Source organism: Claveliimonas sp., assembly GCF_037273965.1.
Taxonomy (GTDB): Bacteria; Bacillota; Clostridia; order Lachnospirales; family Lachnospiraceae; genus Claveliimonas; species Claveliimonas bilis.
The window spans coordinates 1-57,671 of record NZ_JAYAZJ010000073.1; the positions used below are offsets into that span (position 1 = coordinate 1).

Consider the following 57,671-nt stretch of genomic DNA (forward strand, 5'->3'; position numbering starts at 1 on the left):
ATGTCATTGGCCTTGCCGGATTTAAGCCGCCGACAAAGGATCTCAATGTAACGGCGGCACTTGCCATCATGAGTATGCTGGTGATTGAGTATTCAGGCATACATAGAAATGGTATGAAGCATTGGGTCTGCCATTTTGCCAAACCCGTTCCCATTGTAGCACCGATCATGGTGATGGAAATCTTTATCCGCCCGTTGTCGCTTTGCATGCGGCTTTTCGGTAATATGCTGGGAGGATTTGTGGTTATGGAACTTGTAAAACAGGTCGTGCCACTTTTAGTACCAATTCCGTTGAGTTTTTATTTTGACATATTCGACGGACTTTTGCAGGCATATGTATTTGTATTTTTGACTGCATTATTTATGAATGAGGAAATGGAATAGAGAAAGAAAAGGAGAGTAAAAGACATGACAGGAACAATTATTGCAATCGGAGCTGCAATCGCAGTATTTACAGGTATTGGAGCAGGTGTTGGTATTGGAATTGCAACAGGAAAAGCAGCAGAGGCTATTGCAAGACAGCCGGAAGCAGAAAGCAAGATCAGCAAAACTCTGATCCTTGGATGTGCTCTTGCAGAAGCTACAGCTATTTATGGTTTCATTATCGGCCTTCTTGTTATTTTCTTCCTCCAGTAGGAATGGAAACCGGAAAGGGAAGACGGAATATATAGAAAGGCAGGTACTGGGAAGTGTTAAGTTTAGACTTTAACTTTGTCCTGGAAATGATAAACCTGGTAGTTCTCTTCCTTCTGCTTCGAAAATTTCTGATCAGACCGCTGACTGATATTATGGAAAAAAGAAAAGCCATGATCGAAGAAGGGCTTCAAAATGCCAGTGATCAAAAGGCACAGGCCCTTGAGATGAAAGAAAAGTATGAACAGGCTTTAAGCGGGGCGAAAGACCAGTCTCGCCAGATGATCGAGCAGGCCAGAGCGGATGCGAAAAAGGAATATGACCGCATTTTGGACGATGCGGGAGAAGAGGCGGAAAAGATCATAAAGACAGCCAGGGAAACCATTGATCTGGAAAGAGAACAGACATTAAGAGAAATGAAAACAGAGGTTGCAGGGCTTGCTGTAGATGCCGCAAGAAAGATACTTACAGAAAACTGCAGCGAAGAAAACAGCCAGGCAATGTATGATCAATTTCTGAAAGAAGCAGGTGACCCCAATGAAAACAGCGAAAAGTAGAGAAGCATACTGTTCCATGGCGTCTATACGTTATGCGAAGGTGCTGTTTGACCTGGAAGTTTCCGAAGAAGCAATCATGGCGGCAGAGCAGATTTTTGAAGAATCCCCGGAACTTGTACAGGTTCTTCAGAATCCGGTGGTGACACTGGAGAAGAAGCATAAGTTGATCGACAGGATTTTTGATCCGTCAATCCGCAATTTTCTTAAGGTAGTGACAGACCACGGAAAGGCCGGAGATATTTCAGAGATATTTGCAGCGTATCGTCAGAAGAAAAATGAGATGTCAGGTATTGTGACTGCGCATCTTGTATACGTGACAGCTCCGACGGACGAGCAGAAGAAAGAAATGGAAAAATTCATATGTGATAAGTTCCATGCCAGGAGTGTGGAGTGGAACATGGAGAAGCGCCCGGAACTGATTGGCGGGTTCCTTCTGCATGTGAATGGCAGGGAGTATGATTACAGCATACAGGGACGCCTGAAGAGATTAGAACAAAAATTGACCTGGAGGTGAAAAACTTGAGTACAATCGGCTCAACAGAAATTATCTCTATTATAAAAGAAGAGATAGAAAATTATGACGTGATAAGCAGAGATCAGGAAGTTGGATATGTTGTCTCTGTTGGAGATGGAATCGCCTCCGTTTATGGAATAGACCATGCCATGTACGGTGAAATTGTGACACTGGAAACAGGTCTGAAAGGTATGGTGCAGGATATCAAGCAGAATGAGATCAGTTGTATCTTGTTTGGAGATGATTCTGATATAAAGGAAGGAACTAAGGTAGCAAGAACCGGTAAAATGGCCGGTATTCCTGTAGGGGAAGCCTATATTGGAAGAATTGTGGACGCCCTTGGTTCTCCTATTGATGGGAAAGGAGAGATTGAGGCGGCAGATTATCGTCCGGTAGAGGAGGAAGCACCGGGGATCGTTGAACGTAAATCCGTAAGCGTTCCGCTGGAAACAGGAATCCTTTCTATTGATTCCATGTTTCCTATTGGCCGGGGACAGCGTGAGCTTATCATCGGTGACCGCCAGACGGGTAAAACGTCTATTGCGCTGGATACCATACTGAACCAGAAAGGGAAGGATGTTATCTGTATTTATGTTGCAATCGGTCAGAAAGCTTCTACTGTGGCTCAGCTTGTAAATACGCTGCGTTCTCACGGCGCTATGGATTATACGACTGTATTTTGCTCTACAGCAAGTGAATGCGCGCCTATGCAGTATATCGTACCTTACTCTGCCACAGCCCTGGCAGAATATTTTATGTATCAGGGAAAAGATGTACTGATCGTTTATGATGATCTGTCGAAACATGCGGTGGCTTACCGTGCGATTTCGCTCCTGTTGGGGAGATCCCCGGGGCGGGAGGCGTATCCGGGAGATGTCTTTTATCTGCATTCCAGACTTTTGGAGAGAAGCAGCCGCTTAAATGAAACAGCAGGAGGAGGTTCTATTACAGCCCTTCCGATCATTGAGACACAGGCGGGAGATGTATCAGCCTACATTCCTACCAATGTAATTTCCATCACGGACGGACAGATTTTCCTGGAAAGTGATCTGTTTAATGCAGGTATGAGACCGGCGGTCAATGTAGGACTTTCGGTTTCCCGTGTGGGCGGCGCGGCACAGACAAAAGCAATGAAGAAGGCTTCGGGAAGTGTGCGTATCGATCTGGCACAGGCAAGAGAGCTGGAATCTTTTACTCAGTTCAGTTCGGATCTTGACGACGCCACAAAAATGCAGCTTAAATACGGAAGCTGTCTGACAGAACTTCTGAAACAGCCGCTTGGAAATCCTTTAAGTCTGCATGCACAGGTAATTACGTTATGTGCAGCGACGCACAAGCTGCTTCTGGATATAGAGACAAAGAAGGTAAAAGAAGTGCAGCTGGAGATGCTGGACTACTTTGACAGGGAATATCCGGAGGTTTGCAGGGCCATCGAAGATAAGAAAGTATTAGATGACGAATTGCTCCAGAAGGTTCTGGATATTGTAAAGGAATTTAAAGAGAAAAGATAAGCAGGTGTGATTATGGCAAATGCAAGAGAATTAAAAGAGCGGATGGCCAGCATCCAGGAAACGAAGAAAATTACAAATGCCATGTACCTGATTTCATCCTCGAAAATGAAGCAGGCGAGAAAAAAGCTGACGGAAACGGAACCTTTCTTCTATGCCATGCAGGCGGAAATCGCAAGAATCCTGCGTCATGTGCCGGACATGCACAGCCATTTCTTTGACCGGAGAGAGAGGATTCCGGAAGAAGAAAGGACGATAGGGTGTATCGTCATTACGGCAGACAAGGGATTGGCGGGAGCCTACAACCACAATGTATTGAAAAAGGCGGAAGAGCTGCTGGCAAAACCAGGCAGACACAAAGTGTTTGTGCTGGGAGAAGTAGGCAGGCAGTATTTTTCCAAAAGGGAGGATGAGCTGGATTCCGAGTTTCGCTACACGGTGCAGGATCCAAATCTGTACCGCGCAAGAAAGATTGCGATGGGCATGATTGAATTATTTGAGGAAGGCAAGGTAGATGATATCTACATTATCTATACCCAGATGAAAAATGCACTGCAGGCAGAGACGGAGGAATTAAAGCTTCTTCCTCTGCAGAAAATAGATTTTTCTTCGGAAGAAATGATTGCGGAAGCGGGGGTATACCGGGAATCTGTTACTTTGTATCCTTCGGCTCACAGAGTCATGGACAGTATTGTGCCAAACTATCTGGTAGGAACGATATACGGATGTCTGGTGGAGTCCTACTGCAGCGAGCAAAATTCACGTATGCAGGCTATGCAGAATGCAACAGACAGTGCAACGGATATGCTGGCTGAATTAAATATAACCTATAACCGTGTAAGGCAGGCGGATATTACCCAGGAATTGACAGAGGTAATCGGCGGTGCCAATGCACAGAAAAGGAAGTGAGACAAGGCATTATGACAAAAGGAAGAATTGTACAGGTTATGGGACCTGTTGTAGATGTGGAATTTGATAGTATAGAAGATCTTCCCTTTATCAAGGATGCGCTGGAAGTAGATAACGGCGGCAGACGCTGTGTAATGGAAGTTGCACAGCATGTAGGAAACAATACAGCCCGCTGTATCATGCTTGCTTCCAGTGACGGACTTTGTAAAGGGATGGAAGTAACCGCAACCGGAGCAGGAATTAAGGTGCCGGTAGGAGAGCAGACGCTTGGACGCCTTTTTAATGTACTTGGCGAAACCATTGATGATAAGGAAAAGATCAGTGAAGATACAGAACATTGGGTGATCCACAGAAAAGCTCCCAGCTTTGAGGATCAAAGCCCGGCTGTAGAAGTCCTGGAAACGGGGATCAAGGTCATTGACCTTCTGACCCCATATGCAAAAGGTGGTAAGATTGGTCTTTTCGGAGGTGCGGGAGTCGGAAAAACTGTCCTTATCCAGGAGCTGATCCATAATATTGCTACAGAGCACGGCGGATATTCTATTTTCACCGGAGTCGGAGAGCGTTCCCGTGAAGGAAATGACCTCTGGACAGAAATGAGTGAATCAGGTGTTCTGAATAAGACGGCCCTGGTATTCGGGCAGATGAATGAGCCGCCTGGAGCTCGTATGCGTGTGGCGGAGACAGGTCTTACTATGGCAGAATACTTCCGGGATCAGGAACATCAGAATGTGCTGCTTTTTATCGACAATATTTTCCGTTTTGTTCAGGCCGGATCAGAAGTGTCCGCGCTTCTGGGACGTATGCCTTCCGCTGTAGGATATCAGCCCACCCTGGCAAACGAGATGGGTGCCCTGCAGGAGCGCATTACATCTACAAAGAACGGATCTGTTACTTCTGTGCAGGCAGTTTACGTTCCGGCGGACGATTTGACAGACCCGGCGCCGGCCACAACATTCTCCCATCTGGATGCTACAACCGTTCTATCCCGTAAGATCGTGGAGCAGGGTATTTATCCTGCTGTGGATCCTCTGGAATCCACTTCCCGTATTCTGGAGGCAGACGTAGTCGGAGAAGAGCATTACATGGTAGCACGCCGCGTACAGGAGATTCTTCAGAAATATAAAGAGCTGCAGGATATTATTGCGATTCTTGGTATGGAAGAACTGTCAGAGGAAGATAAAATGACAGTAAACCGTGCAAGAAAGATTCAAAGATTCCTGTCTCAGCCATTTTCAGTAGCAGAGACATTTACAGGAATCCCCGGAAAATATGTGCCTTTAAAAGAAACTATCCGCGGATTCAAGGCGATCATAAATGGTGAAATGGACGAATATCCTGAAAATGCGTTTTTCAACGTAGGAACGATAGATGAGGTTATAGAAAAGGCAAAGGCGGAAGCGAAGGAGTAAGCGCTTATGAAAACATTTCATCTAAGAGTTATATCCAGTGATAAAATTTTTTATGACGGGCAATGCGAAAATTTGATCCTTCCTATTGAGGACGGACAGTTCAGCGTACTGGCCCACCATGAAAATATGGTCGTGGCAGTAGAAATCGGTGAACTGCACCTGAAAACTCCGGAAGGGGAATGGATTACGGCAGCAGTGTCACAGGGATTTGCAGAAATCATCAACAACCGGGTTTCCGTCCTCGTCAATGCGGCAGAACGGCCCGAAGAAATAGATGTCAAAAGAGCAGAAGAGGCAAAACAAAGAGCAGAAGAACGACTGCGCCACAAACAAAGCCTTCAGGAATACTACTTGTCACAGGCATCCCTCGCAAGAGCCATGGCCCGCCTCAAAACATCAAAACATAAGCATTGGAATATCTGATGGCAACGAGCCATGCAAAAGTATGTGAAAAAGGATTCGCGTTGTGTTTACACAAAAGCGGGTCCTTTTTCGCGTACTTTTATAGGGCGAGAGCCCGAGATCGCCGCGGCGCGAAGCGATGAGGCGATCGGCATGGCGAGGAAAGAAAATCTAGTCAAAGGGCGAGAGCCCGGGACCGAGAGTATGGCGGAGCCATAGTCGAGGTGGCATGGCGAGTGGAGAAAATCTGGTTTAGGGCGAGAGCCCGGGACCGAGAGTATGGCAGAGCCATAGTCGAGGTGGCATGGCGAGTGGAGAGGTCTTACTTGTGGGCTTCCGGCATATCCGTTATAATAAGGAAAACGACGAGAGGCAAAGGAGGCAGCACATGAAAAAGTTAAAAACAAGATGGACCGATCAGGTTAAGGAAAGCCAAGGCCAGGTGCTGCAGGAATATCCCCGGCCTTCCATGAAACGGGAAAGCTATCTGAATCTCAATGGATTCTGGGACTATGCTATCATGGGGACGAAGCGTATTCCGGACCGATTTGACGGGAAAATACTGGTGCCATTTTCTCCGGAGGCGCCTCTTTCCGGGGTGGAAAGACAGCTTCGGCCAAGGCAGGTGCTGTGGTACAAAAGGATCCTGCCCCGGGAAGTGAGAAAAGAGAATGGGAAAAGATGGCTTCTGCATTTCGGCGCCGTGGATCAGTTTGCGGCTGTATATATAAATAAGATATTGGTAACGAAACACCTTGGCGGATATCTGCCCTTTACTGCAGATGTAACAGATGCCCTGAAAGAAGGAGAAAATGAGCTTTTAGTGGCAGTAAGAGATTTTACGGATCACTCCTATTACAGCCGGGGAAAGCAGAAACTTGCGAAAGGCGGAATGTTTTATACTGCACAGAGCGGAATCTGGCAGACCGTATGGATGGAGCAGGTTCCCGGCCGATATATTACAGAGATAAAGACTACACCTCTATTTGATGAAGAAATGATTGAAATAACAGTGTGTTCTAACAGGGGTGGAAGATTTACAGTGGAAATTTCTTCGGAGGAAATGCAGCCCGTAGAAGCTAAAGGGGAAGCAGGGGTCCCTTTACAGATTCCGATTCAAGAGATGCATCCCTGGAGTCCGGAAGATCCGTTTCTGTATCAGATGACAGTTACATTTGGAGAAGATACAGTGGACAGTTATTTTGCTATGCGCAAGATCTCGGCCAAAAAGGATGAGAAAGGTATTTTAAGGCCGTTTTTAAACAACCGTCCATATCTGCAGAAGGGAGTGCTGGATCAGGGATACTGGCCGGATGGACTCTATACTGCGCCGACCGATGAAGCGTTGGAATTTGATATTAAAGAGATGAAGCGACTGGGATTCAATATGCTTCGCAAGCACATTAAGATTGAGCCGGAACGCTGGTATTATCACTGTGACCGCCTGGGAATGCTGGTGTGGCAGGATATGGTCTGCGGAGGCCGTCCGTACAAGCGCTGGTATGTCACTTACATGGCAAATGCATTTGAAAAAATAAATCTGCGTGTGACGGATCGTACATATGGGCTCCTTGGGAGAAGAGAAGGGAAAAGCCGGGAAATTTTTGTAGAAGAAATGAAAGAGACTATCCGGCTTCTGCAGAATCATCCGTCTATCATTACATGGGTCCTTTTCAATGAAGGTTGGGGGCAGTTCGATGCGAAAGAGATTACGGCGGCTGCCAGGGAACAGGATGAAACACGTTTGGTGGATCAGGCCAGCGGCTGGTTTGATCAGGCCGGTGGAGATTTCCGGAGTATCCATAATTATTTCTTTGAGTTGAAACTTAGAGCAGACAAGAGGATTACTGCGCTGACAGAATTTGGCGGTTACTGCTGGAGGGTTCGGGAGCACAGCATGTACAGTAAAGTATATGGATACCGCATTTTCGGAAGTAAAAGAGAACTGACACGGGGATATTCACAATTGATGCGGAAACAGATTATTCCGAAACTGGCGGAGGGACTGTCTGTGACCATTTACACCCAGCTTTCTGATGTGGAGGAAGAAGTAAATGGAATTTATACCTATGACAGAGAAATGCTGAAAATAGAGGAAGAAGTTTTGAAGGAGTGGAATGAGCAGTATGATATATGATCTGAATGGTATTCCTGTGCAGATAGAGTATCGCAGGATTAAGAATATTAATCTGTATATCAGACCTCCGGCAGGGGAGGTGCTTGTGACTGCGCCGAAAGGAACACCTTCTGGACGGATTAAAAAATTTGTGGACTCAAAAGAGGAATGGATCAGGCTCCATCAGGAGAAGATGAGGGAGCAGGCAGGAAAAGGAGAGGCAGGGCAGCCCACAAAGGGGCAGATTGAGAAAATGAAAAAACAGGTACTGCAATATGCGAAAAAGTGGGAGCCGGTTATGGGAGTACACGCTTCCGGGTGGACCTTTAGATGGATGAAGACGAGATGGGGCAGCTGTACGCCGAGGACAGGAAAGATCAGACTGAATACAAAGCTGATTTTCTGTCCGGAAGAGTGTCTGGAATATGTGCTGGTGCATGAGCTGTGCCATTTGATCGAGCCAAGTCATAATCAGCGTTTCCAGAATTATATGACAAAATTTCTTCCGGACTGGAAGATAAGAAGAAAGAGGTTGAGGGAGTCAGGAGTATGATCTACACATGGCTTGCAGATATTTCAAAATTGACGGAAGAGAAGTGCTTTAAGAAATTTTATGAGCTTGTGCCGGAAGAGCGAAAAAGGAAAGCAGACAGGCTCCGGTTTCCGATGGACCGTGCCCAGAGTGTGGGAGCCTGGATTTTATGGGAGAAAATGAAATCTTATTACGGCTGGAGTGGAGAAGAAACTTTTAACTTGTCTCACTCTGGGAAGTATGTCCTTTGCAGTGCCTCTGACCGGGAGGGGGAAATGGTCGGATGCGATATTGAAACGGTCAAAGAAGCAAGGATGAAGGTGGCGGAAAGATTTTTTTGTCCGGGGGAGATGGCACATATTCAAAAACAGGATGGCGACAGGAACCGGGCGGATGCATTTTTCAGGTATTGGGTGCTGAAAGAAAGCTTTATGAAAGCGGTGCGCCTGGGAATGAAGCTTGATACAAGAAAATTTGAGATAGAATTTGACAAAGAAGATCATCCGGTACTTGTGAAAAAGCCGGAGGAATTTCCGGAAAGATTTTTTTATAAAGAATATCAGATGGACGGTGTAAACGCTAAAATGGCGGTGTGCAGTACATCGGATCAGTTTGCGGAAATACAAGTGACAGAGCTGGAAAGCGAAATCCCGGATTGACGGATATCTTATGTTTTGATAAAATATTTATGGGAAAAAGATAGGTTTATGAAGAAATAAAAAAGTTTACTAAAGAAAATTTGTAGACCTTCAGGGAGAGTATATTTCAATTGAATAAGGAGGAATATCATGTTAGATCTTACATTCGGAGAACAGGTCAAAATTATCTTAAGCCGAAAAGGCATGACGATCAAAGAACTCGCAGAGATAATTGAAGAGCGGACCGGGAAGAAGATGTCCCGGCAGAATCTGACTCAGCGTTTGGGAAGGGATAATTTCCAGGAGCAGGATATGCGCATGATTGCCGAAATTCTGGAATGCCCGTTCCATCTTAGTATTTTAGGGGAAGCCAAGGCAGAGGAAGAAAAGGAAAACAGGCAGGCTGCGCCGACGGAGGCGGAGCTTACTTTGCTTACCAAAAAGAAGAAAAGAAAGGAGAAGAAAATTCCGGCGGAAAGAGATATTACAATCGGAGAGCTGATGGATATTCATCATAGCCTGGATGAGTTGGAAACAGCTCCGGAAACAGAAGAACTGGAAGCAGACATTGCAGCGGCAGATGATTCGGAACCGGATGAGGTAATACCGGAAGAAGAACCCCAGGAGACGATCCGGGAAGAGGCAGAGGAGAAGGAAGAGGAGCCACAGGAAGAGCTGCAGAAAGAAGTGGTACAGGAAAGTGAAAAACCGGTTAAAAAGCAGAGAGGAAGCTGGAGAGATTTCTTCCAGAGAAGAGTAAGAAAAGAAGACGCAAAGACGGAACAGGAAGTCCAGGAAGAAAAAGAAGAAAATGCCATGGAAGTTTCCGATGAAATATCAGAAGCGTTGTCAGATGGAACGGAGGAAAAAGACCGGGAGAGTAAGGAGCAGAATAGTTCGGAAGAAGAAATAGAAAACAGACAGGCAGAAGGTGAGATGGATCTGCCGGGGGATCCGGAGGAAGAGGATTTGGAAAAAGGCGAGGTAAATCCTTATACCGGCCATGAATATGAGACAAATACTGTGCGTATGCATCCGAAACGAATTGGATATGTACAGGTCTATGACAGGAGCAACCACCAGTGGACAGATATGACAGAATGGGCTTTCCTGGGATATCAGGAGAGAAAGAAAGCGTTGCTTGGAAATGATTATGAGCCTCCGATTTATTTAGATTAACGGGAAGAGCAAAAGGTAGGATTTGCTTTTGGAGGAAACAGGAAAGGCGGTGCGGTATTCGGTGAAATGGGAACAGCTTTTGTCGCCGCAAAGAAGCAGAGAGAGCAGCAGAAAATATGGCAGATCAACAGATTTGCGAAGTGAATTTGAGAAGGATTACCACCGCATTATTGGCAGTGCTTCTTTTAGGAGGCTGCAGGATAAGACGCAGGTATTTCCTTTGGATAAAAGTGATTTTATCAGAACGAGACTGACGCATTCTCTGGAAGTGTCGTCTCTGGCGAAATCATTGGGACAAAACATCGGGGAAAATATTCTTGCATATAAAAAGAACCCGGAGTTTACCCCGCAGATGAAAGAGGATATCTGCAATATTCTTCAGTGTGCCGGATTGATCCATGACATTGGGAACCCGCCCTTTGGACATTTCGGAGAAACAGCTATACGGGAATGGTTTCGGAGGAATCTTTCAAAGCTTACTTTTCATGGGAAGCTGATAGAAGATGTGCTGACGGAACAGATGAAAGAGGACTTTTATCATTTTGAAGGGAATGCCCAGGCGCTTCGGCTGGTGACCAAGCTTCATTTCCTGGTTGATGAAAACGGGATGAATCTGACCTATGCTCTTTTGAATACGATCGTAAAATATCCAGTTCCCTCGGTGGGGATTCGGGAGGATTCGGAAGATATTAAAGAGAAGAAGATGGGCTACTACTATGCGGATGAAGATATGTTCCGCGAAATACAGCAGGCCACAGGGACAAATGGCTGCAGGCATCCCCTGACATTCATTTTGGAAGCGGCGGACGACATAGCCTACAAAACGGCAGACATCGAAGACGCGTTTATAAAAGGCTTCATTTCCTACTATTTTCTGCTACAGGAACTGGAGAAACTTGAAAATAATAATAAAAATGAAAAAGTTTCTTTTAATCCAGCACAGAAATTAGCCCAGTTATATGAAAGAGGATTGGAAAAGAAGGTAAGAAATCCGGAGGAATATGCGGTTAAGAACTGGATCGTAAGAGCGCAGGGATTCCTCATATCATGCGCGACCTTTGGATTTACATCCAACTATAAAGAAATTATGGAGGGTACCTATAAACATGACCTGTTTTATGGGACCTTTGCAGAAGAGCTGATGGAACTGCTGGGAAGAATGGCTTATCAGCAGGTTTTTACCTCCAGGCCCATTTACCGGATGGAGGTGGCAGAAGCGGTTATGATCGATTATCTGATGGACTGTTTTGTGAGTGCGATCATCAAATATGATGATCCGGGAGAAGAGCTGGATTCCATTGATGAGAGGATGGTTTCCTTCATATCCAGTAACTACAAAAATGCCTATCATTATCATGCAAAAGGAAAAACGGACGTGGAAAAACTCTATCTTAGGCTGCTGCTTGTTACAGATTATATCTGCGGCATGACAGACAGTTACGCAAAGCGGCTTTATCAGGAGCTGAAAGCGATTCTGTAAGGAAGAGGCATTTTCCGTGGGTGTGGCGAATAGATTGTGATAACCAAACAAAGAATGGAAGTGGAGGTTTGAAACGGTTTATTCGCTATTTGTATGAATACCAGAATGGACAGCGAATCCGAAATGTAGGATTTGTCAAGGTAGAACAGCAGGATGAAAATACGGTGGTACATATTCATGGAAAGGGGCTTCACCTTGCAGAAGATAAGACGTTGAAAGTCTATATTTTTTATTTAAAAGGAGGACAATGCATCGGGATCTGGCAGGGGGACATTGAACATGTAAATCCGGCAGTCAATTATCGACTTTTTTTTACTCCTGAAGATACGGGAAGGCGGGAAAATTATTCTCGTATTGAAGGCGTTATTCTGGAAAACGGAAGCAAAAGGCGGTTTGCAGCAGTATGGGATGATACTCCGGCAGCTGTGGAACAAATGCGGCCGTGGAAAGAAGATCCGGAACCGGATATTTTAGAGATGACACAGAGAAAGGCCGAAGAAGAACAGATCCGGACGCAGGAAGATGAAGTATGTGAGGAAGAGATGGATGGCAAGATGTCAGAGGATGATTGGATAGATACCGGCGAGGAAGAAGGAAAAGTAGAAGAGAGGGGATCAGAGGAGAGATCTCGGTCTTCGTCAGATGGGGTTCGGTATATCAAGATCCAGCGCCAGGATATTGCAGGGCTGAAACGATGCGAATGGCGGCTTGCCAATAATAGTTTCCTGCTACATGGGTATTACAATTATCATCATCTTCTCCTGATAGAAGAAGGAGAACAGTGTTTGCTGGGGGTTCCGGGCGTGTATCATGCCAGAGAGGCCCAGGCGGCAGAAGCATTTGGCTTTCCGCAGTTCCGGCGGATCGCAGATGATGAGATAGCCCTGGAGGCGGATGAGAAAAACGAAGAAGATGATTTTGGGTACTGGTGCCGCCAGGTGAAACGGTAGCAGTTTGGGACGTAACAAAGTTTAACTTTGTTACGTCCCAAACTGCACTAATCGGTGGGTAAAAATGAAGAAAGTGGTGGGTAAAAATGAAAGATACGGATGAAAAGTATATGAAGGAAGCGTTGAAGCAGGCGAAGAAGGCCTATGCGCTGGAGGAAACGCCGATCGGATGTGTGATCGTGCACGAGGGAAAAATTATCAGCAGGGGGTATAATAGAAGAAATACGGACAAGAACCCACTGGCTCATGCGGAGATTACGGCAATTCGAAAAGCCAGCAAAAAGCTGGGGGACTGGCGGTTGGAGGGGTGTACTTTGTATGTGACGCTGGAACCATGTCAGATGTGTGCGGGGGCAATCATCCAATCCCGCATGGATCGAGTAGTGATCGGATGTATGAATCCGAAAGCAGGCTGCGCAGGTTCTGTTTTAAATCTTCTTCAGGTGGACAGGTTTAACCACCAGGCGGATGTAACGCGAGGGGTGTTGGAAGAGAAGTGTTCGGAACTGATGAAATCGTTTTTCAGGGAACTGCGGGAGAAAAAAAAGAAGAAGGAAGGTGCCTGATAAATGGGACCTTCCTTCTTTATATATACACGATGTCGGATTTCTTTTTTTGTGCATTGCGCTTCGAACTGGGCCAACAGACGTTACCTTGGCAGTTTACTCAACCCAGGCACCCTCACGGCACCCGGAAGGTTCCGCTTAGTGCTGCTTCGTTCCCGACCTGACACGGTTCACGGATTTCCGTCGCGTAAGACCCGGATATCAACGTCACTTACCAAGGGCAGCCCTGCCAGCTTTCGCCCTCTGCGCAATATCACCCCTGCTATAGCGGATTGCAGGTTCAAGGTACCGCTACCACCCCGGCTGCACGGTTCACTATTTTACCTTGTTTTGGGAAAAATGTCAATGAACCTTGCACATATTTCATTGTAAATTCCTATGGAATATAGTAGAATAACAGGCATGATGAAGAAGAAAATTGTGTTAGCAGCTATAAATGCAAAATATATTCATTCCAACCTGGCGGTGTACAGCCTGAAAAGCTATGCACAGGCTTGTTTTGTGATGCCTGGCTCTAAAGAGAACAAAGAATCCAAAGAGTCTGCCGGCAGCGGATCGTGCACGGAAAGCGATGGACCTTATATAGAAATTGCAGAATATACCATCAATCAGCAGGAGGATGCGATTCTGGAGGATCTCTATAAAAGACAGCCGGATATGCTCTGCTTCTCCTGCTATATATGGAATATTTCCATGGTAGAAGATCTTATCAGGGAAACAGCCAAAATTCTTCCCGATACCGAAATCTGGCTGGGAGGACCGGAAGTGTCTTTCGATGCGCCTGCCATGCTGGAACAATTTCCTGAAGTGAAAGGAATCATGAAGGGTGAGGGGGAAGAAACCTTTGCAGCTCTTGTGTCCGGGGAGAATAAAAGCTGCTTAAAGGGAATTGTCTGGAGAAATGAAAAGGGAGAGATTGAGGACCATCCCTGGAGAGAGGTCATGGATCTGGACAGAGTTCCGTTTGTCTATGGGGATATGAAAGAATTTGAGCATAAGATCATATATTATGAAAGCAGCCGGGGATGTCCGTTCTCTTGCAGTTACTGTCTGTCTTCCGTAGATAAAAAGCTTCGCTTCCGAAGTCTGGAGCTGGTGAAACAGGAACTGCAGTTTTTCCTGGAACACAAGGTCCCCCAAGTGAAGTTTGTGGACCGGACATTTAACTGCAGTCACCGTCATGCGATGGAGATTTGGAAGTATATCCGGGAGCATGATAATGGTGTTACCAATTTTCATTTTGAAATATCTGCAGATCTTCTGACAGAGGAAGAGATTGAATTGATGGGGGCCATGAGGCCGGGACTGATTCAGCTGGAGATTGGCGTGCAGTCTACGAATCCCGACACTATCAGAGAAATTCATCGGACGATGCAGTTTGATAAGATTGCTGAAAAGGTGAAGAAAATTCAAAAAAATCACAACATTCATCAGCACCTGGATCTGATAGCGGGATTGCCTGGTGAAGATCTGGCAAGTTTTTCGACTTCGTTTGATGATGTTTATCGCCTGCATCCCGATCAGCTTCAACTCGGTTTTTTGAAAGTGCTGAAGGGTTCCTTTATGGAAACGCGGAAAAAGGACTACCGCCTTGTCTGCAAAAGCAGTCCTCCTTATGAGGTCCTTAGTACAAAGTGGCTTTCTTATGCTGATATACTTATTTTAAAAGGCGTGGAAGAGATGGTGGAGGTTTATTACAACAGCGGACAGTTTACACTTTCTGTAGAATGTCTGGAGAAAAATGTAAAATCTCCCTTTGATCTGTATAGAAACCTGGCGGAATTTTACGAAAGAAAAAGACTCAATTCCCTTCAGCATTCCCGGCCGGCAAGATATCAGATCTTTTTGTCTTATATTGAAGAAACTTTTCCGGAAGAGAAAGAGAAGTTCAGGGAATGCCTGGTTTTTGATTATTATCTGCGGGAGAATGCCAAGAGCCGTCCTGAGTTTGCCGGGGAATACCTGGTAGAAAAGGAAGCAGCGCGCCTTTTCTATGAGAGGGAGGAAAAGGAACACATATACCTTCCTCATTACATGGAATATGACAGAAATCAGATGAGGAGAATGACGCATCTGGAATATTTTCCATTGAAAGGCAGGTACATTTTGTTCGATTACAGCAGGAGAGATCCATTGACAAAAGATGCGCTGTGGCTGGAGGTGAAAGTGCCGGAGCGGATTGGAAACGGGAGTGACCGGCAGGTTGCAAAAAGCGAATAAAGAGTTTAAAATGTAGGCAGCAGAGTTGAAGAAGAGAGGAATATCAGAAAATGAATTTTAATAATAAGAAAACGAGAAGGGTCATCGCTATCGTTATTATGATTGTGATTGTTGCTATGGTAGCAACATCAGTGATTCCTTCGATTATGGTGTAGACCGGATTTAACATGAGAAGAAATAAGATGGAGTGAGAATAAAGAGGTGAAATCATGACGTCAGAAAGAAGGCGCCGTAAAGTCACAAGAAGAATGAGCCTGAAAAGGAAAAGGAGGATGACAGTTCTGTTTTTTGCAGCAGTTTTTCTGATCCTTCTTGTTTTTGCAGGCTCTTATCTTGCGCTTAGAAAATATGTAAATACAGTAGAAGGAGATATTATCGCGGACAATATCAGCATCGGGACAGTAGATGTGTCGGGGTTGACAAGGAACCAGGCGAAGGAACTGCTTGAGGAGCATCTGGCAGAAGACCGGGCTGTAACCGTTTCACTGAAAACGGAAAATGGAAGTGCCGATGCTACATTGGAAGAGTTGGGACTTTCTTCTGATGATCTGGACAGCCTTACAAAAGAGGCGGTAGATTACGGGAAAAAGGGAAGTGTCTGGACCAGATACCGCCGTATGAAGAGGTTGGAAGCGGATGGTCTTGTGATCCGGGAAAAGTTCACTTTGGATAAAGAGTTGACAGAGGCCGTTTTAAATGAGCGGGCAGTTCCTCTGATAAAGGGAGCCCAGGATGCGGCAATAGAGAAAACTGCCACAGGCTTTAAGATCACCCCTGAACAGGAAGGAAAAGCGGTGGACATAGAAGCAACGATTGAAGTCATTACAGAGCAGCTGAATCAGGAATGGAATCATGAAGATTTTTCTGTGGAGGTTTCTACCAAGAAAGAAGAGCCGGAAATTACTGAGGAGGATCTCTCGGAAATTCAGGATGAACTGGGAAGTTTCTGGACAGATGCCGGAGGAGGAGAACGATGGAATAATTTGAAGACCGGGACGGAAAGGCTGAACGGTAAGATCCTCATGCCGGGAGAAACGTTGTCTGTAGGGCAGGTTACCGGACCATATACTGCTGAAAACGGATATGTGGAAGCCGGCGCCTATGAGAACGGACAGGTCGTCTCGGATTACGGCGGAGGCATATGCCAGGTATCTACAACTCTTTACAATGCAGTGATCTATGCGGAGCTTGAGATAGTGGAGCGTGCGCCTCATTCCATGACAGTGGCCTATGTAAAACCGTCCAGAGATGCGGCAATCGCAGGAGACTATCTGGATTTTAAATTCAAAAATTCCTATGATACGCCGATCTATATATACGGAGAAATTAACAGCAGCAACCAGCTTCAGTTTATTATATACGGCAAAGATACAAGGCCGGAAGGCAGGAAAGTGGAATACGAAAGCGAGACAGTCAGCACGACAGAGCATGGAACAACATATAAAGAAAATCCGGAGGCGGCCTTTGGAACAATGACAAGTACCGGCAGTCCTCACGATGGCGTTGAGGCAAGGCTCTGGAAGATTGTCTATGAGGATGGCGAGGAGGTAAGCCGGGAAGTCTTTAATACAAGCAGTTATTCGGCTTCAGATGAAATTATTGAAGTGGGAACGGCCGGAGGCAGTGAAGAGGCAGTAGCAGCACTGCAGTCAGCTATCGCTTCCCAGGATGCGGCTAAGATCTCGGAAGCAGTCAGCAAAGGCGGCGGTCAGGCAACGGAGAATCAGGAAGATGCTGCAGCGCAGCAGACTGACGAACAGGCCCGGGAGCAGTCGTAAAATAAGACCGGAGAATGGAGTATGAGAAACAAATCCATGGATAAAGAGAATAAATATGAAGCAGTGGCAGAAACGTCTGTTTTGTACGGAAACAACCGCGCTTTGGCAGCCCTGGCATTTTATCATGGAATGTATGCGATGGCGGCCGCTGAAGCGGAAGGCCTTAAAGTAAAAGCCAGGATTCAGGCGCCCGCCGGGACGGAAAAATCTTATGTGTCCTGGCTGAAGCAGGATTTAAGAGAGAAAAGCAAAAAAGAGGGGATCCGAAAGGCGGAAATAGAAACGGCGGTGAATGGAGCTCTTCTTGTTCCTGAAGTGACCGTCACCATCAGCGGAGTGACAGAAAAAAAGAGAAAAGGGTCAAAAGAAGCGGAAGAAAAAGCGGTTGTCATGACAAAATGGGCCGGCATGGAAGGAATGCTTAGAATCGTATCGGAAAAACAGGAAGAGCTGTCCGGCCATTTTGCGCCTGCATTTTTAAGAGAAATACAGAAATATCAAATCTGTCCGGAAGATCTTCGGGAAATCGATGCAGTGAGGGAGAGCGGAGCAGATATTGTGCTGCATGTGGGCCATGGAGGGATACTTGCCGCGCTGTGGCGCCTGGCAGAGCAAACCGGTGGCGGAATGAGGATCGATATGAAGAAGATCCCCGTTTTACAGGAAACCATAGAGGTATGTGAGTATTTCCGGCTGAATCCTTATCAGCTTACGTCAGCCGGCTGTTTCCTCTTTACCGTATCAGATGGAGAGAAGGCGGTGCAGATGCTGGAGAAAAGAGGCATTGCAGCACGGATGATCGGGAGAATAACTGCCGGCAGAGACAAGGTGATCCAAAATGGAGAGGAGATCCGTTATCTGGACCGGCCTGCTCCGGATGAGATCTTCAAATTATATCAGTGACGAAAAGGAGAAAAACAGATGTTGAATATTGTGTTGCATGAGCCGGAGATTCCGGCCAACACAGGGAATATCGGAAGGACCTGTGTGGCTGCCGGAGCCAGGCTTCATCTGATCGAACCTCTTGGCTTCCGTCTGGATGAAAAAAGCCTGAAGAGGGCCGGCATGGACTATTGGAAAGACCTGGATGTAACAACGTACATCGACTATGAAGATTTTCTGGAGAAAAATCCGGGAGCAAAAATCTACATGGCAACGACAAAAGCTGAAAAAATATATACAGAAGTAAATTATGAACCGGACTGTTATATCATGTTCGGAAAGGAAAGTGCAGGAATACCAGAGGAGATTTTGGTAAAACATAAAGAAGAAAGTATCCGGATCCCGATGGTAGGAGACATTCGCTCGCTGAATCTGGGAAATTCTGTTGCGATTGTACTGTATGAAGCGCTTAGACAAAATAATTTTGCAGGAATGTGCAAAGAAGGGCATTTACACCGTTTGGAATGGGAGTAAAAGCCCTTTTTTTATGCCATTATAGAGGCCTGAAATCACCTGTGCGACAAGACTGATTAAATGGGAAATTGTTTGAATTGAGTGATTATTGCAGGAGATGATTTAAAAAGTTGAGACTTTAAACTGGACTTTTCTACTGATTCATAGTAAAATCTTAACTACAAGAGAGGTGGTGAACACATGGTAGAGGAAACCATTAAGTCCATAAAGGAGACAGAAAAGCAAGCAGAAGAGCTTGTAAAACAGGCAGAAGAAAAATGCCGGGGTATCCTTGATCATGCATCGGTGGAAGCGAAGGAGATGAAGGATAAGACGCTCGAAGATGCAAAATCCAAAGCTGAGGCGGAGATGGACGCTGCCCGGGCCGAGGGAGATGAGACAGCGAAAAAAGCGCTCGAAGAGGTAAATGTGCAGGTCGCTGCTCTCAAAGAAGAAGCGGGGAAAAAGATGGATGAAGCTGTTCAGACCGTCATTGATAACCTCGTCTGATGTGGGAAGGACCATCACAAAAACAGGAAAAGGAGGGATGAGTCTATGGCAGTATTGCAGATGCAAAGAGTCAGTATCTGTGCGCTGAAGAAGGACCGGAAGTCGATTCTGGAGAAGCTGCAGTCCATGGGGATCCTGGAAATCAGCCAGGTGGCCGATGAGGATGACGCATTTTCCAGAATGGATACCATGAATGCCCGGGTCAGCTTTGAAAAAAAAGCCAATATTGCGGATCAGGCGTTGGATGTACTGGATGGATACGCTCCGGAGTCAAAATCCATGTTTGCTTCGTTGGAAGGCAAAAAGCTGATCGGCAGCAGCCGATTCCAGTCAGCGGTTGCCGACAAAGAGAAAATCATGGATACGGCTGCTGATCTGATCCAGACCAGTAAGGTTATTGCAGAGAAAAAGGCGGCGATCCTGAAGCTTGAAAATCAGATTGAAAGTCTGACCCCGTATCTTTCTCTGGAAGTTCCAATGAACTATTCCGGAACAAAAAAAGTTGCCATGTTCATAGGGACCATGGCGGCGGAGACGCAGCTTCAGGACGTATACAGCACTCTGGCAGAGCAGCTCCCCGAAGTGGAAGCTGTCGATATACAGATCATATCATCTGATCAGGATGCGGTATATCTGGCGGTCCTTTGTATGAGAGAAGACGCGTCAAAGGTGGAAGAAGTCTTGAGATCAGCGGGATTTGCCAGACCGGCACAACTGTCGGAGGAAGTACCGTCTGTTAAGACGCAGGAGCTGAAAGAAAGCATACAACAATTGAATAATGAAATCAAAGAGCAGGAAGACAAGATCAAGTCCTGTGCCGAAGAGAGGGAGCGGCTGAGATACATTTCAGACTATTTCCGCATGAGAGCTGAGAAATATGAGGTGCTGGGAACCCTGCCCCAGTCACAGAGGACATTTGTCATCAGCGGATACACAGCCAAAAAATTTGTGCCTGCGCTGGAAAAAGCCATTGGCGCAAATTACGACTGTGTAATGGATGTAGAAGAAGTGGGAGAGGAAGAAGAAGTTCCCACCATTCTTCAAAACAACAGTTTTTCCAGGAGCTGGGAAGGAATCGTGGAATCCTATGGTCTTCCGAAAAGAGGAGAATTTGACCCGACAACGATCATGTCATTTTTCTATGTATTTTTCTTTGGCATGATGCTGTCAGATGCGGCATACGGAGCAATTTTGGCAATTGCCTGCTTTGTCCTGCTGAAGAAATTTCCGCGTATGAGTCCCGGAATGTACCAGTCTATCAAACTGTTTATGTTCTGTGGAATTTCCACTGTCATTTGGGGAATCCTGTTTGGCGGATACTTTGGAAATATTGTGGATGTGGTATCGGCAAAATTTTTCGGAACAACGATCACACCGGCGGCATTATGGTTTATTCCTTTGAATGATCCGATGAAGCTGCTGGTATACTCTATGCTATTTGGCGTGATTCATCTTTTTGTAGGGCTGGGAATTAAAGGATATATGTGCATTAAAAACAGACAGTTTATGGACTTTTTCTGTGATGTGGTGTTATGGTTCTGCCTGGTTGTGGGATTGATCCTGATGCTGCTTCCGAGCAGTTTGTTTGCATCTATCGCCCAGACAGAGATCGTATTCCCGGATGTGGTGAATCTTATGGCCAAGGTTTTGGCGATTTTTGGAGCAGTCGGAATTGTTCTGATGTCGGGGCGGGGAACGAAAAACCCAGGGATCAGACTTGCTCTTGGAGCATACGATCTCTACAATATTACCGGCTGGTTAAGCGATGTGCTGTCCTATTCTCGTCTGCTGGCGCTGGGATTGGCAACGGGAGTTATTGCTTCTGTTATCAACCAGATGGGAAGCATGGTGCCGAATAATATTTTCGGAATTATTGCATTTATTGTTATTTTTATTGTAGGTCATGCACTGAATCTGGCGATCAACCTGCTGGGAGCATATGTGCATACAAATCGTCTGCAGTTTGTGGAATTTTTCGGTAAATTTTATGAAGGTGGAGGAAAACCTTTTGAGCCTTTCTGTGCAGACACGAAATATGTAGATATTAAGGAGGAAACATAGGTTATGAATATTTTGGAAAATTTAGGAATTGTATATGCTTTGCTTGGTGCAGCAGTAGCAGTATTATTTGCAGGATGCGGTTCGGCCATTGGTGTAGGTATTGCAGGTCAGGCAGCAGCCGGCGTTGTAACAGAAGATCCGAGTAAATTTGCAAAAGTTCTGGTCATCCAGCTTCTGCCTGGTACACAGGGACTTTACGGACTGCTGGTCGGATTCATTACACTGTCCAAGATCGGTATCCTCGGAGGGGGAATTGCAGATATCAGTGTACAGACAGGACTTCTGATCCTTGCAGCATGCCTGCCGGTTGGTATTGTGGGACTGATCTCCGGTAAATCACAGGGACAGGCAGCAGCGGCTTCTATTGGAATCGTGGCAAAGAAACCGGATCAGTTCGGTAAAGCGATGCTGTTCCCTGCGATGGTTGAGACATACGCCATCCTTTCTCTTCTGATTTCTTTCCTGGCAGTAAACGGAATCCAGGTATAGTGAAAAGAAACCAAAAATAAAGGGAGAAAAAGGAGAGCTGAAAATGACTGGATTAGAAAAAATGAAAAGCCAGATCCTGGATGAAGCGAAAGCAACTGCTGACAGCAAGATCCAGGAGGCCGAAAACCAGGCAAAAGAGATCCTGGATACGGCCACACAGGAAGCGGCAAAAGCTGCAGACGGCATCTCCCAGAAATCAGCGGCAGAAATTGCAAATTATAAGGAGCGGGTGGCATCTTCCATTGACCTTAAGAAAAGAACAGAAATCTTAAAAGCAAAGCAGGAAGTGATTGCCGAAGTTCTTGAAAAAGCCTATGAGACAGTATGTGCGATGGATACAGAATCCTATTTCGCGCTGCTTGAAAAAATGCTTGATAAATATGCACTTGCCCAGGAGGGAGAAATCTATTTTTCTGCAGCAGACCGGGAGAGAATGCCGGACGGATTTGCAGCAAAAATAGAGGCGGCAGCGAAAGCCAGGGGCGGAAGCCTGAAGTTTGGAGAAGAAGATAAAAAAGTGACGGACGGTTTTATCCTTGTGTACGGCGGAGTGGAAGAAAACTGTACGATAAGGGCAATGTTCGATGCGAAGAAAGATGAATTATCAGACTGTGTTTATCAGCTGTTATTTTTATAAGCCTGGCAAAAGCGTAAGGAGGAGCTTAAATGAGTGAAATGTATACCTACGCGGTTGCGCGCATACGGGCTTTGGAAGTCTCTCTTTTTTCCAACGCTGTGATCGAGCAGCTGATTGCGTGTCAAAGCTATGAACAGTGCATTCAGTTTCTCGCGGAACGCGGATGGGGAGACAACGATACGTCTGCAGATGCAGAAAGGATGTTAAAAAGAGAGGAAGAGAAGATATGGCAGGTTATGAAGGAACTTTCCATAGATATGAAAAAATTTGACGTCCTCTCATATCCGAAGCTTTTCCATAATCTGAAAGCGGCCATCAAAGAAGTGTGCACGGAAGATACAGGACGTGACATTTACTATGAAGATGCGGCTGTCCCGGGAAAAGAAATGCTGGAAATTATCCGGGAGAAGGATTTTGGACGGCTGCCCGGAATCATGAGTTCTGTGGCGGCGGAAGCTTACGATACTCTGCTTCACACCCGTGACGGGCAGCTCTGCGATATTATGATCGACAGGGCGGCGCTGGATGCGATCTACAAAGCAGGGATGGAAGCGGAGGATAAGATCATCCGGGATTACGCAGAATCAGCGGTTGCAGTTGCAGACATCAAGATTGCCGTACGTTCACAGAAAACCGCGAAAACAATAGAATTTATGAAACGGGCTATGGCTGAATGCAAAAGCATCAGTGTGGATCAGCTGTCCAGGGCAGCTCTTAACGGGCCGGAAGCAATCCGGGACTACCTGGCAGGTACAGAGTACGCAGGAGGCGCCGAGGCACTTGCAGAGTCCCCGTCCGCATTTGAACGCTGGTGCGACAACCGCATCATACAGACGATCAGCCCGCAGAAATATGAATCATTTACCATAGGCCCGGTAGTAGCCTATGTACTTGCAAGGCAGAATGAAATCAAAACGGTACGAATCATACTTTCCGGCAAGCGAAGCGAACTTCCGGATGATTCAATCCGGGAAAGGGTAAGGGAGATGTATGTATAAGATAGCAGTAATGGGCGACTATGACAGCGTTTATGGCTTCGCCGCACTTGGGCTGGATATATTTCCCATCGCATCCCAGGAGGAGGCCGAGGCAAGACTACATCAGCTGGCAGCAGAGGAATATGGAGTGATCTATATTACAGAAGCGCTTGCAGCTGAATTAAAACATGAGATTGCAAGATATCAGGATCAGATCATTCCGGCGATCATAGAGATTCCCGGAGTGTCCGGAAATACGGGGAATGGTGTCCGCGGCGTGAAAAAATCCGTGGAACAGGCAGTCGGTTCTGACATCTTATTCAGTAACTAAGAAAGTAGAGGTGATTCGTCCGTTATGAGTACAGGTACGATTAAAAAAGTAGCAGGACCCCTTGTCATTGCATCCGGTATGCGTGATGCAAACATGTCCGACGTTGTACGTGTAAGTAAGCAGCGTCTGATCGGGGAGATCATCGAGATGCACGGTGATGAGGCGTCCATTCAGGTATATGAGGAGACATCCGGACTTGGACCGGGAGAACCGGTAGAGTCCACAGGAGCTCCAATGGCGGTTGAGCTTGGACCGGGTCTGATCGCAAGCATCTATGACGGAATCCAGAGACCGCTTGACGATATTATGAAGATTTCAGGAAACAACCTGCAAAGAGGAGTCGAGGTTGCGGCCCTGAAAAGAGATAAGAAATGGGAATTTGTTCCGGTTGCAAAAGTCGGAGATGAAGTGGAAGCAGGCGATGTGCTGGGAACTGTTCAGGAGACAGCCATCGTACAGCAGAAGATCATGGTTCCATATGGTGTGGAAGGAACAGTGAAAGAAATCAAGTCCGGGGAATTTACGGTAGAAGAGACCATTGCAGTAGTGGAGACAAAGGACGGAGACAAAGAACTGACTATGATGCAGAAATGGCCGGTAAGACGGGGACGTCCCTATGTAAAGAAACTGCCGCTGGATGTACCTCTTGTAACCGGACAGCGTGTAGTTGATACCTTCTTCCCGATTGCAAAAGGCGGTGTAGCTGCAGTTCCCGGACCATTCGGAAGCGGTAAGACAGTTATTCAGCACCAGCTGGCAAAATGGGCAGAAGCGGATATTGTGGTATATATCGGATGCGGTGAGCGTGGAAACGAGATGACAGACGTTCTGAACGAATTTCCGGAACTGAAGGATCCAAAGACAGGGCGTTCCCTGATGGAAAGAACGGTTCTGATCGCAAATACATCGGATATGCCTTTCGCAGCCCGTGAGGCGTCTATTTACACAGGAATTACCATTGCGGAATATTTCCGTGACATGGGATATTCCGTTGCATTGATGGCAGACTCCACTTCACGGTGGGCGGAGGCGCTCCGTGAAATGTCAGGACGTCTGGAAGAAATGCCCGGTGAGGAAGGTTACCCGGCATACTTAGGTTCCCGTCTTGCAGAATTTTACGAAAGAGCAGGTCATGTGATCTCTCTTGGAAAAGAAGGAAGAGAAGGTTCCCTGTCCGTTATCGGAGCCGTATCTCCTCCGGGCGGTGATACTTCAGAGCCGGTATCACAGGCAACATTGCGTATCGTTAAAGTATTCTGGGGACTGGATTCCAACCTGGCATACAAGAGACATTTCCCGGCCATCAACTGGCTGACCAGCTATTCTCTGTATCTGGATAATGTCAGTGACTGGTTCAATAATACAGTGGCGCCTGACTGGATGGAAGACCGTCAGAAGATGATGAGCCTTCTGCAGGAAGAAGCAGAGCTGGAAGAGATCGTACAGATGGTAGGTATGGATGCACTTTCACCGGTGGACCGCCTGAAGATGGAAGCGGCAAGATCCATTCGTGAGGACTTCCTGCATCAGAACTCTTTCCACGAAGTAGACACCTACACACCGCTTCGGAAACAGTATCTGATGATGAAGCTGGTGCTGGCATTCTATGAGCAGTCTATGGAAGCTCTGAATAAAGGGGCGTCAATGAATGCTCTTTTGGGAATGGCTGTCAGAGAAAAAATCGGACGTTACAAATATACAACCACAGAAAATGTGGAGACAGAGTACGAAAAAATATTAGAGGAATTAAAAGAAGAGATCGCAGGTGCGTTCGGAAAGGAGGACTTCTAAACTATGCCAAAAGAATATAGAACCATACAGGAAGTTGCCGGACCACTTATGATGGTAAAAGGTGTAGAGGGAGTCACATATGACGAACTCGGAGAAATTGAACTTGCAAATGGAGAAAAACGCCGTTGCAAGGTGCTTGAGGTTGACGGAAGCAATGTAGTTGTACAGCTCTATGAAAATGCTGCAGGAATTAACCTTAGCAACAGCAAGGTGCGGTTCCTTGGACGAAGCATGGAGCTTGGCGTGTCAGGCGATATGCTGGGACGTGTATTCGACGGTCTGGGACGTCCGATTGACGACGGCCCGGAAATCCTGCCGGATGAAAGAAGAGATATCAATGGTCTGCCTATGAACCCGGCGGCCCGCGTATACCCGGAAGAGTTTATCCAGACAGGCGTATCTGCCATTGACGGACTGAACACTCTTGTCCGCGGACAGAAACTTCCGATCTTCTCCTGTTCCGGTCTGCCTCATTCACAGTTGGCAGCCCAGATCGCGAGACAGGCAAAGGTGCGGGGAACAGACGAGAATTTCGCCGTTGTATTCGCTGCTATGGGTATTACATTTGAGGAGTCTAACTTCTTCGTAGAATCCTTCAAGGAGACAGGAGCCATCGACAGAACCGTTTTGTTTGTCAATCTGGCAAATGACCCTGCAGTTGAGCGTATTTCCACACCGCGTATGGCGCTGACTGCGGCAGAATACCTTGCGTTTGAAAAGGATATGCATGTCCTTGTTATTCTGACCGATATCACAAACTATGCGGATGCTCTCCGTGAGATCTCCGCAGCGAAAAAAGAAGTTCCCGGACGCCGCGGCTACCCCGGATATATGTACACAGACCTTGCACAGATGTATGAGCGTGCAGGACGTCAGAGAGGAAAAAGCGGAAGTATCACGATGATCCCGATCCTGACCATGCCGGAAGATGACAAGACCCATCCGATCCCGGACCTTACCGGATATATCACAGAGGGTCAGGTAATCTTAAGCCGTGATCTGTATCGAAAAGGCGTTCAGCCGCCCATCGATGTACTGCCGTCCCTGTCCCGTCTGAAAGATAAAGGTATCGGCGAGGGTAAGACAAGAGCAGATCATTCTAATACAATGAACCAGCTCTTTGCCGCATATTCCCGCGGAAAAGACGCGAAAGAGCTTATGACGATCCTTGGTGAAGCAGCTCTGACAGAGATCGATTTGATCTATGCAAAATTTGCAGACGAATTTGAAAAAGAATACGTATCCCAGGGATACAACACAGACAGATCTATAGAAGAGACACTGGATATTGGCTGGAAACTGCTGTCCATACTTCCAAGATCCGAATTGAAACGAATCGACGATAAGTATCTGGATATGTACTATGGTAAACAATAAGCCATGCGCAGATGGACAGAATCAGTTGTGCAGATTTATCTGCTGACAACTGATTCTGTGCAGATGCATAGGGCGTATGCCCTCCAGCGAGAAGGAGCGGAGCGGAATCGAGCTGGGGCATGGCGGGAAAGGAAGAACGCATAGGGCGTACGCCCTCCAGCGAGAAGGAGCGGAGCGGAATCGAGCTGGGGCATGGCTGGGGGACGGCATGCACGTCCTCATGAGAAAATTAAAGGAGGCAGCAAAATGGCATCTACACAGATCACTCCAACCCGTATGGAGCTGACCAGAACGAAGAAAAAACTTGCCACAGCCAGAAGAGGCCACAAGCTTCTGAAGGATAAGCGTGACGAGTTGATGCGGCAGTTTCTGGATCTGGCAAGGGAAAATATGGAGCTTCGTCAGAAGGTGGAAGCCGGAATCCTCTCTGCAAATAAAAATTTTGTCATAGCAAGGGCCGGAATGGATGCGGCCACATTAAATACAGCTTTAATGGCGCCAAAACAGGAAGTGAACCTGGAGGTCGGCAAGAAAAATGTCATGAGCGTTAATATTCCGGTGTTTGAGTCAAAGACAAGGACAGCGGATGCCAATGACATTTACTCATATGGTTTCGCATTTACATCCAGCGATCTGGACGGAGCGGTGAAATCATTGGCAGATATTTTGCCGGATATGCTGAAGCTTGCGGAGACGGAAAAAGCATGCCAGCTTATGGCGGCTGAGATTGAAAAGACAAGACGCCGTGTAAATGCTTTGGAGCATGTGATTATTCCGGAAGCACAGGAAACAATCAAATACATCACGATGAAGCTGGATGAGAACGAGAGAAGTTCCCAGATCCGTCTGATGAAGGTAAAAGATATGATGCTCGAAGATGCACATCATTACAGTGAACGGGCATAAATGATCCGATCCCCCGAAACCGGAGTGTGTTCTGGTTTTTGGGGGATTTTCTGTTTGGCAGAAAACGCCATTCCCCGCTAAACAAAATGTTCTGTGGGATGCGCCCTATGTAACAAACAGCCGATTTTGGAATATACTATTTCCAGATAACTCTTTTTCGGGAGGGCGTAAGACGAATGGAAAGGAAATTACCGTATTACATGGCATATCCCATGCCGCTTTTATATGACGATGAGAGACTGGAAAGAAGAGATTTTGAATACATGAAGAGTATGTATCCGGAAACTGCAAAAAGAGCGCTGCCCTTCGTGGAGGAAGAGTGCGACCGCATGGAATATGAAGGCAGCATGTTATATGATGAATACCCGGATAAACTGCAGCTTAGACTGATGTGCAGCCGTATTTATAATAAGATGGAAGACCGGGAAGAAAACCCGGGAGAATGGCTTGGAGAACTTCTGGAAGTTATGCTGTACCAGGAGATTTATAAAAGACGCTGTGACCACAGAAAATACAGAAGAAAGTATTATTGATATTCTGTCAGGCTTCCTTCTGTTTTTCTTGCCGACTATATGACCGGATAGTTCAAAATGTGTGGTAAGCAGTTTTAAAAATATGTAAATGGACAAATAAATAGAAAATGTGATACAATAGCAAAAATAGTTTCGGTTTGGGAGAAGATTTTGCCTGCAGGTGGTCAAGGCAAAGTGGGGAGAACGAAAGATAGGGAGAAGGAGTATGAATAATATTATTTTTATCGGAATGCCGGCCTCCGGAAAGAGTACCATAGGGGTTGTTGCAGCAAAGCGGCTGGGATACGGATTTATTGATCCGGATATCCTGATACAGGAACAGGAAAAACGTTTGCTGCATGAGATTATTAGAGAAGAGGGGCTGGATAGATTCCGGGAAATTGAGGACGAGGTGAATGCCCGGATAGAGGCAGAGCACACTGTGATCTCTCCGGGCGGAAGTATTGTATACTGCAGGAATGCTATGGAGCATTTTAAAAAGATCGGAAAAATCGTATATCTTCAGGCATCGTATGAAACGATAAGAGACAGGATCGGTGATCCTCACAAACGGGGCGTTACACTTCGGGAAGGACAGTCACTTCGGGAACTTTATGAGGAGAGGAAAGTTCTGTTCGAAAGATATGCAGATATCACAATCAGCGAAGATGGGTTGACATTGGAGCAGACAATTGGTAAAGTTTTAGAGGCATTAGAAAATTAACATTTTTTGACTTGGTAAAATGTTACAGAATTTTTACACAAGTATAAAAAATGTTTTACAACCGGCTGATATATGATATAATGTCATCGGACATTATATCTGCGCATATCGGTTTTAGCGGAACCGCTAAAAGCCGAGCGCTAAAAATCTGCCGGAGGCATCGAGTCCGCGAGGACGAGATATAATGTCATCGGACATTATATCTGCGCACGTCGGTTTTGGCGGAACCGCCAAAAGCCGAGCGCTAAAAATCTGCCGAGGATATTATACCCGCAAAGATTTGGGACGGCAGGATATCAATGCCATGAATTTCGAAGAAAATTTACGATATAATAATGATTATAAACGGGCAAAAAGCTTCAAGATCTGTCGAAAGAAGGCAGAGAATGAGAGTGTGATCGAGGTGCAGTATGGAACAATATATTATTAAAGGCGGCAATCCGCTTGTCGGTGAAGTGGAGATAGGCGGAGCAAAAAATGCAGCCCTTGCTATTCTTGCGGCTGCAATTATGAGTGATGAAACAGTTATGATTGACAATCTTCCGGATGTCAATGACATTAATGTACTGCTGGATGCTATTTCCGGGATCGGAGCGTCTGTGCACCGTGTGGACCGCCACACCGTAAAGATTAACGGGCGGGGCGTATCCAGTTTTGATATTGAATATGACTATATTAAGAAGATAAGAGCATCTTATTATCTGCTGGGAGCTCTTCTTGGGAAATATAAAAGAGCAGAGGTGGCGCTTCCGGGAGGATGCAACATTGGAAGCCGTCCCATTGACCAGCATTTGAAAGGATTCCGCGCGCTTGGTGCGGATGTGGACATTGAACACGGCAAGATTATCGCCGAGGCAACAAGGCTGGTAGGAAAACACATTTATTTTGATGTTGTCAGTGTGGGCGCTACCATTAATGTTATGATGGCGGCAGCCATGGCAGAGGGGCTTACCATTCTTGAAAATGTTGCGAAAGAACCGCATGTTGTAGATGTTGCCAACTTCCTCAACAGTATGGGAGCAAATATCAGGGGAGCAGGAACGGATGTGATCAAGATCCGCGGAGTTTCTCATCTGCATCGTACAGAGTATTCTGTTATTCCGGATCAGATCGAGGCTGGAACTTTCATGTTTGCAGCGGCAGCTACCAAAGGAGATGTAACGGTTCTGAATGTGATTCCGAAACATCTGGAGGCAACAATTGCAAAGCTTGTGGAAATCGGATGTGAGGTAGAGGAATTTGACGATGCGGTGCGCGTCGTGTCCAAGGGAAGCTTGAGCTGCACGCATGTAAAAACCCTTCCTTATCCGGGATTTCCTACAGATATGCAGCCGCAGATCGGCGTGACACTTGCTCTTTGTAAAGGGACAAGTATCATCACGGAAAGCATTTTTGAGAACAGATTTAAATATTTGGATGAGCTGGCACGTATGGGAGCCAATGTAAAGGTAGAAGGAAATTCCGCTACCATTGAAGGTGTGGAAAGATTTTCAGCTGCACGGGTGAGCGCGCCGGATCTTCGGGCAGGAGCGGCGCTGTGTATTGCGGGGCTGGCTGCTGACGGTATTACGATCGTGGATGATATCGTTTATATCCAGAGAGGCTATGAGCGTTTCGACGAGAAGCTGAGAAGCCTGGGGGCTGTGATCGAAAAAGTTTCCACAGAAAAAGAAATCCGTAAGTTTATGCTGAAGGTGGGCTAGATTTTCGGAAATATCTATTGACTTATGCAAAGAAAGCATATAAAGTATTATTTGTATCATTTGCGATACAGAGGAACAATTCAATAACAGAAACGTGTATTTCTCTTATTCAGAGCAGTGGAGGTACAAAGGACCTGTGAAGCTGCGGCAACCCCGATAGAACGGAAGGTGCCAACCTGAGCGAGTGATCGAACAATAAGAGGATTGGTTTGGTTTATAACAGTCCGCTTATTTTTAATAAGCGGACTTTTTACTGCCAGCTGGACAAGAGAAAGGAAAAGGAGCAGATATGGAAAAAAGATTATTTACATCCGAATCAGTAACAGAAGGACATCCGGATAAGATGTGCGACCAGATATCAGATGCGATCCTGGACGCGCTGATGGAGCAGGACCCCATGAGCCGTGTGGCATGTGAGACTTGTACGACAACAGGTCTTGTGCTGGTTATGGGTGAGATTACAACAAACGCGTACGTAGATATCCAGAAAATTGTAAGAGATACTGTCCGGGAGATCGGTTATACAAGAGGCAAGTATGGATTTGACGCTGATACATGCGGCGTGATCACAGCGATTGACGAACAGTCCTCGGATATTGCCATGGGTGTTGATAAAGCGCTGGAGGCAAAGGAAAATAAAATGTCAGAGGAAGAGCTGGATGCTATCGGAGCCGGAGATCAGGGAATGATGTTCGGCTATGCCACAGATGAGACGGAAGAGATGCTGCCGTATCCGGCAGCGCTGGCACACAAGCTTGCGAGAAGACTTGCGGAAGTAAGAAAGGACGGAACTCTTTCATATTTGAGACCGGACGGAAAGACACAGGTAACTGTAGAGTATGATGAAGAGGGAGTTCCCTGCAGACTGGACGCAGTTGTTCTCTCCACACAGCATGATCCGGATGTGACACAGGAACAGATCCATGAGGATATCCGCAAATATGTGTTTGACGCCATTATCCCGGAAGGAATGACGGATGAAAATACGAAATATTTAATAAACCCTACCGTACGATTTGTGATAGGAGGACCCCACGGTGACAGTGGACTGACAGGAAGGAAGATCATTGTAGATTCTTATGGCGGAATGGCCCGTCACGGAGGCGGAGCGTTTTCCGGAAAGGACTGCACGAAAGTGGATCGTTCTGCCGCATATGCAGCGCGGTATGTTGCAAAAAATATCGTTGCAGCAGGACTGGCTAAGAAATGTGAGATTCAGCTTTCCTATGCCATAGGAGTTGCACACCCGACTTCAGTTATGGTAGATACCTTTGGAACCGGAAAAGTAAGTGATGAAAAGCTTGTGGAGATCATCAGAGATAACTTTGACCTTCGCCCGGCGGGCATTATTAAAATGCTGGATCTTAGAAGGCCTATCTACAAACAGACTGCAGCATACGGCCATTTTGGGCGCACAGACCTGGATCTTCCCTGGGAAAAGACAGATCGGGCAGAAGATCTGAAAAAGTATTTATAAAAAGTTTATAAAAATTTATGAGCGCTTTTTAAGGAAAGCGCTCTTTTTGTGCTAAAATAAAAACGGAGGTCTGTGCGTATGAAATTTAAAACTCGTTTGATCATTGCTTTTCTGGCAGTGATCATGGTGCCGGTACTTTTGACCAGCCTTTTTATTATGCTGATCGGTCAGTACCAGTTAAGTGCAATTGAAAAAACATATGGAATCTCCGGGACGACTTTTGAGGCTCTGTCGAATCCTCTTCAGGTGATGGGCAGACTGACAGAAAATTCTTACCACGAGCTGCAGGCGACAGTCAGAGAAGACCCTTCTAAGCTTATAGATGCCACATATCTCAATGATTTTAATTCGGCGCTGAATAAAAAGAAATCCTATCTGATCGTCAGAGGAGAGGGAACGATTCTTTACATTGGTATTGATACAGAAGAGGCAGACAGTGTAATTGATCAACTGCCCGGTTATGGGGAATCGGAGACTACATCTGAGAACGGGATCTACCTGGGAGGAGCAGCGCAGGCTCTTGTAAGGCAGGTGGATTTTCAGTTTGATGACGGGGCAACAGCCAGTGCGTTTATTGTTACCGATGTAGGAAATGCAATTCCGGAGCTGGAGGATTTTGCCGTTGATGTTCTGGCGGCGGTTGCGCTTATTTTGATCTTTACGGCGTTTATTCTTGTATTCTGGATCTATCATACAGTCATGGGACCCTTGAGGAAGGTGCGAAAGGCAGCACAGAGTATTAAAGAAGGGAACCTTGACTTTGAGCTGAAATGGAAGACAGATGACGAGCTGGGGCGGCTGTGCCAGGATTTTGAGGAAATGAGAAAGAGGCTGAAAGCCAATGCAGAAGAAAAGCTTTCTTTTGATAATGAAAACAAAGAGCTGATCAGCAACATTTCCCATGATCTGAAGACGCCCGTGACAGCCATTAAAGGCTATGCGGAAGGAATTATAGACGGAGTTGCGGATACGCCGGAGAAGATGGATAAATATGTCCGGACGATCTACAATAAAGCCAGTGAGATGGATACTCTGATCAACGAACTGACTTTATATTCCAAGATCGATACAAACCGGATTCCCTATAATTTTAAGATTATTTCCGTCAACGATTATTTCAACGACTGCTCCGAGGAGCTTTCCCTTGAGCTGGAGTCCAGAAATGTGGAGTTTGGCTATTTTAACTATGTGGAAGAAGATGTGAAAGTGATTGCCGATGCGGAGCAGATTAAGAGGGTGATCAACAATATTATCAACAATTCACTGAAGTACATGGATAAGCAGAAGGGAAAAATCAATCTGCGTGTGAAAGATGTAGGAGATTTTGTGCAAATTGAACTGGAAGACAATGGAAGAGGGATCGCGACAAAAGATCTCACCAATATATTTGAGCGGTTTTACAGAACGGATGCTTCCCGAAATTCTTCCAAAGGAGGAAGCGGGATTGGTCTGTCCATTGTAAAGAAAATTATAGAAGAACACGGAGGCAAGATCTGGGCGACCAGCCGGGAAGGAACAGGAACGACGATGTATTTTGTACTCCGTAAATATCAGGAGGTACCGATCAATGAGTAAAATATTGATAGTAGAGGATGAAGAGGCGATTGCTGACCTGGAAAAAGATTATCTGGAACTTTCCGGATTTACAGTAGAGGTGGCAAACGATGGAGAGAGCGGACTTAATATGGCTCTTGGAAATGATTACAATCTGCTGATCCTGGATCTGATGCTGCCTGGCGTAGACGGATTTGAGATATGCCGTCAGGTGCGGGACAAGAAAAATACACCGATCATTATGGTTTCCGCTAAAAAAGATGATATTGATAAGATCCGGGGACTGGGGCTCGGAGCTGATGATTATATGACGAAGCCTTTCAGCCCCAGTGAACTTGTGGCAAGGGTAAAGGCCCATCTTGCCCGTTATGAGCGGCTGATCGGAAGTGCGGCTGAGGCCAATAAGATCATCGAGATCCGTGGGCTTAAGATTGACACGACAGCCCGCAGAGTGTGGGTCAATGGAGTGGAGAAGAACTTTACCACCAAGGAATTTGATTTGCTGACTTTTCTTGCAAGTCATCCCAATCATGTGTATACTAAGGATGAATTGTTCAGCGAAATATGGGACATGGAATCCATTGGAGATATTGCCACTGTCACAGTGCATATCAAAAAGATCCGTGAAAAGATAGAGGTGGATACGGCTAATCCTCAGTATATTGAGACAATATGGGGAGTGGGCTACCGCTTCAGAATGTAGAAAAAACATGTCCTTTGCACAAAATGTGGAGGCTATAGTATGAAAAAGAATATCAGATGGAACACAATGAAGATACTGGCAGCAGGTTTTCTGGGAGTGATCCTTGCAGGGGGAGTACTGTTATGGCTTCCTGCCTGCAATACCCGCCCGATTGCTTTTATGGACGCATTGTTTACATCGACATCGGCTGTCTGCGTAACTGGTCTTGTAACAGTGACCCCGGAAGCGCAGTTCACCCTGCTTGGACAGGTGATACTCCTGATCCTGATCCAGGTGGGAGGACTGGGGGTGATCGCATGTGTGACAGCCTTTTTTCTTATTTTACGGAAAAAGATTACGGTAAAAGAAAGGATTGTTATCCAGGAGACCTATAACATGGATTCGCCGGGCGGCATGGTGAAATTTATCTTAAGAATCCTGAAAGGAACCTTTATTGTAGAGGGAGTGGGGGCGCTGCTGTATGCTTTCCAGTTTATTCCGGAATATGGAGTAATAAAAGGAATCTGGTACTCTGTATTTCATGCGGTTTCTGCGTTCTGTAACGCCGGGATCGATATCCTGGGAAGCAGCAGTTTTGTAAAATACGTAAATAACCCTCTCATAAATGTGACGACGATGCTGCTGATCATCCTGGGAGGCCTGGGATTCATTGTCTGGTATGATCTGCTGGCCGGCATCCGAAGAGCGTGGAAAAAGGAAAATCCGGGAAGATGGTGGTTTACAAGGCTTTCCCTTCATTCTAAGGTAGTGCTGACAGTAACAGCCGGAATGATATGCGCCGGGGCTTTGAATTTCTTCCTGGCAGAGTACAGCAATCCGGATACTTTGGGAAATCTTCCGATTGGAAGTAAGATTATGGCATCCTTTTTCCAGTCTGTTACTACAAGAACAGCAGGGTTTGCAACCATTCCGCAGGCAGCTCTGACAACGGAATCCCAGATGGTGAGCTGTGTGCTGATGTTTATCGGCGGATCTCCCGGCGGAACAGCCGGAGGTATCAAAACAACAACCATCGGTCTCATTGTGATCTGCTGTATGGCTGTGGTGAAAGGAAGAGACGACGCAGAGTGTTTTGGCAGAAAAGTGGCAGAACGGAACATTCGTATGGGATCGGCTGTCATTACACTGGCAGTGATCGCGTTGTTTACCGGGACAGCTATTGTGGCAGGAATTGAGAAGGATGTATCCTTTATCCGGGTTCTCTATGAGACCTGCTCGGCAATCGGAACCGTGGGACTGACCGCTGACCTGACGCCGGATCTTGCAAGGGGCAGTCAGGCAGTTATTATGATCCTGATGTATATTGGCCGGATCGGACCGATGACGCTGGCGCTTTTGTTTGGCGGGCGGGCAAAACAAAAAGGACTGGAGCGGGAACTGCCCACACAGAGAGTTATGGTAGGTTAGGAAACAGCAGGAGAGAAGAAAAAAGATAGAACAGGCGAGGAGATCAGTATGAAGAAGCAGTATGCAGTCTTAGGTCTTGGAAATTTTGGAGTGAGTGTGGCGCTTTCTTTGCAGCAGCTGGGCTGTGAGGTAATCGCTGTAGATGAGGATATGGAAAAGGTGCAGGAGATTTCCGATCATGTCTCCTATGCCATGCGGGCAGATATCGGTGAACCATCTTTGATGAAATCACTGGGTGCCAGAAATCTGGATGGCCTTATTGTGGCGATCTCAGAGAATATGGAAGCCAATATCATGGCGACGCTTCTGGCAAAAGAGGAGGGAGTTCCCTATGTGCTGGCAAAGGCGCAGCACGAACATCATGCCGCTATCTTAAGAAAGATCGGCGCGGATGCGGTGGTGCATCCGGAGTGGGAAATGGGTTCCCGGGTAGCCAAAAATCTCGTGTCTGCAGATTTTGCGGATTGGATCACTCTGTCGGCGGATTACAGCATGGTAGAAGTGGAAGTGCCCCGCAAATGGGTCGGCAGGACACTGGAGGAATTGGATATACGAAAAAAGTACGGCATCAATGTAGTGGGCATCATGCGGGGAGAAGAGGTAGAGGTGAATCCGGATCCTTTCCGGCCCCTGCAGGATGACGGGATATTGATCCTGATCGGAAGAAATCAGGATCTGCAACGATTCAGGAAAGAGTGAGAAAAGTATGATTACAAGTACAGCCAATCCCAGAATAAAAAGACTTGCGGGACTTCAGAAAAAACGGAGGATGAGAGAGGAAGAGCAGGTGTTTCTGACAGAAGGACTTAGGATGTTTCGGGAAGCGCCGCCGGAAATGTTAAGAGAACTGTATGTCTCGGAAAGCTTTGCAAAGAAAGAAAAAGAACTGATCTGCCGGAAGGAGCAGGAGGCCCGCATTCAGGCAGAAATTCTTGCGGATCATGTGTTTTCCCACGTTTCAGATACAAAGACGCCCCAGGGAGTCCTGTGTGTGATGGCACGAAGAAAGGAGCCGTCTGCAGAGGAGATGTTTGATCTGCAGGCAGGCGGGAAGCCGCCTCTTCTTATGGTGCTGGATAATCTGCAGGACCCGGGAAATCTGGGTACTATCCTTCGGACCGGCGAGGGAGCCGGCGTGACAGGAGTTGTTATGAGCAGCGATTGTGTGGATCTTTATAATCCCAAGACTGTCCGATCTACAATGGGATCCGTATACCGGGTTCCCTGCAGGCGTGAGGATGACATGGAAAGATTTCTTCACAAGATGAAAGAAGCCGGGATCCGGATTTATGCGGCCCATCTGAAAGGGACGGCAGATTATGACGAGGAAGATTATACAGGCGGCAGTGCCTTTTTGATCGGGAATGAAGGAAATGGACTTAAGGAAGAAACGGCCCGGATGGCAGACACCTATATCCGCATCCCCATGGAAGGGGAAGTGGAATCGCTGAATGCAGCCATTGCCGCTACAATCCTGATGTTTGAGGCGGGGAGACAGCGAAGAAGGAAATAATATTGAAGAAACGCGGAAACAGTGGTATTATGGAAAGAAATCAGGCGGTCCGGATACAGCCGTGTGCCGACAAGACCAAAAGAAGAGAGGAACGAGTGATATGAATTTAAAAGGACGTAGTTTTTTGAAGTTAAGAGACTTTACTGCAGAGGAGATTTTATACCTGGTAGATCTTGCAGAGGAGCTGAAAGAAAAACGAAAAAGAGGAATCAAAGGACACAGCCTGCAGGGAAAGAATATTGCCCTGATCTTTGAAAAACCTTCTACAAGAACGAGATGTGCTTTTACTATCGGGGCGCAGGACGAGGGTGCAACTGCAACATATCTGGCAGGGTCCGAACTGCAGCTCGGCGAAAAGGAGAGTATTGAAGATACGGCGCGTGTTCTGGGACGTATGTTTGACGGAATTGAATACAGAGGATTTGACCACGAATTTGTAGAAGCTCTTGCACAGTACAGCGGCGTTCCGGTATGGAACGGTCTGACAGATCAGTGGCATCCCACACAGTGTCTGGCAACGCTGCTTACACTGAAGGAAAATTTCGGACATATTAAGGGACTGAAAATTGTTTATCTGGGAGACGGACGCAACAACGTGGCAAACAGCCTTCTGATGGGATGCAGTAAGGTTGGAGTGAATATTGCTATTGCAGCTCCAAAACGTCTGTGGCCGGATGCAGATCTTGTAGAGGAATGCAGAGGTTATGCAAAAGAGGCAGGTTCTGTAGTGGAAGTATCGGATGAACTGGATGTGGTAGAAGGAGCGGATATGCTCTATACGGACGTATGGTTCTCCATGGGCGAGGAGAAGAAAGAACAGGAGAGAACAAAGCTTGCCCTTCCGTATCAGGTAAATGCAGAGCTGATGAAGCGCACCGGCAAGGATACCACACTGTTCTCACACTGTCTGCCTGCAAATAAAGGAAAAGAAGTAACAGAGGACGTATTTGAAAGCGAGAAATCTGTTGTGTTTGACGAGGCGGAGAATCGTCTGCACACTATCAAGGCCATAATGGTTGCAACGCTTGGAGAATAATCACGAAATGAAAACAGAAATTTTATCCATGCTTCGGGCAGCAGATGGATATGTATCAGGGCAGCAGATCTGTGACAGGTTTCATGTGTCCAGAACTGCTGTCTGGAAAGTAATAGAACAGCTAAAAGAAGAAGGGTATGAAATAGAGGCAGTCCGCAGGAGAGGTTATCACCTGACCGGAAGTCCCGATGTGATGTCAAAAGCTGAAATTGAGAGCCGGATCGAGACAAAATGGGCAGGGCGGAATGTCTTTTATTATGAAGAAACAGATTCTACCAATACACGGGCAAAGGCCCTGGGAGAAGAAGGGGCGCCCCACGGCACTTTAGCGGCGGCGGATGCACAGAGTGCAGGGAAAGGGCGGCGCGGCAGAGGATGGGAGTCGGCGCCCGGAAAGGATATCTATATGAGTATCCTTTTAAAACCGCAGATCTCACCTGTGCAGGCGCCTATGCTGACATTGGTCATGGCTCTTAGCGTCGTAGAGGCGGTGAAGGAAGAGACCGGACTTGATGCCGGGATCAAATGGCCCAATGATCTTGTGATAAATAAGAAAAAAATATGCGGCATTTTGACGGAAATGAGTCTGGAAGAAGAACAGATCAGTTATGTGGTGATCGGAGTGGGGATTAATGTGAACCACGATGAGTTTCCGGAAGAATTAGCAGGGAGGGCTACTTCCCTGAAACTGGAATCCGGCAAAGAGTGGATCCGGGCTAAGCTTGTTGCACAGGTGATGGAAAAATTTGAAAAGAATTATGAGATCTTTCTGAAGGATGGGAGTCTTGCAGGGCTTAAAGAGCGCTACAACGGGCTTCTTTTAAATAAGGAAAGAGAAGTGCGCGTGCTCGATCCAAAGGGAGAGTATACGGCATTTGCTTTGGGGATCAATGAAAAAGGAGAGCTTCTTGTGGAGCGGGAGAACGGCAGACGCGAGACTGTGTTTTCCGGGGAAGTCTCTGTACGAGGAATATATGGATATGTATAAGGATAAAATTGTGCTCTGCGGGGCAAATTCATATGAGGAAAAATATTATCTCAATCCGGACTTTGAACAGCTTCCGGATCATGTAAAGGATGAGCTGAAGATCATGTGTGTGCTCTATGTACATGATGTGGGAGGAATCCTGACACTGGCTTATGAGGAAGATGGAACGCTGTGTTTCGAGGTGTCTTCTGTAGAAGGAGACGCCATGTTTGATGAGATCGGAAGCCAGCTTAAGATCAAGCAGCTGCAAAGGGAAAAAGAAGAACTTCTGGAGGCTCTTCAGCTGTACTATCAGGTATTTTTCCTGGGACAGGAAGAACAGAAAAAGGGGGACTGACGAATGCTGCTTGTAATGGATGTAGGCAACACAAATATTACAATGGGGCTGTATCGGGAGAGCGAGCTTCTGGCAAAATTCCGAATGACAACAAAACAGCCGAGAACTTCAGATGAATATGGAATAGCGATCCGGGAAATGATCCGGAACCAGGGAGAAAATCCGGAAGAAGTAGACGACATTATCATTGCGTCTGTCGTGCCGGACATTATGCATTCTCTGGGCAGCTGCATTATTAAATATTTTAACCGGAAGCCGATCATCGTCTCTGCAGGGATCAAGACCGGAATCCGGGTGGCAACAGAAAATCCGCGTCAGACAGGACCGGATAAGATCGTGGATGCAGTGGCGGCCTATTATCTGTATGGAGGGCCGGTTATTGTCATTGATTTTGGTACAGCGACTACTTATGATCTGGTAGAGCCGGACGGTACATTTGCAGTAGGAGTCATTGCGCCGGGGATCCGCACATCAGCAAGAGCGCTGTGGGGAGATGCAGCCATGCTTCCGGAGATTGAAATACGGAAACCGGATACTATTCTGGCCAGAGAGACAGTGTCCAGTATGCAGGCCGGACTGGTGTACGGCTATATCGGTCAGACAGAATATATTATTGACCGGATGAAAAAGGAATCCGGATATCTGGATGCGAAAGTAGTGGCAACAGGAGGACTTGGAAACATCCTTGCGGCAGCAACGGAAAGTATTGATATCTATGATCCGATCCTGACGCTGGAAGGTCTGCGCCTTATATATGAAAGGAATCGTTTCCGGGGAAAGAAGAAGGAGCAGGAAACGGAAAGGACATCTGACAGATGAAAATAGGAAATCTTACAATCGAGCACCCGTATGTGCTGGCACCGATGGCAGGCGTAACAGACCTGCCATTCCGTTTGCTCTGCAAAGAGCAGGGTGCCGGCCTTTTATGTATGGAAATGGTAAGCGCAAAAGCGCTTCAGTATGAAAATCGTAATACCAGGGAACTTCTGAAGATCCATCCCGAAGAGTATCCGGTATCCCTCCAGTTGTTTGGCTCGGATCCTGATGTCATCAGCGAGCAGGCCAAAAAGATAGAAGAACTTCCTTTTCAGATTTTAGACATCAATATGGGGTGTCCGGTTCCTAAAGTAGTGAAAAATGGAGAAGGGTCTGCTTTGATGAAGCAGCCGGATCTGGTCTATGAGATCGTATCCAAAACGGTCAAAGCAATTCAGAAACCTGTGACGGTAAAAATCCGTAAAGGCTTTGACGATTCCAGTATAAATGCTGTGGAAATCGCAAAGATTATTGAGGAAGCCGGCGGGGCGGCAGTGGCGGTTCACGGAAGGACGAGAGAGCAGTATTATTCCGGGGAAGCGGACTGGGATATTATCCGGCAGGTCAAAGAAGCGGTTGGCATCCCTGTTATCGGTAATGGAGATGTGACTTCTGTAAAAAAAGCAATGGACATGATGAAACGGACCGGGTGCGACGGGGTGATGATTGCCCGGGGAGCACAGGGGAATCCATGGATCTTCCGGGAATTGAAGCACTACGATGAGACGGGAGACATTCTGCAAAGGCCCTCCAATACAGAGATCAGGGATATGATGCTCCGGCATGCGGCGCTTCAGATCAAATATAAAGGAGAGTATCAGGGAATCCGTCAGATGCGCAGTCATGTGGCCTGGTATACCAAAGGGATGACGGGTTCTGCCAGGCTTCGGGACGCCATCAATCAGGTGGAAAGTTATGAAGAATTAAAGGCACTTCTGGAGGCGAAAATCTATTGACATTATAAAGTCTGTTATGTATAATATTGAAATTGCGAAAGTAGATTTATATAAGGGAAAGACCCTGACAGATATACAGAAATAAAGCAAGAAAGAGGAGAGGATAGTCATGGAAGAAAAGAAGAGAATTCTTACCTACACCGGTCTGAAGAAGCTGGAAGAAGAGCTGGAAAATCTGAAAGTCGTAAAGCGTAAAGAAGTTGCTGATAAAATTAAAGAAGCAAGAGAACAGGGAGACCTTTCAGAAAATGCAGAGTACGATGCAGCAAAAGATGAACAGCGCGACATCGAAGCACGGATCGAAGAGTTGGAGAAGATCCTGAAGAATGCGGAAGTTGTTGTGGAGGATGAAGTCAATCTTGATAAGATCAGTATTGGATGCATCGTTACCGTGTATGACGAAGAATTTGAAGAAGAGATAGAATTTAAGATTGTCGGATCTACAGAGGCCAACAGCCTGCAGGGAAAAATTTCCAATGAGTCACCGGTAGGAAGAGCCCTTCTTGGACATGAAGTCGGAGACAGCGTAAAAGTAGAGACGCAGGCAGGAGAACTGGAGTACAAAGTTTTGAAGATCGACCGTTCCCTCTAAAACAGGGCGGTATCTGATAATAAGGATAAAAGAGAAGAGGAGTGAAGATCAGTGTCTAATCAGCAGAAGAATGCCCAGGAACCAGATTTAAACCAGCTTAGAAAGGTACGCCGCGAGAAGCTGGCGGAGCTTCAGGCAAACGGAAAAGACCCCTATCAGGTTATGCGTTATGATGTGACATGCCATACATCTGATATTAAGGATCATTATGAGGAGATGGAAGGAAAGCACGTGACGGTTGCAGGCCGTGTGATGCAGAAACGTGTGATGGGAAAGGCATCCTTCTGTAATGTTCTTGATCAGAGCGGAAATATCCAGTGCTATGTTGCAAGAGATGGCATAGGAGAAGAAGAATACAAAGATTTCAAGAAGCTGGATATCGGCGATATTGTAGGTGTGGAAGGAGAAGTCTTTAAGACAAAGACAGGAGAGATTTCCATTCATGCCTCTGCAGTAAAGCTTCTGTCTAAGAGCCTGCAGATCCTTCCGGAGAAATTCCACGGACTGACAAACACAGATATGCGTTATCGTCAGAGATATGTGGATCTCATTATGAATCCGGAAGTACGGGATACATTTATCAAACGTTCTCATATTATCAGTTCCATCCGGAGATACCTGGACGGACAGGGATTCCTTGAGGTAGAGACCCCTATGCTTGTAAGCAATGCCGGAGGAGCTGCAGCAAGACCCTTTGAGACACATTTTAATGCTCTGGGAGAGGACTTTAAACTCCGTATTTCTCTGGAGCTGTATCTGAAACGTCTGATCGTCGGCGGGCTGGAAAGAGTGTATGAGATCGGGCGTGTATTCAGAAATGAAGGTCTGGATACAAGGCACAACCCGGAATTTACTCTGATGGAGCTGTATCAGGCATATACAGATTACAACGGAATGATGGATCTGACAGAGAATCTTTACCGTCATGTAGCGCAGGAAGTTCTGGGAACTACTAAAATCGTATACAACGGCGTAGAAATGGATCTTGGAAAGCCGTTTGAGCGTATCACTATGGTAGATGCCGTGAAGAAATATGCCGGTGTGGACTGGAACGAGGTAGAGACAACCGAGGATGCCAAGAAACTTGCGGACGAGCATCACGTAGAATACGAAGCGCATCATAAGAAGGGCGATATCTTAAGCCTCTTCTTTGAAGAGTTTGCAGAGGAACACCTGATCCAGCCTACTTTTGTTACAGATCATCCGATCGAGATTTCTCCGCTTACAAAGAAAAAACCGGAAAATCCGGAATACGTAGAGCGGTTTGAGTTCTTTATGAACGGCTGGGAAATGGCGAACGCTTACTCCGAGCTGAACGATCCTATCGATCAGAAAGAACGTTTCAAAGCACAGGAAGAACTGCTTGCTATGGGTGATGAGGAGGCAAACACGACAGATGAAGACTTCCTCAATGCACTGGAGATCGGTATGCCGCCGACAGGAGGAATCGGATTCGGTATTGACAGAATGTGTATGCTTCTTACAGATTCTGCGGCAATCCGTGACGTGCTTCTGTTCCCGACAATGAAGTCACAGGGAGCGGCAAAGAATGCTGCGAACAATGAAAGTCAGGCGGCACCGACAGCTGCAAAGGCAGAAAAACCGGCAGCGAAGATCGACTTTTCCAACGTGAAGATCGAGCCCCTCTTTGAAGAGATGGTAGATTTTGAGACATTTGCAAAATCCGATTACCGTGCTGTGAAGATCCTGGCATGTGAGGCTGTGCCCAAGAGCAAAAAGCTTTTGAAATTTACTCTGGATGACGGCGTTCGCAAGGACCGCGTGATCTTAAGCGGTATTCACGAGTATTACGAGCCGGAAGAACTGGTCGGAAAGACGGCGATTGCTATCGTAAACCTGCCGCCGAGAAAGATGATGGGAATTGACTCTGAGGGTATGCTGATCTCAGCAGTACATGAGGAAGATGGCCATGAAGGACTGAATCTTCTGATGGTGGATGACAGGATCCCGGCAGGAGCGAAGCTCTACTAGAAAATATTTGAATAAATATCGGATCAAATGGAATCCCTCTTTTTGCCTTTGGCTGAAAGAGGGATTTTCTGCTAAAACGACGCTTGCAGTGGTACATACCCATTATTTCCTTCTCGGCATGGTATTCTTCCTTTTGCTGGTTCTTCTGGAAAAGAGTTTTTCCTTTACCGGACCAAAGACCGGACGAGTATTGGATGTCTATCATATCGGGTTGAATCTGACAGTTGTTATGTTTGTTGTGCGAGGGATAGTTCAGGTACTGGGGACTGCGCTTTCCGCAGGTATGGACGCGGCAATTTCCGGTATTGCAGGAATCGGACACATCCTGCTGGGGATCAGTATGGTACTTCTGTTGATGCAGATCAGGCGGAGTGTTGCCGGGAAGGATGAACTTAAATAAGGGGAAATATCCCTTTGTGCAATGTTTGTGATATGCAGCTGGTAACTCACCGTCTGCGGTGGCTCTTTATCTCTGCCATAGCTTCAGAGAATGGGCGGGTGTTTCCGGCGGTAAGGTCATCCAAGCCTTCTTGGAGAAACCCACATAATTCACAGCGGCCTGCGAGCTGTTCATATGCCTCAATGCTCATAACAGCAAGGTCGCATTTGCCGTTTTTGGTGATGAAAACCGGCTCCGCATACTTATGACAGAAGGTGGAAATTTCATTATAGCTGTTGCACAGATCTGCGCTTGAACGGATATTTGGCATAAAAGCACCTCCCTTATCTTCCCCTTTTTTATGGTGTCAACTGATAGCGGCTAATATTTTTCCAGTTTTTCGGGAAGCCCATATGTTCCAACAGTTCCTTTTCTGTAATATGTACCAGATTTTTATTTGCTCTGGATATTTCAATGGTCAGTTTCCCTTTAAATTCCAGAAAATCCTCTTTGGGAAGGAGATGGCGGAAAGCAATCACAACGGCAAACAGATCGTTTTTACCATATAAGTATTGGATCCCCTGTTTGGGAATCCGCATTTTCTGGTGTAATGGAAGATCAGATATATTGTCGATTGTCCGATAGGTAAAAAGACGTTCGCCATGAGCGCATACATTCCTGAACTTTGTCAGCACTGACAGGAACTGCTCCATCTGCTTCCGGTTTATGCAGCCAAAGTTCTTACAGATCTTAGACTGCAGGGATTGCGGAAAAACCTTATACATCTTTGAAAGATTTCCAAAGGTAAGCACATTGCTTAATACCCATAAAGGAATATTGTTGTAATTGGCCCGGTAATAATTGATATAAACATAGTCTGTGGTATTTACCGCCCGTTGTAAGGTGGAGATTAAACGGGAAATAATCTTATGATTACGCTGGCTGTTGTTATAATTATTTTCGTCCAGATAAGCAGTCTGCGATTCACCGTATTTTTCTGCGAAGTAGTAGGACATCAGGGAACGCATATGACGCTCAATCTGCAAAAGGTATTTGAAAAAAAGCTCACGCAGATTAGAATCAAATTCATACAGAGCTACAATTTCATTAAAAGTAGTACCTTCTTTATATTTTTTTGTCAAAGGGATACGGAAAAGATGTTTGTATCCGCCAAATAAAGGAAAATAACCAATCCGCATCAGCACATCTTTTGCATATGTTTCATCTGTAATTACTAAATGCTTTTCTGACTTTAAAAGCTCAATCTGTTCGTCAAAAGTAGAAAATGTCTTTTGTGACGGCATAGTAAAATCTCCTTGAAATAAAAAGAGGGAGAGACCCGCAGGTTCTCCCCCGGTCACGGGCTTCGCAAGTTTCCGCAACACGATCACTGAACTAAATATAGCAAAACTGGCTTGAAAAGTCAATCCCGCAAATTCCGTTCTTTGTTATCATATGCGGAATGTATGGGGAAAATACATTTAGATTTGTATATATTTTCCAGTTTAAGCATATGGACAGGCTCACGGAGTAAGGAAAAACCTCGGTGAGCTTTTCACAGGTATGGGCGCGCGTCTGTGTCTGAATGGTATAATGATAAAAAAATTTTCAAAATAGCAAAATATAATGGGGAAAATGATAAAAAATTTATCGAAATGTTGAAAAAACCGATATTATCATATATGATAATTAATAGAACTGACAACGCAGGCATCTTAACTGTGCTCCGGTCAGGATGCCTCATTTGTAACCTGCATCAGGAAAAAAGGAAAGGAAATTCTATGCATAAAAAAGAAGAACTGCTAAAGAGATGTACAGAAATATTAAGCAAGGAATTGCCTGTATTGAGAAAAATAAACAATTTAACGCAAAAGGATCTGGGAGATATTATCGGGGTGAGCCGGCAGACGGTTACCAATATCGAGAGTGGAAAAAGTGAGATGAAATGGACCACCTTTCTGGCGATCATGTTTGTTTTCTCATTAGATCACAGTTCAGTCGAATATTTAAGGAGATTAGATATTCCTTATGCGGAAATAAAGCAATGGCTGGCTGAAAAGAGGGGAGAAAAATAGTTTATGGACTTTTCGATTGTCGTTCCAACATGGAACAGGTCAAAATTAGTGGATGCCTTATTGGAATCGCTGTATGAAGAACGAAAAAATTATGATCTGGGAGAGACAGAAGTACTCATAGTAGACAGCAGTAAAGGAGAAGAAAAGGCGGCCATTATGGCATCGTGTGAAAAATATGATGCACAGTATATAGAAGGGGATGACAGTGTCCGAAAGAAAAGAAACAAAGGAATTGACCTGGCCGGGTATGAGTACATATTGTTTATTGATTCCGATGTTACGGTAGGGCCGGGGCTTTTGAAAAGCCACGCGGCTACACTGAAGGAAGGTGAATCGAATCCGAAGATTACAGGTTCTTTCGGACTGACGGAGTTTGTCGGAAAAAAGAAATTCTGGTGGCATGTAATAGAACATACCTCCTTTCTGGATTCTTTCGGTTTTGCAAAGTTTATGCCGTTTGTGTCATGGACGATCGGAAATAATGTTGCTTTCCGCAGGGATGAATTAATTAAGATAGGAAAATTTGAAGAGAATTTTCCATTCAAGCTTGGCGGAGACGATCTTGATATGACTTACCGTTATACAAAAGCCGGTAATCTGATCAAAACAACGCCCGGGGCGGTCACTTATCATTCAAGGGAAACATGGAATACACGCAAAGCGGTAAATGACAGAGCGAAACGCTGGGGTACGATGGAATATCATATTTTGAAACGATATCCGGAACTGGTTCACAGGAGGCTGCCGATGACAGGCGATGTGGCAGCGCTTGTGACAGGCGTACTGGGAATCATGGCGCTTATTAAAGGATCCTGTGTGCCGATCCTGTTTCTGCTGGCGTGGTATCTGCTTTTATATTTTATGATGTATAGACATTATGTGTCCTGCAATGGGAAGGCAAATATTTTTTTCTGGACAATTGCCATGTTCCAGCAGGGGAAATACAGATTTTGGAGAATGGTAAATTCCATCAGGCATCTGGATTTTTCTCTTGCTTTCAAAGGGCAGTATTTTGGAATATATCATATAAAATCAGATTATCAGAACAGCGTAAAGAAAATATGGCTTTATTATGACTCGATTTTTATTCTTATCATTGCCATGATCTTTTATCGTTTTATTGTGTAGTAGTGAAAGGATATAGAAGAAGATGGATCGTATAAGTTTCAGTATTGTTGTGGCGACAAAAAGCAGAGTCCGGTTACTGACGGAGCTGATAGAGAGTATAGATGTCGCAAGGAAAAACTATTCCGGAGACTGTGAAGTACTGATCGTTGACGACAGCATTCCGGAAGAAAGCGAAGCAGTTCAGGCCGTATGCAGGGAGCATGACTGTAAATACATTTTTTATGAGAACAGTGTTTCTGCAAAAAGAAATTACGGAGTTTTGCAGGCTAAGAATGATGTTGTACTGTTTCTGGATTCGGACTGTATTTGTACAGAACATATCATAGAAAGATATGCGGAAAAATATACAGATGAAAAAATTGCTGCAGTTGCAGGCCCATTAGAGTTCGTAGGGGAAGACACCTGGTTTTGGAAGGCGATTGAAGCAACACCTTTTTTAACCTGTTTCTATCTGCCCAGGTTTCTTCCGAAAGTGGAATGGGGTGTGACTGCAAATTTTTCTGTCCGCAGACAGGTTTTCCTGGAAGTAGAGGGATTTGATGAGACATTTAAAAGACCGGCAGGAGAAGACGTGGATCTGGGTATGAAGATCTGTGAAAAAGGATATGAGATCAACGCGGCGGCGGAAGCGCTTGTCTATCACAGCAAAAAGACCTGGATTCCGGTGAAAGCCATGTTCCGCCGGCTTAACTTCTACGGGACAGCAGACTGTGATCTGATCCATAAGCACCCGGACAGAGGGGACGTGGTCCTGCCGAAAAGAAGTATGCTGTATATCATATATGCTCTCTTCCTTGTGCTGGCAGCCATTGCCTCCGGGAAATGGTGGGTATTGGCAGGAATCCCGCTGGTTTTCCTCGTGGAAAATATCGTGATGTCTCATCTGGTGAACCGCCTTTCCAGGGAGAAGAAGGCGACTTTATGCCAGCAGTTTGTAGCGCAGATGTTAATTCATGACAGCGATTTTGCCTATTTAAAAAGATGTGCGGTAACCGGACAGTTTTCGGATATCCGGAAACAGATGATCTACTATATGGGACAGTACAACGGTATGCTGGAAATAGGCTCTTACAATACATGGCTGCAGCTGCTGCTGTTGATGGGCATCGCAGCCCTCATAGTCTTCTTATTATAGAAAATTTGTGCGGAAAAAGCAGGGGGGAAATTTCTATGTATGAAAAAGAAATGAAAAAGTTGATGAAACTGTATGAGGACGGCATTTTCTCGCAGCCGTTTTACGCAGACAAGATTGCCGGGGCGCAGGATTTTGAAAGTTATGAAAATTTTTCAAAAATTCCGTTTATGTACAAGGATGATCTGAGAAACACAAAGCCATTCGATAGAACGTCGGCAACGACAAAAGACGTCTACGGCATTTTCTCAAGCAGCGGCACAACAGGCAGCAAAACTTTTTATGTATATAGTAAGAAGGATAAAAAAGTTTACAATGAATTTGTGAAAGCATTCTACAGTGAGCTCGGGGTAAATGAAAGGGACCTCGGAGGAGTATTTGCTCCGGTTGATACGGGAGTTATGGCTCACTCAATGATGTGGCAGTTTACGACCATGGGAAGCGGATATGTGAATTGTCCGGAGCCTTCTCCGGATAATATGATCGATTTTGTAGAAGCTCTGCCGATTACAATTATTGCAACAAGGCCAAGTGTGGTGTGTTCGATCGCAGACAATCCGCAGTACGTGAAAAGCGCCGGGGAATCCAATGTGAGAATGCTGCTTCTGGGCGGCGGGTTTCTGACGGAAGGGCGCAGGAAGTTTATTGAAAAAATGTGGGGAGCCAGCTGTTACAGTATGTTTGGCATGAGCGAAGTATTTGGGCCCATGGCCGGGGAATGCCGCTATCAGGACGGGCTGCACTATCTGGACAAATATCTGCTGATCGAAGTTCTGGATCCGGTTACCCATATGCCTGTAGAGCCGGGAGAGTATGGAGTTGCAGTGTATACGACCCTGTGGGATAAGGGCTTCCCGATCCTTCGGTATTGGACAGATGATTACATTGCAGTGGATACATCTCCGTGCCGCTGCGGCAGAGATCTTCCAAGATTCCGCTATAAAGGAAGGCTGGCGGACTGTCTGGAGATCAAGGGGCAGTATGTTTTCCCACGTATGCTGGAAGAATGTCTGTTCAGGTATGGTTTTGAAGGAGAATACCGTGCCGTACAGGAAAAAGGAAACCGGATCAAAGTGGTACTTGAGAAGAGGGATGGTTACAGCGTTTCGCCGGGGATGAAGAAAGAAATAGATGAATTGTTCATGAATGAGGTGGCAATAGAGTTTGTCCCGAAAGAAAAGCTTGCGTATGATGGGCATGCGATAAGGTTTATAAAAGAAAATGGTTAAGATATGAGGGGAAAAGTATGAGAATCTCAGTTGTAATTCCTGTTTATAATGAGGAAAAATGTATCGGACGGTGTTTGAAGGCATTGGCAGATGGAACAGAAAAGCCTTACGAAATTATTGTCTCAGATGGGATGTCTACGGACCGTACAGAGCAGATTGCAAAAAAATACGGTGCAATTGTAGTTGAAAATAAAAAAAGACATGCTGCCGGCGGGAGAAATGCAGGGATAAAAAGAGCGAAAGGAGATATTATTGCCTTTATTGATGCGGACTGCATTCCCGATAAAGACTGGTTAAAAGAGATACGAAAAGCATTTGAAGAGGATGACATTGACGGACTGGGCACTTACATCAGACCCGCTAAGTCGGATAATAAATACGAGGAATTTTGGGGACGTCTATCCCTTCAGATTTTGATGTCATATGGAGACGAGCCTTATTATGTGCAGGATAAAACATTGAATACGGCGTTTATTACAGCAAGCTGTGCATACAGACGTTCTCTCCTGTGCCGGATAAAAGGATTCAACAACTTTTTTGCCAACAATGCAGAAGATATAGATATATGCTGGAGAGCATTGGAGCAAGGGGCAAAACTGAAATATGTGCCTTCGGCAAAGATTACGGCACACTCTCCGAGAACTCTGAAAGGAATCTGTAAGAAGAGCTTCAGAAACGGTATTTCAAGTTCCAAACTTCAAAAAGTATATTCAAATAATAGAGTCAGTATAGACAAAACTTTATATAAAGCCCTGGTTTCTAATATAAAGGGAATTTTTAAAGGTGAAACATACAGCTGGCTTTTTGTCGTTGAAATCATATGCCATTTGGCAGGGAAGTATTACGGAAGTGTGAAGTGTGGTGTGATCAACATATGAGGCGGAAAAAAGTATTGTTTATCTCGGCGGGTATTTTTCCGATACCGGCGAACAAAGGCGGAGCCGTTGAAGAATTGATCGATACATTTACGGAAAATAATGCGAAAGAAGACAGATATGAGATTTCTGTTGCGAGCTGTGTGTTTAAGGGAAGGGAAATAAAAGCAAAAACGAAGGGCGTGAAATATTATTACTTCAGGACGCCGTTTTATCTTTCCCTTGCAGATAAGATGTATTATCTCTATGTTGACAGAATAGAGAAGGACTGGAGAAGTATGTTTCGGCAGTACTGTTTCCGGAACAGACATTATATAAAGAAGATTACGGAAACGATGGATTTAAAAGCATATGATGCGGTGATCGTGGAAAACAACATGTCCCTGCTTGAAAAACTGTCTGAAGTAATGGGGGAAGAGTTTGAGCGCAAATGTATGTATCACATGCACAGCAATCTGGTGGATAATGAGGAGATGATCCCTTATCTTGCCCGCTGCAGGAAGATACTGGCAGTCAGTGATTATGTGAAAGACCATCTGTACCAGACTGTTCCCCAATTGCAGAATACGGAAATTGTAAAGGTCACAAATGGTATAAGAGAGTGGACGTACTCGAAAGAAGAACGGCAGAGCCTTCGGGAACAAATGCGTGACAGATACCATGTCGGTGAGGAAGAGACGATATATCTGTTTGCGGGGCGTGTAAGTCCGGAAAAGGGAGTGCTGGAAATGACCAGGGCATTTCGCGCTGTATTGCCGCGCCTTCGGCATAAATCCCGCCTGTTTATTGTCGGATCAGCCAGTTCGGGATCGGATAAAGAGTCTTATTATTACAGGGCGGTCAAAAAGGAGGCGGCACAGTCTCCGGAGAGTATCATCCTGACAGGATATATTAACCATGAGGATGTTGCAAAGTATCATGTGATGGCAGACGCACAGATCGTACCGTCTATTATGGATGATCCGGCTCCGCTTACTGTACTGGAAGGAATGTCAATGGGAAATTTCCTTTTGTTGTCAAAAGCAGGAGGGATTCCGGAATATTCTGCGAATTACAGCAACAAAATATTTTTTGAGCGGGGAGATTCCTTTGAAAAAAATATCCGGGACGCGTTTCTTTCTTATGACCAGGATAAGGCTCCCCATCGTTATGAAAACAGCGCGAACCATTTTGGAGAGGAACGGTATTACCGTGAACTTGCGGAGGCAGTAGATGTTTCGTAAAAAATTCAGATATATTGCGCCACGTTTCGGGCGATTTCGATATTATAACCGAATAAGGATCTTTGGCTTTGACAGAGAACGAAGGATAAGGCGTACTTTTGGAGAAAAGGCAAACATCATATTAAATTCCGATTCCAGGATCGTTCTGCCCTTTACTGATATAGATATTACGACATTTTGTAACCTGCGGTGCAGGCGCTGTGCAAAATGCATTCCGTATTTCCGTCAGAGAAGGCATTTTACTGCAGAAGAAATCCGTGAAAATCTGGAAGCACTGACAACATATATAGATCGGATTTATGTGGCAAATATCATTGGCGGTGAGCCTTTTCTCAACCCGGAACTGAAAGAGATTGTTCGGATATGTGCAGAAAACCCCAAAATAGAAACGCTGGAACTGACGACCAACGCCACCATTGTTCCGGATGACGAGGTGATCCGCGCTATAAAAGACGGCGGTGTGACCGTTCATATTTCCAATTATCCGAATCTTGATCAAAGATATATAGAGAATAAAAGACGGCTGATCGAAAAACTGAAGGAATATGGTGTGCCTTATGAATATCAGTTCCATGAAATCTGGCTGGATTTTGGAGAGATTGAAAAACACAATTACTCGGGTAAGGAATTGGCAGGGATGTTCCTTCGCTGTCCGATGAACAGCTGCACTGTATTTCATGGCAGAACACTGTACCGGTGCGGAAAGGCAAGTTATCTTGCGCAGCATGGCATGGAGAGAGGGGCGGACGATATCATTTCTCTGGAAGAAATCCATAGTAAAAAGGAAATGGCGGCGAAAATAAAAAAATTCTTTTCAGTGAAATATCTTCCGGCATGCAGGTACTGCCATTTACATCCGAAGGCAATTGCAGCCGCTGAACAATTGGAGGGGGATTCGTTCCTATGATGTACGATTATATCATTGTGGGCGCAGGTCCGGCAGGCTGTGTCTGCGCGGGGGAATTAAAAAGGAAAAATTATTCAGTGTGCGTGTTGGAAAAACAGCCTGAACATTATAGAAAAGTATGCGGGGACGGTATCAGTTACGTCTGTGTCCAGGCTCTTAGAAGCATAGATTTTCCGATAGAATCTCTTATGGATGCCGGTGCTGTGAAAATTCAGAGATATATTCATTATGTAAATGGAAAGATGTATGAGGACAGGATCGGAGATTACGGGAAAGAAGCATATGGCCTGGCAAGAGATAAGACAGACGCTGCTTTCAGGCAATATTTTATCAAAGACAGAGACATACCTCTTTATTATAACAGGAACGCCGGGGAAATAAGAAGTGTGGATCAGGGATATGAAGTATGCGGCATCAAAGCAAAAAGGCTCGTACTTGCAGCAGGAGCTTTGGCAAAAATAAATCTTGACGGCAAAGCGCTGCTTCGCCCTGATGCAGGAAGCCCTGTTGGAATATCTGCCATACTTCAGGCAGATGCTGCCGGGAGTCCTTTTTTCCTGTTTGATTACAGGGCAGAATATGAGGGGACATACGGTTGGATCTTCCGTGTGGGCGAAAGAGAATATAATGTCGGATTATGGCTGAAAAGAGAGAAAAATCTGCTTGCAGCAAGATTTCAGCAATTTCTGGAAACGCGGGTGGAGGAATACTTAGGGTGCGATTATCAGTGGAGGAGAAAGCCGCGGGGCGCCATTATGGGAATCGGAAACAGAAGAGTACATACAGATGATTCCATTGTTTATCTTGGAGATGCATCAAATACTTCCAATCCGGAAGACGGAGAGGGAATTTCACTGGCAGTAAAAGATGCCCTGGATTTCACCGGCGGGCTGAAATAGCAGGCGTCCATTGGGGGAAGGGCGGTGAAAAAAGGATGATAGAGATAAAAAAAGCAGTATTGAAAGTACGGCGTCAAAAGACAGGAGAGCTGGAACTGGCACAGGAGAAACCTGTCCGGGAAGGAGAAAGGGAAGGATGGCTGTTTGAAGACGGGAAAGAAATCACAGGAGGGTTTGTTCTTGGGAAAATCCCGGATGGACAGACCGGATGGCTTACCTTTACGATTTCCAATACAGCAGTGGAGGAAAATGCCAACCTCAGGATGGAGACACCGGTGACGTTGGATCTGTATATTTCGGAAAAACCGGAGAAGATCACGGCCATGTATTTATTCAGCGACTGGTGGACCAGACCTGCGTTTCTTAACAGTTTTGCTGAAATTCCGCCGGGAACTCAGGTGGCTTTCCTGAAATATGCAGATCATTACGCCTGCCTGATCCCGGGCGTGGGGGAAAGTTATAAAACTACCCTGGCGCCGGGAGGAGAGATGTTGATTTCTCTGGAAATGACCGCCTTCATGGGAGGGATGAGCCAGGTAGATGAGCCGGTATTCCTTTACGTGGAAGACAGAAATATTTACCGGGCAGTGGAAAAGGCGTTTGCCTGTCTGGCCGCTTCTAAAGGGATCAAAAAAAGGGAGGACAGAAGGTTCCCTGAAATATTCCGCTATTTGGGATGGTGTACCTGGAATGCATTTTACCAGGAAGCGGACGAAGAGAAAATAAGAGAAAAGGCCCGGGAATTTAAGGAAAAACGAGTGCCGGTGCGCTGGATCCTGCTGGATGACGGCTGGCTTTGTGCAAAGGGGAGCAGATTGTATGATTTTGAACCTGATAAAAAGAAATTCCCGGAAGGATTTCTGAAAATGAAGGCAGAAATCTGCAGGCCGAAGGAGATTTCCTGGCTTGGCGTATGGCATGCGCTGGGCGGATACTGGGGCGGCATTCTTCCCGGAAGTATCCTGGAGAGGGAAGAAAGGGAGCATTTGTGCCGCACGGCAAACGGCAGGTATCTTCCGAAGCCGCAGGCAGACGCCGCTTTTGCATTCTACAGAAGCTGGTATAAAATCTTGAGAAAAGAAGGGGTTGATTTTCTCAAGGTGGACGGGCAGAGCGCGGTAAAGAATTATTTTGAGAATACAGCTCCTGTGTGCCGTGCGGCAAGGGAGATTCAGGAAGGCCTGGAGGGAGCTGCCACCTGTTTTGACGGGGCGGTTATCAATTGCATGGGTATGTCTATGGAACAGATATTGGCGAGGCCATCTTCTGCTGTATCCCGAAGCAGTGATGACTTTTTCCCGGACCGGGAAAGCGGATTCCCGGAACATCTTTTACAAAACGCTTACAATACACTGTATCAGGATATGTTGTATTACTGTGATTGGGATATGTTCTGGACGGACCATAAAGACAGTGTGAAACACAGCCTTTTGCGGGGAATCAGCGGCGGGCCGGTTTATATCAGTGATAAAATCGGCAGAACGATCCCTGAAGTATTAAAACCGCTCATCTATCTGGACGGGGAAATCCTCATGATGGACAGGGGAGCCAGGCCGGCGGCAGACTGTATTTTCACAGATCCCCGAGAATCAAAAGTGCTGAAGCTGACCAATGTGGCCGCTTATGGGGAAGGGAAAAAGGGAGGCGGAGTTGCCGTATTTAACTTTTCGAGCCAGAGGCGGCGTGTCGTTTTTTCTCCGTCTGATGTATGGGATATTTCCCATTACGATCAATACTGGGTCTATGATTATTTTAACCAGACCGCCCGTATATGCGGAAAGGATGAGCGCATAGAAGAGGAGATCGGGGGAGACGGATTTGCCTGGTATGAGATACTTGGCGCCGAAAGTCCGGGGACCTTCCTGGGATTAAAAGAAAAATATGCAGGATTTACGGCGGTGGAGGACGTATACAGGTCAAAAGACAGAATGACGGCTCTCATGAAAGAGCAGGGAAAGACAGGCATTCTCTCGGTCAAAGAGCCGGAGGCTGTGTACTGCAATGGGACAGATGTTTCGGAATGTGTTGAAAAAAAGGGATTTTTCTATACGGTAAATTTGGAAGAAAAAAGCAGGAAAGCCATGATAGAAGTTGTCTGGAGGGATCAGATATGATGACATCTGCAGAGGGAAATCTGGAACAGGATATGTTAAGATACAGACCTTTCATAGAGGAATGTTTTGGAGGAAAAAGGTATACGCTGGAAGAAGTGCCGGGAGGCCGCTCTTTTGATATAAAAGCAAAAGCCCATTGTGATGGGAAAGATTATATGGTCAAAGTGATCGAAGGACGCCTGGATGGGGAGGAGAGGAACAAAAACAGAATAGCCTGGTATCAGGCGCTGTGGCGGATCCGCCATGAGAATCCCTGTGTTCTTGGACCGCTCTTTTACGGCATGGCGGCCGGCCGTGTTGTTACGATAACAGAATGGATAAAAGGAGAGCAGTTGAATGAGGCGTTCGATAAAAGACCGGACAGCATGGTCCTCTTTGGAAAGAAAGCAGGCCGGCTGCTGTATGAGCTCCACCATCAGGAGTTTGTAAGGAGGGCGGCGAAAAGCGGGGGCGTCAGTATCGCCGAAAAGACCGCGAGGGCAGTATCAGAGCTGGAGCAGGAAATAGGACGATGCGGAATTGATTTCAGGGGAATGGATCGGGCAATGGATTATCTGAAAAGCAACAGAGCGATTCTGTCAGAAGAAAGAGCAGGGATCGTACATAATGATATCCGGCCGGAAAACTTCATATCTGCAGGCGGGAAATTATATATTTATGATTTCGACTCAGGGACGATCCAGGATTGTTTTGCAGATTTTACATATCTTTCTGCAATTTCTCAGGAAAAGTACAGGCCATTTTCCTATGCGGCCATCATGTCATATTTTGATCTTGATATACCGGAGGAATTCTGGAAGGTGAATTTATATTTCAGTATTATAAAATTGCTGGATTATGCAATTTATAAGCACCATAAAAGCGGAAAAAGGATCGTAAACCAGGCAGATAATTTTGTGCAGTTATTTCATAACTATGAAAACCCTGTCCCGGACTGGTGGGGACAGATAGATGAACAGTATCGGGATAAATTATAAGAAAATGGAAAAGGAAAGAGAAATGGACGAATTAATACTTGTAAATGCAGAGGATGAGGAAATCGGATATGGAGAAAAGGCCTATGTGCATGAGAAGGGTCTGCTGCATCGGGCGTTTTCTGTTTTTATCGTAAATGACGGAAAGATGCTGATCCAAAAGAGAAACCGGAATAAGTATCATTCCGGAGGACTATGGACGAATGCATGCTGTTCCCATCCGAGAAAAGGGGAGTCTCTTAAAGAGGCGGTCCACAGGAGGCTGGAAGAAGAGCTGGGAATAGACTGCGATGTGGAAGAATTGTTTGACTTTATGTATCGGACCGTATTTGCCGAAAATCTGTATGAGTATGAATTTGACCATGTATTTCTGGCGGACTACTCTGGAAGTATTGAATTAAACCGGGAAGAAGCCTCGGAAATAAAATGGATCGATCTGCAGGAACTAAAAGAAGATATTGTCCGCCGACCGGAAAAGTACACAAGCTGGTTTTTGATTGCGGTAAATAAAGTCATAAAAGTTGCGGAGGAAAAGAAGGAATGGAAGCAGTAATAAAAT

60 protein-coding genes, 1 other RNA gene and 1 riboswitch (1 of these 62 running past the window's edge) are annotated in these 57,671 nt (G+C 45.9%); of the genes, 58 read left to right on the plus strand and 3 right to left on the minus strand.

Annotation, left to right across the window (positions count from 1 at the left end; genetic code table 11):
* The 15 genes from WJ238_RS06030 to tadA form a co-directional block, all read left to right on the plus strand.
* Positions 1–383, plus strand: a 383-nt coding sequence (locus tag WJ238_RS06030; protein WP_337606431.1) for a F0F1 ATP synthase subunit A, incomplete at its 5' end; no start/stop codon positions are given.
* 24 nt (positions 384–407) lie between these two features.
* Positions 408–635 (plus strand): ATP synthase F0 subunit C, encoded by a 228-nt coding sequence (gene atpE, locus WJ238_RS06035; protein WP_230107347.1) that lies wholly within the window; start codon positions 408–410, stop codon positions 633–635.
* A 53-nt stretch (positions 636–688) separates the two neighbouring features.
* The gene (gene atpF / locus WJ238_RS06040) at positions 689–1,189 is read left to right on the plus strand and encodes a F0F1 ATP synthase subunit B (RefSeq protein WP_230107346.1); all 501 of its coding nucleotides are present in this window, start codon (positions 689–691) and stop codon (positions 1,187–1,189) included.
* Positions 1,170–1,703, plus strand: a complete 534-nt coding sequence (gene atpH / locus WJ238_RS06045) for an ATP synthase F1 subunit delta (RefSeq protein WP_337606432.1) — start codon at positions 1,170–1,172, stop codon at positions 1,701–1,703. Before atpF ends, atpH begins: the two co-directional genes overlap by 20 nt.
* Before the next feature lie 5 nt (positions 1,704–1,708).
* Positions 1,709–3,214 carry a F0F1 ATP synthase subunit alpha gene (gene atpA, locus WJ238_RS06050; protein WP_337606433.1) on the plus strand — a complete coding sequence of 502 codons (1,506 nt, stop codon included), beginning with the start codon at positions 1,709–1,711 and terminating at the stop codon, positions 3,212–3,214.
* Positions 3,215–3,226: 12 nt separating this feature from the next.
* Positions 3,227–4,120 carry an ATP synthase F1 subunit gamma gene (atpG, locus tag WJ238_RS06055; protein WP_230107343.1) on the plus strand — a complete coding sequence of 298 codons (894 nt, stop codon included), beginning with the start codon at positions 3,227–3,229 and terminating at the stop codon, positions 4,118–4,120.
* An 11-nt stretch (positions 4,121–4,131) separates the two neighbouring features.
* A complete protein-coding gene (atpD, locus tag WJ238_RS06060) occupies positions 4,132–5,532 on the plus strand; it encodes a F0F1 ATP synthase subunit beta (RefSeq protein ID WP_316267945.1) in 1,401 nt (466 codons plus the stop codon).
* 6 nt (positions 5,533–5,538) lie between these two features.
* The gene (atpC, locus tag WJ238_RS06065; protein ID WP_230107341.1) at positions 5,539–5,955 is read left to right on the plus strand and encodes an ATP synthase F1 subunit epsilon; all 417 of its coding nucleotides are present in this window, start codon (positions 5,539–5,541) and stop codon (positions 5,953–5,955) included.
* A gap of 367 nt (positions 5,956–6,322) precedes the next feature.
* Entirely contained in the window at positions 6,323–8,071 is a 1,749-nt protein-coding gene (locus WJ238_RS06070) for a glycoside hydrolase family 2 protein (RefSeq protein ID WP_230107340.1), read from the plus strand.
* Positions 8,052–8,603 (plus strand): M48 family metallopeptidase, encoded by a 552-nt coding sequence (locus WJ238_RS06075; RefSeq protein WP_337606435.1) that lies wholly within the window; start codon positions 8,052–8,054, stop codon positions 8,601–8,603. The genes WJ238_RS06070 and WJ238_RS06075 overlap by 20 nt, the downstream gene beginning before the upstream one ends.
* A complete protein-coding gene (locus WJ238_RS06080; RefSeq protein ID WP_316267947.1) occupies positions 8,600–9,241 on the plus strand; it encodes a 4'-phosphopantetheinyl transferase family protein in 642 nt (213 codons plus the stop codon). Before WJ238_RS06075 ends, WJ238_RS06080 begins: the two co-directional genes overlap by 4 nt.
* 129 nt (positions 9,242–9,370) lie before the next feature.
* Complete coding sequence (locus tag WJ238_RS06085) at positions 9,371–10,399, plus strand: hypothetical protein (RefSeq protein WP_337606436.1); 1,029 nt, start codon at positions 9,371–9,373, stop codon at positions 10,397–10,399.
* A 61-nt stretch (positions 10,400–10,460) separates the two neighbouring features.
* Positions 10,461–11,879, plus strand: a complete 1,419-nt coding sequence (locus tag WJ238_RS06090; RefSeq protein WP_337606476.1) for a deoxyguanosinetriphosphate triphosphohydrolase — start codon at positions 10,461–10,463, stop codon at positions 11,877–11,879.
* 68 nt (positions 11,880–11,947) lie between these two features.
* Entirely contained in the window at positions 11,948–12,829 is an 882-nt protein-coding gene (locus WJ238_RS06095) for a hypothetical protein (protein WP_337606437.1), read from the plus strand.
* An 86-nt stretch (positions 12,830–12,915) separates the two neighbouring features.
* Positions 12,916–13,395, plus strand: coding sequence for a tRNA adenosine(34) deaminase TadA (tadA, locus tag WJ238_RS06100; RefSeq protein ID WP_230107335.1), 480 nt, complete (start codon positions 12,916–12,918; stop codon positions 13,393–13,395).
* Positions 13,396–13,444: 49 nt separating this feature from the next.
* Here the strand turns inward: tadA and ffs are convergent.
* Positions 13,445–13,706: signal recognition particle sRNA large type (ffs, locus tag WJ238_RS06105), an RNA gene on the minus strand.
* 91 nt (positions 13,707–13,797) lie between these two features.
* Between ffs and WJ238_RS06110 the strand changes: the two genes are divergently transcribed.
* From WJ238_RS06110 to WJ238_RS06260, 31 genes are all read left to right on the plus strand, one after another.
* Entirely contained in the window at positions 13,798–15,615 is a 1,818-nt protein-coding gene (locus WJ238_RS06110; protein ID WP_337606438.1) for a B12-binding domain-containing radical SAM protein, read from the plus strand.
* 209 nt (positions 15,616–15,824) lie between these two features.
* Positions 15,825–17,393 carry a VanW family protein gene (locus WJ238_RS06115; RefSeq protein ID WP_230107333.1) on the plus strand — a complete coding sequence of 523 codons (1,569 nt, stop codon included), beginning with the start codon at positions 15,825–15,827 and terminating at the stop codon, positions 17,391–17,393.
* A gap of 21 nt (positions 17,394–17,414) precedes the next feature.
* Positions 17,415–18,296, plus strand: a complete 882-nt coding sequence (locus WJ238_RS06120; protein WP_316267952.1) for an AIR synthase-related protein — start codon at positions 17,415–17,417, stop codon at positions 18,294–18,296.
* 18 nt (positions 18,297–18,314) lie between these two features.
* Positions 18,315–18,809: a tRNA (cytidine(34)-2'-O)-methyltransferase gene (locus tag WJ238_RS06125; protein WP_230107331.1), complete on the plus strand. Its 495-nt coding sequence runs from the start codon at positions 18,315–18,317 to the stop codon at positions 18,807–18,809.
* A gap of 180 nt (positions 18,810–18,989) precedes the next feature.
* Positions 18,990–19,298 (plus strand): hypothetical protein, encoded by a 309-nt coding sequence (locus WJ238_RS06130; protein WP_316267954.1) that lies wholly within the window; start codon positions 18,990–18,992, stop codon positions 19,296–19,298.
* Positions 19,299–19,343: 45 nt separating this feature from the next.
* Positions 19,344–21,359: a V-type ATP synthase subunit I gene (locus tag WJ238_RS06135; protein WP_337606439.1), complete on the plus strand. Its 2,016-nt coding sequence runs from the start codon at positions 19,344–19,346 to the stop codon at positions 21,357–21,359.
* A 3-nt stretch (positions 21,360–21,362) separates the two neighbouring features.
* Positions 21,363–21,848: a V-type ATP synthase subunit K gene (locus WJ238_RS06140; RefSeq protein WP_230107328.1), complete on the plus strand. Its 486-nt coding sequence runs from the start codon at positions 21,363–21,365 to the stop codon at positions 21,846–21,848.
* Positions 21,849–21,891: 43 nt separating this feature from the next.
* Complete coding sequence (locus tag WJ238_RS06145; protein ID WP_230107327.1) at positions 21,892–22,485, plus strand: V-type ATP synthase subunit E; 594 nt, start codon at positions 21,892–21,894, stop codon at positions 22,483–22,485.
* 29 nt (positions 22,486–22,514) lie between these two features.
* Positions 22,515–23,483, plus strand: a complete 969-nt coding sequence (locus tag WJ238_RS06150; protein ID WP_230107326.1) for a V0D/AC39 family V-type ATPase subunit — start codon at positions 22,515–22,517, stop codon at positions 23,481–23,483.
* Positions 23,476–23,793 carry a V-type ATP synthase subunit F gene (locus WJ238_RS06155; RefSeq protein ID WP_230107325.1) on the plus strand — a complete coding sequence of 106 codons (318 nt, stop codon included), beginning with the start codon at positions 23,476–23,478 and terminating at the stop codon, positions 23,791–23,793. Before WJ238_RS06150 ends, WJ238_RS06155 begins: the two co-directional genes overlap by 8 nt.
* A 24-nt stretch (positions 23,794–23,817) precedes the next feature.
* Positions 23,818–25,584, plus strand: a complete 1,767-nt coding sequence (locus WJ238_RS06160; RefSeq protein WP_230107324.1) for a V-type ATP synthase subunit A — start codon at positions 23,818–23,820, stop codon at positions 25,582–25,584.
* Between the two features lie 3 nt (positions 25,585–25,587).
* Positions 25,588–26,961 (plus strand): V-type ATP synthase subunit B, encoded by a 1,374-nt coding sequence (locus WJ238_RS06165; protein WP_230107323.1) that lies wholly within the window; start codon positions 25,588–25,590, stop codon positions 26,959–26,961.
* A gap of 246 nt (positions 26,962–27,207) precedes the next feature.
* Entirely contained in the window at positions 27,208–27,867 is a 660-nt protein-coding gene (locus WJ238_RS06170; RefSeq protein WP_230107322.1) for a V-type ATP synthase subunit D, read from the plus strand.
* A 176-nt stretch (positions 27,868–28,043) separates the two neighbouring features.
* Positions 28,044–28,400 (plus strand): hypothetical protein, encoded by a 357-nt coding sequence (locus WJ238_RS06175; protein ID WP_230107321.1) that lies wholly within the window; start codon positions 28,044–28,046, stop codon positions 28,398–28,400.
* A 205-nt stretch (positions 28,401–28,605) separates the two neighbouring features.
* On the plus strand, positions 28,606–29,103 hold the full coding sequence (locus tag WJ238_RS06180; RefSeq protein WP_230107320.1) for a shikimate kinase: 498 nt from the start codon (positions 28,606–28,608) through the stop codon (positions 29,101–29,103).
* Between the two features lie 304 nt (positions 29,104–29,407).
* Complete coding sequence (locus WJ238_RS06185) at positions 29,408–29,533, plus strand: hypothetical protein (protein ID WP_337606440.1); 126 nt, start codon at positions 29,408–29,410, stop codon at positions 29,531–29,533.
* Positions 29,514–30,806: a UDP-N-acetylglucosamine 1-carboxyvinyltransferase gene (murA, locus tag WJ238_RS06190; RefSeq protein ID WP_316266039.1), complete on the plus strand. Its 1,293-nt coding sequence runs from the start codon at positions 29,514–29,516 to the stop codon at positions 30,804–30,806. The genes WJ238_RS06185 and murA overlap by 20 nt, the downstream gene beginning before the upstream one ends.
* Positions 30,807–30,908: 102 nt before the next feature.
* A riboswitch (SAM riboswitch) is annotated at positions 30,909–31,008 on the plus strand.
* 87 nt (positions 31,009–31,095) lie between these two features.
* The gene (gene metK, locus WJ238_RS06195) at positions 31,096–32,283 is read left to right on the plus strand and encodes a methionine adenosyltransferase (protein WP_337606441.1); all 1,188 of its coding nucleotides are present in this window, start codon (positions 31,096–31,098) and stop codon (positions 32,281–32,283) included.
* Between the two features lie 78 nt (positions 32,284–32,361).
* Positions 32,362–33,858: a sensor histidine kinase gene (locus WJ238_RS06200; RefSeq protein WP_337606443.1), complete on the plus strand. Its 1,497-nt coding sequence runs from the start codon at positions 32,362–32,364 to the stop codon at positions 33,856–33,858.
* Positions 33,851–34,540 carry a response regulator transcription factor gene (locus WJ238_RS06205; RefSeq protein WP_230107316.1) on the plus strand — a complete coding sequence of 230 codons (690 nt, stop codon included), beginning with the start codon at positions 33,851–33,853 and terminating at the stop codon, positions 34,538–34,540. Before WJ238_RS06200 ends, WJ238_RS06205 begins: the two co-directional genes overlap by 8 nt.
* Positions 34,541–34,579: 39 nt before the next feature.
* Positions 34,580–35,947, plus strand: a complete 1,368-nt coding sequence (locus WJ238_RS06210) for a TrkH family potassium uptake protein (RefSeq protein WP_337606444.1) — start codon at positions 34,580–34,582, stop codon at positions 35,945–35,947.
* A gap of 48 nt (positions 35,948–35,995) precedes the next feature.
* On the plus strand, positions 35,996–36,646 hold the full coding sequence (locus tag WJ238_RS06215; RefSeq protein WP_230107314.1) for a potassium channel family protein: 651 nt from the start codon (positions 35,996–35,998) through the stop codon (positions 36,644–36,646).
* 7 nt (positions 36,647–36,653) lie between these two features.
* On the plus strand, positions 36,654–37,460 hold the full coding sequence (locus WJ238_RS06220) for a TrmH family RNA methyltransferase (protein ID WP_230107313.1): 807 nt from the start codon (positions 36,654–36,656) through the stop codon (positions 37,458–37,460).
* Between the two features lie 100 nt (positions 37,461–37,560).
* Positions 37,561–38,496, plus strand: a complete 936-nt coding sequence (gene argF / locus WJ238_RS06225; protein WP_230107312.1) for an ornithine carbamoyltransferase — start codon at positions 37,561–37,563, stop codon at positions 38,494–38,496.
* 7 nt (positions 38,497–38,503) lie between these two features.
* Entirely contained in the window at positions 38,504–39,484 is a 981-nt protein-coding gene (locus WJ238_RS06230) for a biotin--[acetyl-CoA-carboxylase] ligase (protein ID WP_316267956.1), read from the plus strand.
* The gene (locus tag WJ238_RS06235) at positions 39,477–39,821 is read left to right on the plus strand and encodes a DUF6145 family protein (RefSeq protein ID WP_230107310.1); all 345 of its coding nucleotides are present in this window, start codon (positions 39,477–39,479) and stop codon (positions 39,819–39,821) included. The genes WJ238_RS06230 and WJ238_RS06235 overlap by 8 nt, the downstream gene beginning before the upstream one ends.
* A 3-nt stretch (positions 39,822–39,824) precedes the next feature.
* Positions 39,825–40,640, plus strand: coding sequence for a type III pantothenate kinase (locus WJ238_RS06240; protein WP_230107309.1), 816 nt, complete (start codon positions 39,825–39,827; stop codon positions 40,638–40,640).
* Positions 40,637–41,593, plus strand: a complete 957-nt coding sequence (gene dusB / locus WJ238_RS06245; RefSeq protein ID WP_337606445.1) for a tRNA dihydrouridine synthase DusB — start codon at positions 40,637–40,639, stop codon at positions 41,591–41,593. The genes WJ238_RS06240 and dusB overlap by 4 nt, the downstream gene beginning before the upstream one ends.
* A gap of 109 nt (positions 41,594–41,702) precedes the next feature.
* Positions 41,703–42,185: a transcription elongation factor GreA gene (gene greA, locus WJ238_RS06250; RefSeq protein WP_230107307.1), complete on the plus strand. Its 483-nt coding sequence runs from the start codon at positions 41,703–41,705 to the stop codon at positions 42,183–42,185.
* Between the two features lie 51 nt (positions 42,186–42,236).
* Complete coding sequence (gene lysS / locus WJ238_RS06255) at positions 42,237–44,177, plus strand: lysine--tRNA ligase (protein ID WP_337606446.1); 1,941 nt, start codon at positions 42,237–42,239, stop codon at positions 44,175–44,177.
* Positions 44,178–44,184: 7 nt separating this feature from the next.
* Positions 44,185–44,577: a DUF2871 family protein gene (locus WJ238_RS06260; RefSeq protein WP_337606448.1), complete on the plus strand. Its 393-nt coding sequence runs from the start codon at positions 44,185–44,187 to the stop codon at positions 44,575–44,577.
* A 46-nt stretch (positions 44,578–44,623) separates the two neighbouring features.
* On the opposite strand, the gene WJ238_RS06265 is transcribed toward WJ238_RS06260, so the two are convergent.
* Entirely contained in the window at positions 44,624–44,887 is a 264-nt protein-coding gene (locus WJ238_RS06265; RefSeq protein WP_316267990.1) for a type II toxin-antitoxin system Phd/YefM family antitoxin, read from the minus strand.
* Positions 44,888–44,915: 28 nt separating this feature from the next.
* On the minus strand, positions 44,916–45,860 hold the full coding sequence (locus WJ238_RS06270) for an Abi family protein (RefSeq protein ID WP_337606449.1): 945 nt from the start codon (positions 45,858–45,860) through the stop codon (positions 44,916–44,918).
* A gap of 273 nt (positions 45,861–46,133) precedes the next feature.
* Between WJ238_RS06270 and WJ238_RS06275 the strand changes: the two genes are divergently transcribed.
* The 12 genes in view from WJ238_RS06275 to WJ238_RS06330 are tightly spaced (at most 35 nt apart) and all read left to right on the plus strand, a layout consistent with a single transcriptional unit that may run on beyond the window.
* Complete coding sequence (locus WJ238_RS06275) at positions 46,134–46,631, plus strand: helix-turn-helix transcriptional regulator (protein WP_337606450.1); 498 nt, start codon at positions 46,134–46,136, stop codon at positions 46,629–46,631.
* Positions 46,632–46,634: 3 nt separating this feature from the next.
* On the plus strand, positions 46,635–47,759 hold the full coding sequence (locus tag WJ238_RS06280; RefSeq protein ID WP_230107300.1) for a glycosyltransferase family 2 protein: 1,125 nt from the start codon (positions 46,635–46,637) through the stop codon (positions 47,757–47,759).
* A gap of 22 nt (positions 47,760–47,781) precedes the next feature.
* On the plus strand, positions 47,782–48,894 hold the full coding sequence (locus WJ238_RS06285; RefSeq protein WP_230107299.1) for a glycosyltransferase family 2 protein: 1,113 nt from the start codon (positions 47,782–47,784) through the stop codon (positions 48,892–48,894).
* Positions 48,895–48,929: 35 nt separating this feature from the next.
* On the plus strand, positions 48,930–50,120 hold the full coding sequence (locus tag WJ238_RS06290; RefSeq protein WP_256193460.1) for a phenylacetate--CoA ligase family protein: 1,191 nt from the start codon (positions 48,930–48,932) through the stop codon (positions 50,118–50,120).
* Between the two features lie 17 nt (positions 50,121–50,137).
* Positions 50,138–50,998, plus strand: a complete 861-nt coding sequence (locus WJ238_RS06295; protein WP_256193461.1) for a glycosyltransferase family 2 protein — start codon at positions 50,138–50,140, stop codon at positions 50,996–50,998.
* Positions 50,995–52,218: a glycosyltransferase family 4 protein gene (locus tag WJ238_RS06300; RefSeq protein ID WP_337606452.1), complete on the plus strand. Its 1,224-nt coding sequence runs from the start codon at positions 50,995–50,997 to the stop codon at positions 52,216–52,218. Before WJ238_RS06295 ends, WJ238_RS06300 begins: the two co-directional genes overlap by 4 nt.
* Entirely contained in the window at positions 52,208–53,125 is a 918-nt protein-coding gene (locus WJ238_RS06305) for a radical SAM protein (protein WP_337606453.1), read from the plus strand. The genes WJ238_RS06300 and WJ238_RS06305 overlap by 11 nt, the downstream gene beginning before the upstream one ends.
* The gene (locus WJ238_RS06310; RefSeq protein ID WP_337606455.1) at positions 53,122–54,024 is read left to right on the plus strand and encodes an FAD-dependent monooxygenase; all 903 of its coding nucleotides are present in this window, start codon (positions 53,122–53,124) and stop codon (positions 54,022–54,024) included. The genes WJ238_RS06305 and WJ238_RS06310 overlap by 4 nt, the downstream gene beginning before the upstream one ends.
* A 35-nt stretch (positions 54,025–54,059) precedes the next feature.
* Positions 54,060–56,138 carry a Sip1-related alpha-galactosidase gene (locus WJ238_RS06315; protein WP_337606456.1) on the plus strand — a complete coding sequence of 693 codons (2,079 nt, stop codon included), beginning with the start codon at positions 54,060–54,062 and terminating at the stop codon, positions 56,136–56,138.
* Entirely contained in the window at positions 56,135–57,115 is a 981-nt protein-coding gene (locus WJ238_RS06320) for a phosphotransferase family protein (protein WP_337606457.1), read from the plus strand. Before WJ238_RS06315 ends, WJ238_RS06320 begins: the two co-directional genes overlap by 4 nt.
* Positions 57,116–57,137: 22 nt before the next feature.
* Positions 57,138–57,665 (plus strand): isopentenyl-diphosphate Delta-isomerase, encoded by a 528-nt coding sequence (gene idi, locus WJ238_RS06325; protein ID WP_230107291.1) that lies wholly within the window; start codon positions 57,138–57,140, stop codon positions 57,663–57,665.
* Positions 57,653–57,671 carry the start of a UbiA family prenyltransferase gene (locus tag WJ238_RS06330; RefSeq protein WP_337606458.1) on the plus strand. 974 nt of this gene lie beyond the right edge of the window, so 19 of the gene's 993 nt are visible here — the first part of the coding sequence; it begins with the start codon at positions 57,653–57,655; the stop codon falls past the right edge of the window. The genes idi and WJ238_RS06330 overlap by 13 nt, the downstream gene beginning before the upstream one ends.

Excerpts from the sequence above, each read along its gene's own strand:
- atpE (WP_230107347.1), top strand. The coding sequence starts at position 408 with ATGACAGGAACAATTATTGCAATCGGAGCTGCAATCGCAGTATTTACA.
- atpH (WP_337606432.1), top strand. The coding sequence starts at position 1,170 with ATGAAAACAGCGAAAAGTAGAGAAGCATACTGTTCCATGGCGTCTATA.
- atpG (WP_230107343.1), top strand. The coding sequence starts at position 3,227 with ATGGCAAATGCAAGAGAATTAAAAGAGCGGATGGCCAGCATCCAGGAA.
- atpD (WP_316267945.1), top strand. The coding sequence starts at position 4,132 with ATGACAAAAGGAAGAATTGTACAGGTTATGGGACCTGTTGTAGATGTG.
- atpC (WP_230107341.1), top strand. The coding sequence starts at position 5,539 with ATGAAAACATTTCATCTAAGAGTTATATCCAGTGATAAAATTTTTTAT.
- WJ238_RS06070 (WP_230107340.1), top strand. The coding sequence starts at position 6,323 with ATGAAAAAGTTAAAAACAAGATGGACCGATCAGGTTAAGGAAAGCCAA.
- WJ238_RS06075 (WP_337606435.1), top strand. The coding sequence starts at position 8,052 with ATGAGCAGTATGATATATGATCTGAATGGTATTCCTGTGCAGATAGAG.
- WJ238_RS06080 (WP_316267947.1), top strand. The coding sequence starts at position 8,600 with ATGATCTACACATGGCTTGCAGATATTTCAAAATTGACGGAAGAGAAG.
- WJ238_RS06085 (WP_337606436.1), top strand. The coding sequence starts at position 9,371 with ATGTTAGATCTTACATTCGGAGAACAGGTCAAAATTATCTTAAGCCGA.
- tadA (WP_230107335.1), top strand. The coding sequence starts at position 12,916 with ATGAAAGATACGGATGAAAAGTATATGAAGGAAGCGTTGAAGCAGGCG.
- WJ238_RS06110 (WP_337606438.1), top strand. The coding sequence starts at position 13,798 with ATGATGAAGAAGAAAATTGTGTTAGCAGCTATAAATGCAAAATATATT.
- WJ238_RS06115 (WP_230107333.1), top strand. The coding sequence starts at position 15,825 with ATGACGTCAGAAAGAAGGCGCCGTAAAGTCACAAGAAGAATGAGCCTG.
- WJ238_RS06120 (WP_316267952.1), top strand. The coding sequence starts at position 17,415 with ATGAGAAACAAATCCATGGATAAAGAGAATAAATATGAAGCAGTGGCA.
- WJ238_RS06125 (WP_230107331.1), top strand. The coding sequence starts at position 18,315 with ATGTTGAATATTGTGTTGCATGAGCCGGAGATTCCGGCCAACACAGGG.
- WJ238_RS06130 (WP_316267954.1), top strand. The coding sequence starts at position 18,990 with ATGGTAGAGGAAACCATTAAGTCCATAAAGGAGACAGAAAAGCAAGCA.
- WJ238_RS06135 (WP_337606439.1), top strand. The coding sequence starts at position 19,344 with ATGGCAGTATTGCAGATGCAAAGAGTCAGTATCTGTGCGCTGAAGAAG.
- WJ238_RS06140 (WP_230107328.1), top strand. The coding sequence starts at position 21,363 with ATGAATATTTTGGAAAATTTAGGAATTGTATATGCTTTGCTTGGTGCA.
- WJ238_RS06145 (WP_230107327.1), top strand. The coding sequence starts at position 21,892 with ATGACTGGATTAGAAAAAATGAAAAGCCAGATCCTGGATGAAGCGAAA.
- WJ238_RS06150 (WP_230107326.1), top strand. The coding sequence starts at position 22,515 with ATGAGTGAAATGTATACCTACGCGGTTGCGCGCATACGGGCTTTGGAA.
- WJ238_RS06155 (WP_230107325.1), top strand. The coding sequence starts at position 23,476 with ATGTATAAGATAGCAGTAATGGGCGACTATGACAGCGTTTATGGCTTC.
- WJ238_RS06160 (WP_230107324.1), top strand. The coding sequence starts at position 23,818 with ATGAGTACAGGTACGATTAAAAAAGTAGCAGGACCCCTTGTCATTGCA.
- WJ238_RS06165 (WP_230107323.1), top strand. The coding sequence starts at position 25,588 with ATGCCAAAAGAATATAGAACCATACAGGAAGTTGCCGGACCACTTATG.
- WJ238_RS06170 (WP_230107322.1), top strand. The coding sequence starts at position 27,208 with ATGGCATCTACACAGATCACTCCAACCCGTATGGAGCTGACCAGAACG.
- WJ238_RS06175 (WP_230107321.1), top strand. The coding sequence starts at position 28,044 with ATGGAAAGGAAATTACCGTATTACATGGCATATCCCATGCCGCTTTTA.
- WJ238_RS06180 (WP_230107320.1), top strand. The coding sequence starts at position 28,606 with ATGAATAATATTATTTTTATCGGAATGCCGGCCTCCGGAAAGAGTACC.
- WJ238_RS06185 (WP_337606440.1), top strand. The coding sequence starts at position 29,408 with ATGAATTTCGAAGAAAATTTACGATATAATAATGATTATAAACGGGCA.
- murA (WP_316266039.1), top strand. The coding sequence starts at position 29,514 with ATGGAACAATATATTATTAAAGGCGGCAATCCGCTTGTCGGTGAAGTG.
- metK (WP_337606441.1), top strand. The coding sequence starts at position 31,096 with ATGGAAAAAAGATTATTTACATCCGAATCAGTAACAGAAGGACATCCG.
- WJ238_RS06200 (WP_337606443.1), top strand. The coding sequence starts at position 32,362 with ATGAAATTTAAAACTCGTTTGATCATTGCTTTTCTGGCAGTGATCATG.
- WJ238_RS06205 (WP_230107316.1), top strand. The coding sequence starts at position 33,851 with ATGAGTAAAATATTGATAGTAGAGGATGAAGAGGCGATTGCTGACCTG.
- WJ238_RS06210 (WP_337606444.1), top strand. The coding sequence starts at position 34,580 with ATGAAAAAGAATATCAGATGGAACACAATGAAGATACTGGCAGCAGGT.
- WJ238_RS06215 (WP_230107314.1), top strand. The coding sequence starts at position 35,996 with ATGAAGAAGCAGTATGCAGTCTTAGGTCTTGGAAATTTTGGAGTGAGT.
- WJ238_RS06220 (WP_230107313.1), top strand. The coding sequence starts at position 36,654 with ATGATTACAAGTACAGCCAATCCCAGAATAAAAAGACTTGCGGGACTT.
- argF (WP_230107312.1), top strand. The coding sequence starts at position 37,561 with ATGAATTTAAAAGGACGTAGTTTTTTGAAGTTAAGAGACTTTACTGCA.
- WJ238_RS06230 (WP_316267956.1), top strand. The coding sequence starts at position 38,504 with ATGAAAACAGAAATTTTATCCATGCTTCGGGCAGCAGATGGATATGTA.
- WJ238_RS06235 (WP_230107310.1), top strand. The coding sequence starts at position 39,477 with ATGTATAAGGATAAAATTGTGCTCTGCGGGGCAAATTCATATGAGGAA.
- WJ238_RS06240 (WP_230107309.1), top strand. The coding sequence starts at position 39,825 with ATGCTGCTTGTAATGGATGTAGGCAACACAAATATTACAATGGGGCTG.
- dusB (WP_337606445.1), top strand. The coding sequence starts at position 40,637 with ATGAAAATAGGAAATCTTACAATCGAGCACCCGTATGTGCTGGCACCG.
- greA (WP_230107307.1), top strand. The coding sequence starts at position 41,703 with ATGGAAGAAAAGAAGAGAATTCTTACCTACACCGGTCTGAAGAAGCTG.
- WJ238_RS06265 (WP_316267990.1), bottom strand. The coding sequence starts at position 44,887 with ATGCCAAATATCCGTTCAAGCGCAGATCTGTGCAACAGCTATAATGAA.
- WJ238_RS06270 (WP_337606449.1), bottom strand. The coding sequence starts at position 45,860 with ATGCCGTCACAAAAGACATTTTCTACTTTTGACGAACAGATTGAGCTT.
- WJ238_RS06280 (WP_230107300.1), top strand. The coding sequence starts at position 46,635 with ATGGACTTTTCGATTGTCGTTCCAACATGGAACAGGTCAAAATTAGTG.
- WJ238_RS06285 (WP_230107299.1), top strand. The coding sequence starts at position 47,782 with ATGGATCGTATAAGTTTCAGTATTGTTGTGGCGACAAAAAGCAGAGTC.
- WJ238_RS06290 (WP_256193460.1), top strand. The coding sequence starts at position 48,930 with ATGTATGAAAAAGAAATGAAAAAGTTGATGAAACTGTATGAGGACGGC.
- WJ238_RS06295 (WP_256193461.1), top strand. The coding sequence starts at position 50,138 with ATGAGAATCTCAGTTGTAATTCCTGTTTATAATGAGGAAAAATGTATC.
- WJ238_RS06300 (WP_337606452.1), top strand. The coding sequence starts at position 50,995 with ATGAGGCGGAAAAAAGTATTGTTTATCTCGGCGGGTATTTTTCCGATA.
- WJ238_RS06305 (WP_337606453.1), top strand. The coding sequence starts at position 52,208 with ATGTTTCGTAAAAAATTCAGATATATTGCGCCACGTTTCGGGCGATTT.
- WJ238_RS06310 (WP_337606455.1), top strand. The coding sequence starts at position 53,122 with ATGATGTACGATTATATCATTGTGGGCGCAGGTCCGGCAGGCTGTGTC.
- WJ238_RS06315 (WP_337606456.1), top strand. The coding sequence starts at position 54,060 with ATGATAGAGATAAAAAAAGCAGTATTGAAAGTACGGCGTCAAAAGACA.
- WJ238_RS06320 (WP_337606457.1), top strand. The coding sequence starts at position 56,135 with ATGATGACATCTGCAGAGGGAAATCTGGAACAGGATATGTTAAGATAC.
- idi (WP_230107291.1), top strand. The coding sequence starts at position 57,138 with ATGGACGAATTAATACTTGTAAATGCAGAGGATGAGGAAATCGGATAT.